Annotated in this window: 50 protein-coding genes, 1 tRNA gene and 1 pseudogene (1 of these 52 running past the window's edge); 21 read left to right on the top strand and 31 right to left on the bottom strand. The window is 67.5% G+C overall.

The window, feature by feature from the left end; translation table 11 throughout:
• From JWN21_RS00915 to JWN21_RS00885, 7 genes are all read right to left on the bottom strand, one after another.
• Window positions 1-60: the 5' end (the start) of a hypothetical protein gene (locus tag JWN21_RS00915; RefSeq protein ID WP_299645513.1), read on the bottom strand. 1,266 nt of this gene lie to the left of the window's left edge; 60 of the gene's 1,326 nt are visible here — the first part of the coding sequence; it begins with the start codon at window positions 58-60; its stop codon lies beyond the left edge, outside the window.
• A 44-nt stretch (window positions 61-104) separates the two neighbouring features.
• Window positions 105-1,121 carry a glycosyltransferase family 2 protein gene (locus tag JWN21_RS00910; protein ID WP_299645512.1) on the bottom strand — a complete coding sequence of 339 codons (1,017 nt, stop codon included), beginning with the start codon at window positions 1,119-1,121 and terminating at the stop codon, window positions 105-107.
• Window positions 1,121-2,263, bottom strand: coding sequence for a capsule biosynthesis protein (locus tag JWN21_RS00905; RefSeq protein WP_299645511.1), 1,143 nt, complete (start codon window positions 2,261-2,263; stop codon window positions 1,121-1,123). The genes JWN21_RS00910 and JWN21_RS00905 overlap by 1 nt, the downstream gene beginning before the upstream one ends.
• Window positions 2,260-4,212, bottom strand: a complete 1,953-nt coding sequence (locus JWN21_RS00900) for an SLBB domain-containing protein (RefSeq protein ID WP_299645509.1) — start codon at window positions 4,210-4,212, stop codon at window positions 2,260-2,262. The genes JWN21_RS00905 and JWN21_RS00900 overlap by 4 nt, the downstream gene beginning before the upstream one ends.
• Window positions 4,213-4,360: 148 nt before the next feature.
• Window positions 4,361-5,455: a 3-dehydroquinate synthase family protein gene (locus tag JWN21_RS00895; protein WP_299645508.1), complete on the bottom strand. Its 1,095-nt coding sequence runs from the start codon at window positions 5,453-5,455 to the stop codon at window positions 4,361-4,363.
• Entirely contained in the window at window positions 5,439-6,128 is a 690-nt protein-coding gene (locus JWN21_RS00890; RefSeq protein WP_299645507.1) for an SDR family NAD(P)-dependent oxidoreductase, read from the bottom strand. The genes JWN21_RS00895 and JWN21_RS00890 overlap by 17 nt, the downstream gene beginning before the upstream one ends.
• A gap of 32 nt (window positions 6,129-6,160) precedes the next feature.
• Window positions 6,161-6,946 carry an aldolase/citrate lyase family protein gene (locus tag JWN21_RS00885; protein ID WP_299645506.1) on the bottom strand — a complete coding sequence of 262 codons (786 nt, stop codon included), beginning with the start codon at window positions 6,944-6,946 and terminating at the stop codon, window positions 6,161-6,163.
• A gap of 200 nt (window positions 6,947-7,146) precedes the next feature.
• On the opposite strand from JWN21_RS00885, the gene JWN21_RS00880 reads away from it, so the two are divergent.
• Together JWN21_RS00880 and JWN21_RS00875 are read left to right on the top strand one after the other, a co-directional pair.
• On the top strand, window positions 7,147-7,791 hold the full coding sequence (locus tag JWN21_RS00880; RefSeq protein WP_299645505.1) for a M23 family metallopeptidase: 645 nt from the start codon (window positions 7,147-7,149) through the stop codon (window positions 7,789-7,791).
• A 203-nt stretch (window positions 7,792-7,994) separates the two neighbouring features.
• A complete protein-coding gene (locus JWN21_RS00875) occupies window positions 7,995-8,843 on the top strand; it encodes a hypothetical protein (protein WP_299645504.1) in 849 nt (282 codons plus the stop codon).
• Between the two features lie 178 nt (window positions 8,844-9,021).
• Here the strand turns inward: JWN21_RS00875 and JWN21_RS00870 are convergent, their stop codons facing one another.
• The 6 genes from JWN21_RS00870 to JWN21_RS00845 are packed head-to-tail and all read right to left on the bottom strand — an operon-like array spanning window position 9,022 to window position 14,675.
• Window positions 9,022-10,032 (bottom strand): glycosyltransferase, encoded by a 1,011-nt coding sequence (locus JWN21_RS00870; RefSeq protein ID WP_299645503.1) that lies wholly within the window; start codon window positions 10,030-10,032, stop codon window positions 9,022-9,024.
• Window positions 10,029-10,835, bottom strand: coding sequence for a hydrolase 1, exosortase A system-associated (locus tag JWN21_RS00865; RefSeq protein ID WP_299645502.1), 807 nt, complete (start codon window positions 10,833-10,835; stop codon window positions 10,029-10,031). Before JWN21_RS00865 ends, JWN21_RS00870 begins: the two co-directional genes overlap by 4 nt.
• The gene (locus JWN21_RS00860; RefSeq protein ID WP_299645501.1) at window positions 10,832-11,506 is read right to left on the bottom strand and encodes a hypothetical protein; all 675 of its coding nucleotides are present in this window, start codon (window positions 11,504-11,506) and stop codon (window positions 10,832-10,834) included. Before JWN21_RS00860 ends, JWN21_RS00865 begins: the two co-directional genes overlap by 4 nt.
• A complete protein-coding gene (locus JWN21_RS00855; RefSeq protein ID WP_299645500.1) occupies window positions 11,499-12,575 on the bottom strand; it encodes a GNAT family N-acetyltransferase in 1,077 nt (358 codons plus the stop codon). Before JWN21_RS00855 ends, JWN21_RS00860 begins: the two co-directional genes overlap by 8 nt.
• A 2-nt stretch (window positions 12,576-12,577) precedes the next feature.
• Window positions 12,578-13,435, bottom strand: coding sequence for a cupin-like domain-containing protein (locus JWN21_RS00850; RefSeq protein WP_299645499.1), 858 nt, complete (start codon window positions 13,433-13,435; stop codon window positions 12,578-12,580).
• Complete coding sequence (locus JWN21_RS00845; protein WP_299645498.1) at window positions 13,428-14,675, bottom strand: GNAT family N-acetyltransferase; 1,248 nt, start codon at window positions 14,673-14,675, stop codon at window positions 13,428-13,430. The genes JWN21_RS00850 and JWN21_RS00845 overlap by 8 nt, the downstream gene beginning before the upstream one ends.
• A 169-nt stretch (window positions 14,676-14,844) precedes the next feature.
• Here JWN21_RS00845 and JWN21_RS00840 point away from each other — a divergent pair, with 169 nt between their 5' ends.
• Window positions 14,845-16,311 (top strand): lipopolysaccharide biosynthesis protein, encoded by a 1,467-nt coding sequence (locus tag JWN21_RS00840; protein WP_299645497.1) that lies wholly within the window; start codon window positions 14,845-14,847, stop codon window positions 16,309-16,311.
• A gap of 8 nt (window positions 16,312-16,319) precedes the next feature.
• Here JWN21_RS00840 and JWN21_RS00835 read toward each other — a convergent pair whose 3' ends face one another.
• Window positions 16,320-17,309, bottom strand: coding sequence for a WalW protein (locus JWN21_RS00835; RefSeq protein ID WP_299645496.1), 990 nt, complete (start codon window positions 17,307-17,309; stop codon window positions 16,320-16,322).
• A gap of 192 nt (window positions 17,310-17,501) precedes the next feature.
• On the opposite strand from JWN21_RS00835, the gene JWN21_RS00830 reads away from it, so the two are divergent.
• Window positions 17,502-19,007 (top strand): acyl-CoA ligase (AMP-forming), exosortase A system-associated, encoded by a 1,506-nt coding sequence (locus JWN21_RS00830; RefSeq protein WP_299645525.1) that lies wholly within the window; start codon window positions 17,502-17,504, stop codon window positions 19,005-19,007.
• Complete coding sequence (locus JWN21_RS00825; protein ID WP_299645495.1) at window positions 19,004-20,221, top strand: pyridoxal-dependent decarboxylase, exosortase A system-associated; 1,218 nt, start codon at window positions 19,004-19,006, stop codon at window positions 20,219-20,221. Before JWN21_RS00830 ends, JWN21_RS00825 begins: the two co-directional genes overlap by 4 nt.
• Window positions 20,222-20,292: 71 nt before the next feature.
• Here JWN21_RS00825 and rutA read toward each other — a convergent pair whose 3' ends face one another.
• From rutA to rutB, 4 genes are read right to left on the bottom strand one after another with little or no spacing between them, the layout of a single operon-like run.
• Window positions 20,293-21,351, bottom strand: a complete 1,059-nt coding sequence (rutA, locus tag JWN21_RS00820) for a pyrimidine utilization protein A (RefSeq protein WP_299645494.1) — start codon at window positions 21,349-21,351, stop codon at window positions 20,293-20,295.
• 3 nt (window positions 21,352-21,354) lie between these two features.
• Window positions 21,355-22,155: a pyrimidine utilization protein D gene (rutD, locus tag JWN21_RS00815; protein WP_299645492.1), complete on the bottom strand. Its 801-nt coding sequence runs from the start codon at window positions 22,153-22,155 to the stop codon at window positions 21,355-21,357.
• A complete protein-coding gene (gene rutC, locus JWN21_RS00810; protein ID WP_299645491.1) occupies window positions 22,148-22,531 on the bottom strand; it encodes a pyrimidine utilization protein C in 384 nt (127 codons plus the stop codon). Before rutC ends, rutD begins: the two co-directional genes overlap by 8 nt.
• Window positions 22,531-23,271, bottom strand: a complete 741-nt coding sequence (gene rutB, locus JWN21_RS00805) for a pyrimidine utilization protein B (protein WP_299645490.1) — start codon at window positions 23,269-23,271, stop codon at window positions 22,531-22,533. Before rutB ends, rutC begins: the two co-directional genes overlap by 1 nt.
• Between rutB and JWN21_RS00800 the strand changes: the two genes are divergently transcribed.
• The 4 genes and pseudogenes from JWN21_RS00800 to JWN21_RS00785 form a co-directional block, all read left to right on the top strand.
• Complete coding sequence (locus JWN21_RS00800) at window positions 23,255-23,764, top strand: hypothetical protein (RefSeq protein ID WP_299645488.1); 510 nt, start codon at window positions 23,255-23,257, stop codon at window positions 23,762-23,764. The two genes, rutB and JWN21_RS00800, sit on opposite strands and share 17 nt — an antisense overlap.
• Entirely contained in the window at window positions 23,743-25,362 is a 1,620-nt protein-coding gene (locus JWN21_RS00795) for an NAD(P)/FAD-dependent oxidoreductase (RefSeq protein WP_299645487.1), read from the top strand. Before JWN21_RS00800 ends, JWN21_RS00795 begins: the two co-directional genes overlap by 22 nt.
• Complete coding sequence (locus JWN21_RS00790; RefSeq protein WP_299645486.1) at window positions 25,347-25,718, top strand: reverse transcriptase-like protein; 372 nt, start codon at window positions 25,347-25,349, stop codon at window positions 25,716-25,718. The genes JWN21_RS00795 and JWN21_RS00790 overlap by 16 nt, the downstream gene beginning before the upstream one ends.
• 52 nt (window positions 25,719-25,770) lie before the next feature.
• Window positions 25,771-25,936, top strand: a pseudogene (locus JWN21_RS00785) (transposase); the annotation flags it as partial.
• A 71-nt stretch (window positions 25,937-26,007) separates the two neighbouring features.
• Here the strand turns inward: JWN21_RS00785 and JWN21_RS00780 are convergent.
• The 7 genes from JWN21_RS00780 to JWN21_RS00750 all read right to left on the bottom strand — a co-directional run bounded on the left by JWN21_RS00780 (window position 26,008) and on the right by JWN21_RS00750 (window position 33,414).
• Window positions 26,008-26,352, bottom strand: a complete 345-nt coding sequence (locus JWN21_RS00780) for a VOC family protein (RefSeq protein WP_299645485.1) — start codon at window positions 26,350-26,352, stop codon at window positions 26,008-26,010.
• Window positions 26,353-26,378: 26 nt separating this feature from the next.
• Window positions 26,379-27,191 (bottom strand): enoyl-CoA hydratase, encoded by an 813-nt coding sequence (locus tag JWN21_RS00775; RefSeq protein WP_299645484.1) that lies wholly within the window; start codon window positions 27,189-27,191, stop codon window positions 26,379-26,381.
• A complete protein-coding gene (locus tag JWN21_RS00770) occupies window positions 27,188-27,949 on the bottom strand; it encodes a VOC family protein (protein WP_299645483.1) in 762 nt (253 codons plus the stop codon). Before JWN21_RS00770 ends, JWN21_RS00775 begins: the two co-directional genes overlap by 4 nt.
• Window positions 27,950-27,964: 15 nt before the next feature.
• Complete coding sequence (locus tag JWN21_RS00765) at window positions 27,965-29,158, bottom strand: acyl-CoA dehydrogenase family protein (protein WP_299645482.1); 1,194 nt, start codon at window positions 29,156-29,158, stop codon at window positions 27,965-27,967.
• Entirely contained in the window at window positions 29,146-30,282 is a 1,137-nt protein-coding gene (locus JWN21_RS00760) for an acyl-CoA dehydrogenase (protein ID WP_299645481.1), read from the bottom strand. The genes JWN21_RS00765 and JWN21_RS00760 overlap by 13 nt, the downstream gene beginning before the upstream one ends.
• A gap of 11 nt (window positions 30,283-30,293) precedes the next feature.
• Entirely contained in the window at window positions 30,294-32,702 is a 2,409-nt protein-coding gene (locus JWN21_RS00755) for a CoA transferase (RefSeq protein ID WP_299645480.1), read from the bottom strand.
• A 109-nt stretch (window positions 32,703-32,811) separates the two neighbouring features.
• The gene (locus JWN21_RS00750; protein WP_299645479.1) at window positions 32,812-33,414 is read right to left on the bottom strand and encodes a TetR/AcrR family transcriptional regulator; all 603 of its coding nucleotides are present in this window, start codon (window positions 33,412-33,414) and stop codon (window positions 32,812-32,814) included.
• 154 nt (window positions 33,415-33,568) lie between these two features.
• Between JWN21_RS00750 and JWN21_RS00745 the strand changes: the two genes are divergently transcribed.
• From JWN21_RS00745 to JWN21_RS00720, 6 genes are all read left to right on the top strand, one after another.
• Window positions 33,569-35,056: an MFS transporter gene (locus tag JWN21_RS00745; protein ID WP_299645478.1), complete on the top strand. Its 1,488-nt coding sequence runs from the start codon at window positions 33,569-33,571 to the stop codon at window positions 35,054-35,056.
• 68 nt (window positions 35,057-35,124) lie between these two features.
• Complete coding sequence (locus JWN21_RS00740; protein WP_299645476.1) at window positions 35,125-36,012, top strand: phytanoyl-CoA dioxygenase family protein; 888 nt, start codon at window positions 35,125-35,127, stop codon at window positions 36,010-36,012.
• Between the two features lie 87 nt (window positions 36,013-36,099).
• On the top strand, window positions 36,100-39,039 hold the full coding sequence (locus JWN21_RS00735) for a TonB-dependent receptor (RefSeq protein ID WP_299645475.1): 2,940 nt from the start codon (window positions 36,100-36,102) through the stop codon (window positions 39,037-39,039).
• A 55-nt stretch (window positions 39,040-39,094) separates the two neighbouring features.
• Window positions 39,095-39,898: an enoyl-CoA hydratase-related protein gene (locus tag JWN21_RS00730; protein WP_299645474.1), complete on the top strand. Its 804-nt coding sequence runs from the start codon at window positions 39,095-39,097 to the stop codon at window positions 39,896-39,898.
• 12 nt (window positions 39,899-39,910) lie between these two features.
• Window positions 39,911-41,530, top strand: a complete 1,620-nt coding sequence (locus JWN21_RS00725; protein ID WP_299645473.1) for an AMP-binding protein — start codon at window positions 39,911-39,913, stop codon at window positions 41,528-41,530.
• Window positions 41,527-44,787, top strand: a complete 3,261-nt coding sequence (locus JWN21_RS00720) for a carboxyl transferase domain-containing protein (protein ID WP_299645472.1) — start codon at window positions 41,527-41,529, stop codon at window positions 44,785-44,787. Before JWN21_RS00725 ends, JWN21_RS00720 begins: the two co-directional genes overlap by 4 nt.
• 798 nt (window positions 44,788-45,585) lie before the next feature.
• Here JWN21_RS00720 and JWN21_RS00715 read toward each other — a convergent pair.
• A tRNA-Arg gene (locus tag JWN21_RS00715) sits at window positions 45,586-45,662 on the bottom strand.
• 121 nt (window positions 45,663-45,783) lie between these two features.
• Here JWN21_RS00715 and JWN21_RS00710 point away from each other — a divergent pair.
• The 5 genes from JWN21_RS00710 to JWN21_RS00690 are packed head-to-tail and all read left to right on the top strand — an operon-like array spanning window position 45,784 to window position 49,652.
• On the top strand, window positions 45,784-46,125 hold the full coding sequence (locus JWN21_RS00710) for a hypothetical protein (RefSeq protein WP_299645471.1): 342 nt from the start codon (window positions 45,784-45,786) through the stop codon (window positions 46,123-46,125).
• Window positions 46,103-46,618, top strand: a complete 516-nt coding sequence (locus JWN21_RS00705) for a hypothetical protein (protein ID WP_299645470.1) — start codon at window positions 46,103-46,105, stop codon at window positions 46,616-46,618. The genes JWN21_RS00710 and JWN21_RS00705 overlap by 23 nt, the downstream gene beginning before the upstream one ends.
• Window positions 46,619-46,627: 9 nt before the next feature.
• Window positions 46,628-47,974 carry an O-antigen polymerase gene (locus JWN21_RS00700; RefSeq protein ID WP_299645469.1) on the top strand — a complete coding sequence of 449 codons (1,347 nt, stop codon included), beginning with the start codon at window positions 46,628-46,630 and terminating at the stop codon, window positions 47,972-47,974.
• A 23-nt stretch (window positions 47,975-47,997) separates the two neighbouring features.
• A complete protein-coding gene (locus JWN21_RS00695) occupies window positions 47,998-49,074 on the top strand; it encodes a glycosyltransferase (RefSeq protein WP_299645468.1) in 1,077 nt (358 codons plus the stop codon).
• Window positions 49,071-49,652, top strand: coding sequence for a putative colanic acid biosynthesis acetyltransferase (locus tag JWN21_RS00690; RefSeq protein ID WP_299645467.1), 582 nt, complete (start codon window positions 49,071-49,073; stop codon window positions 49,650-49,652). The genes JWN21_RS00695 and JWN21_RS00690 overlap by 4 nt, the downstream gene beginning before the upstream one ends.
• On the opposite strand, the gene JWN21_RS00685 is transcribed toward JWN21_RS00690, so the two are convergent.
• From JWN21_RS00685 to JWN21_RS00665, 5 genes are all read right to left on the bottom strand, one after another.
• Window positions 49,609-50,775, bottom strand: a complete 1,167-nt coding sequence (locus JWN21_RS00685) for a hypothetical protein (protein WP_299645466.1) — start codon at window positions 50,773-50,775, stop codon at window positions 49,609-49,611. The genes JWN21_RS00690 and JWN21_RS00685 overlap by 44 nt on opposite strands.
• Entirely contained in the window at window positions 50,772-52,994 is a 2,223-nt protein-coding gene (locus JWN21_RS00680) for a polysaccharide biosynthesis tyrosine autokinase (RefSeq protein ID WP_299645465.1), read from the bottom strand. The genes JWN21_RS00685 and JWN21_RS00680 overlap by 4 nt, the downstream gene beginning before the upstream one ends.
• 8 nt (window positions 52,995-53,002) lie before the next feature.
• Entirely contained in the window at window positions 53,003-53,680 is a 678-nt protein-coding gene (locus tag JWN21_RS00675; RefSeq protein ID WP_299645464.1) for a polysaccharide biosynthesis/export family protein, read from the bottom strand.
• Complete coding sequence (locus JWN21_RS00670) at window positions 53,673-54,821, bottom strand: O-antigen ligase (RefSeq protein WP_299645463.1); 1,149 nt, start codon at window positions 54,819-54,821, stop codon at window positions 53,673-53,675. Before JWN21_RS00670 ends, JWN21_RS00675 begins: the two co-directional genes overlap by 8 nt.
• Before the next feature lie 211 nt (window positions 54,822-55,032).
• Window positions 55,033-55,296: a hypothetical protein gene (locus JWN21_RS00665; protein ID WP_299645462.1), complete on the bottom strand. Its 264-nt coding sequence runs from the start codon at window positions 55,294-55,296 to the stop codon at window positions 55,033-55,035.
• A 238-nt stretch (window positions 55,297-55,534) separates the two neighbouring features.
• Here JWN21_RS00665 and JWN21_RS00660 point away from each other — a divergent pair.
• A partial coding sequence (locus tag JWN21_RS00660; protein ID WP_299645461.1) for a hypothetical protein occupies window positions 55,535-57,671 on the top strand: 2,137 nt, incomplete at its 3' end.

Raw genomic sequence — 57,671 nt, 5'->3', positions numbered from 1 at the left:
GTAGCCATTGCTGTTGTACAGCATGTACACGCGCAACAACCCCAGCAGGACCAGGATCATGCCGACACATTCGAGCAGCTGTAATGCGCGGCGTCTGCGGACCGTCACGGCCATCCGTCGAGATGCCTGCGACTGACCGTCCGTTCGGATGGGCGCGCCCGTTCCGGCGGGAAGTTGACTCGTTCCTCTTCGATGACCAGCGGCACGTTACGCATGCGCTCGGCGAGCAGCCGGACCTGGTCGCCGATGAGTCCCAGGAACAGCATGACGATGGAGAAAAGCGCGAACGCGACCGTCAGCGCAAGTAGCAGCGGTGAGTATCCCATCGTGACGAACCGAACGGCAGTGACGACACCCAGCAATGCCGATCCCAGAATGAAGTATATGGCGATCACCAGCTGGAGGCGCAGCAGCGACTTGGCGGAGCCACCGATGCCCGACAGGGCGAAGTTCAACAACACCCAGAAGGTGTTGCTGCTGCGTCCACCGGCGCGTTCCGGGCGGGCGTAAGGGACGACCACAAGTCGATAGCCGCTCTCGATCACAAGGCCGCGAACGAACGGCTCCGGCTCGTTCCAGGAAGCGAGCATGTTCACCACCTGACGATCGAACAGGCCAAAGCCGGTCGCGCCGGGGATCAGGGGGTAATCGCCGAACTTGTTGAAAAACGCATAGCCGGCGCGCCGTGCCATTCTGAGCGGGAGCGAGGCCCTTTCCGAACGGCGCTGCGCAAGCACGACCTGAGCGCCCGCCCGCCAATGTCGGATCAGATCGCCGATCAAGGCAGGCGTGTCCTGGAAGTCCGCGCACATCGCGATCACCGCCGCCCCCTCAGCCTGAAAGATGGCATGGGTGGGGGATCGCATCTGGCCGAAATTGCGATTGTTGAAGATTGCGCGGACTCGCGCGTCGCGTGCGCAGATTTCGCGCAGCAGCTCGCGCGTGCGATCAGTAGAACGATTGTCGATGAATATTATCTCGTGGCTGGCCGCGTGCAACTCAGCCTCGGCCGTGATCGCTTCGTAGATCGCAACGACATTCGCTTCCTCGTTAAAGCAGGGAACGGCGAAGGAGATCTCGATGTCGCCAACCGCTGCTCCCGAGCGCAGGTCGACTGCCATTAGGCTGACCCCGTCAACTCGGCGGGACGGCTCAGGACCCGATCTCGGAACAGGCCGGTCGCGGGCGCATACCATTCGACGAAGATGACGAACAGGCCGAGCGCAGCGAGGAGCGCCATCGCCCAGGTGTTGTACTGCCGCTCGGGTACGATGTGCGCGGGGTCGATCGTCTGGATGTACGTGGCACTTTCGGTAGCCAGCTCCTCCACCGCGACCTGCTCGGCCGATCGCTGGTACACATCATAGACCGACTGCTGAAAGCGGAGGTTGCGGTACAATTCCAGATAGCGAAGCTGGATTGCGGTGAGTCCGGCAACGTTGGGACCCGCCGGCCCGGTGGCGGGCGCGGCGGTACGCGCCAGTTGCGCGCGCAAGCCACCGATGTCGCTGCGTAGCGCCAGCAATTCGGTGCTCTCCGGGCCGCGGACGCGGCTCTGCGTCTGATACTCGATCTCTTTGGCCTGCAACTGCCCCTGCAGCGAAGCGCGCTGCACGAGCGCATTGCTCAACTGCTGCTCGGGCTCGGCTAGATTGTTCGCTCGCCGGAAGGCGCCCAGTGCAGCCTCAGCCTGCCCAATTCGCCGGTTCGCGTCGGCCAATCGGCGGGACACGACCGCGCGCTTATTGCCCGTAAGTAGTTTGCCGTAATTGGCGAGATGCCGGCCAATCGAGTCCGCATAGACCTCGGTAATGCGGACTGCTTCGGCAGGTTCGTGTAGCTTGGTCTCGATCTCGACGACACCCCCAAGCAGCAGGTGAACATCCAGGTGCCGATCCAGCCAGAGCGTCGCCTTGGCGAAGTCGGGAAAGCGGCGCCCCGGACCGACCAGCTGCAACCGGTTGATCACGTCGTTCTTCACGCTCGTGCTGCGCCCGATGATCATGTAGAGATCGTTGGAGGCCTTGCCGCCCGACAGCAGGCTGCCGATCCCCTGCGCGCTGCCGCCCAGGGCGCTGAGCAATTGGGTCGTGCTCGCCGCGCTGGCGCTCGTGTCCTGTGGCACGATTGCCGCCCGTGCGATGAAGGGGCGGGGGAACAGCATCAACAGCGCGAGCAGCGCGGCAAGCACCAAGTATCCGGCAAGCCGTAGCCAACGGCTTTCACGCAGCACTTCCCAGCCGCGGTGAGCGAGCGCTGTCACTTCGCCACCGCCGCCACCGATGCGCCGGCCAGCGCGGTGCTGGCGATGATGGATGTCAGGTCACGCAGCTTGGCCCAGAACTCGCCGCGATTGGCGTCGATCGGCACGAAGATCAGATCTCCGGGCAGGGCGGGCTGCTTCAGCAGGTCGCCCTTGTAGCCGCCGCCCCGTTGCCCCAGCAGGGTGCCGTCGGCGCGCACCACGAACAGACCCTTCCTGTCGCCGATCTTCTGCACGCCGCCGGCGCGGTTGACGAAGTCGCCGATGCGCTGTCCGGGCCGGTACTGGAACGACGCGGGGCTCGCGACCGAGCCGAACACGCCGACCGAGATGGGCCGCGAGGGCACGAAGAGCTGATCGTTGTTCTCCAGCACCAGGTCGCCGGGCACCGTCGTGGCATTGGGCGCTACGTCCAGCACCAGCCGGCCTTCGGGCCGGCGCTGCTGTAGCTGATTGACCACCGACCGCACTTCCGCAAGCCGCGTCGGTTGGAGCTGTTCGGGCCGGGAGGAGGAACTGGTGAGCGGTTGGGCGGTCAACAGGAAGTCGACGTCGCGCACCGCTCTGTCGTAGCTCAGGCGTTGCTGGGTGCGCAGGCTTTCGCGCGTGAACACGGTGCCGAATGGATAGGCGTCCGGCGTCAGGCCACCCGCCTGCGCCACCACCGTCGCGATCGGGGTGCCGGGAGAGACGTAGTAACGCCCCGGCTTGGCCACCTCGCCGCTGACCGTCACCAGCACCGGCTGCTGGATCAGCGGCCGCGCAATGTCGATGCCCGATAGCACCCGCACCACCTCGCCGCGCCGCGCTGGCCGCGCCCGAACCTGCGCCGGGGTAAGCTGTTGATAGCCGGTGCTGCTGGTGCCGAGCGAGTCGAGCACCAGCAGCCGGCTGTCGTCGGCGACCGTGCTGACGCCGCCGGCGTAGATCAGCACGTCGTTCAGCGTCTCGCTGGCGCGCGCCTCGTATATCGCCTCCTGGTTGACGCTGCCGATCACCGCCACCTGCGCACCGGCCGGGGCGATGAAGATCACGTCGCCGTTCTGCAGCACCACGTCCGCCGACTTGTCACCCTTGAGCAGCAGGTCATACAGATCGAAGTCGGCGATCAGCCGGCTCGCACGCCGGACCTGGATCGAACGGAAACTGCCGCCCGCCGATGGCCCGCCTGCCGCCAGCACGGCGTTGACCAGGGTCGACAGGCCGGAAACGGTGTAGGAACCGGGCTGCGCGGCGAAGCCGGTGACGTAGACGGTGATCCCGCGCAGCTCGGCGATCGAGACTGCGACCCGAAAGGCGCTGTACTGCCGGGCGACCTGGGCGGCGACCTGCGCCTGCACATCGCCATAGCGCACTCCGCCCACGCGCACCGCGCCGACGCGAGGCACGAAGATGCGGCCCTCGGAATCGACGGTGAGCAGCAGGTTGCTCGCCTGCACCGACCCGGTCAGGCCGACGCGCAGCTGGTCGCCGGGATTGATCCGGTAATCCGATGGCACCGCGGTGGTGGCGACCGGCGACACGAAGTCGCGCGCGTCGGGAACGAGCAGGTTGGCGCCAAACCGTCGCAACGGCTTGTCGACGATGCGCGAGACATATTGCTCGAACTCGCTGGGTGGGGTCAGCCGCCGAATGCCGCTGGGCGAGCGGAGACGATCGCGATCGGCGGAGTCCCCCTCCTCCTCCTCGTCCCGCGTCAACCGCGTGTTGCGCGTGCTGGTGCGATCGTCGGTGGACCGCACCTGATCGGCCGATTCGATGACGTCGGGCTCGTATCGCTGCACCGAGGTCGTCGAGACCTGAGCGTCAGCGGCGTCCGTCTGCGGCACATTGCTGGTTCGCGTGCCTGCGCGAACGGTATTGGGCGTGACGATCCTTTGCTCGAGCGGGTCCGAGAACACCTGCGCGTGGGCGGGCGATGACGAGACAACAGCGATCCCCGCGAGCATCAGCGCAACGTGGTGGGGTCGGCGGAGAGGGTGAGCGATCACGGACAGCTACTCGGTAGAGGCAAGGGGGCGGCCACCCGGCCGTCGGCGAAAGGGCGCTGCCCGTCGTTCCTTATCGGCAGTATCCGAACCATGCCAGCCTCGCCCGTCAAACGGCGGCGGGCGCGGTGATGCGGCTGGCGATCAATCCAGCATAGGCATGCTCGATCAGGGCGGCGGACCGCTCGTCGCGGGGCAGGAACTCGCGCTGCACCAGTCCCGCCGCGCTGACCGTGATCACCGCGAACTGATCGCGGCGATGCTTCTTGTCCGAGCCGAACGCGTCCATCAGCTCGGCCATGTCCAGCCGGGCTAGCGCGTCGTCCGTGCCCGGGGCGGCATCTACCAGCGCGGCGATATGGCGGGCGAACGACGCCACATGCGGAGCGCCGGCGTAGCTGCGGCCCATCGATTCGCCGAGCTGCAGGGCCGCCAGCATGCCCAGCCCAACACCGATGCCATGGCTGATCGCAAAGCCGCTCGCCGCCTCGATCGCGTGGCCGAAGGTGTGGCCGAAATTGAGCAGCAGCCGTTCGTTCTGGTCGAACTCGTCGGTCTCGACGAACCACTTTTTCGCGCGCAGCGAGTGGTCGCAGACGGCACCGAAGCCATCAGGGTCGGCAGCGGTGGAGGGTTGAAGCGCCAGGTAGCGGGCGAAGCTGTCCGGCCCCCGGCACAGGCAGATCTTTGCCGCCTCGACCAGCCCCGCCGCGCGTTGTTCGGCGGACAGCGTTTCGGTCAGAACCGGGTCGACCAGCACCGCGGCGGGCGGGTGAAAGGTGCCAACGATGTTCTTGTACTTGCCGACGTTGATCGACGATTTGCCACCGATGCAGCTGTCGGTCATCGACAGCAAGGTCGTGGGCGCATAGGTCCAGTCGATCCCGCGCATGTAGATGGACGCGGCGAACGCCGCGACATCCTGCACCACGCCACCGCCGACCGCGACGAGGTGCGTCGCCCGCGTCGCGCGGCGTTCGCGCAGTGCCACGATCACCTCCGTCATCCGGTCCAGCGACTTGGCATGCTCGTCGGCGTCGATCACCAGCGCGTCCAGGCCAGCGGCGCGGAAGCGATCGGCGAGGAACGCATCGACCATGAACAGGCGTTCGCCCGGTGCCGACATGGCCTCGTCGATCAGCCCCGCGCCGATCCGCACCGGGTAGCTGCCGGTCGAGCTGGTGACGTCAAACGAGGTGCGCATTGCTCATCCCCAGATCGACCGCGATCGACTGACCGTTGATGCTGTGGTTAGCCGACGAACACAGGAAACAGACCAGCTCGGCGACGGTGTCCAGGTCCGGCAGCCGACCCAGCGTGGTCTTGCCTTTGACATCGGCCAGCTGCTCCGGCGACAGGTTCGCGGCGGTCATCGGCGTATCGAGCACGCCGGGCAACACGCCGTTCACCAGATGCCCGCCCGCGCCGAGATCGACCGCAGCCGATCGCACCAGACCACCGATTGCCGCCTTGGTGACGGTGTAGGACAGCTTGTCGCCACGTGCGCGCTCCTGCCAGATCGAACTCACGACCGCGACGCGCGCGCCGGTGGCCGTGAACAGCCCCGCGCCGTGCAGTGCAGCCAGGCCCGAAATCACGGAGAGCACGTTGGCGCGGTACAACTCCAGGTGCCGCTCCACATCGAAGCATTGGATCGAGTCGGCAAGGTTCGCCCCCTGCGCAAAGGCGACACCGTCGAATGGCGCATCGCCGGCCAGCGCGGTCGCCACATCGTCGCGCAGCGGATCATAGCGTCGCCACGCTGACGCATCGCCATCGACCGGCGCATCGCCGCGTCCGACCGCCACCACCGTCCATCCGCGCGCTCGCCCATGCGTCACGACCGTTTGTCCGATCGCGCCGGAAGCCCCAAACACCAGCAATCGATAAGGTGCCGTCACGGGTGCGGTCACCCGACCGGATCGGCTCGCGGCGTGAACTGGGCCGTCCGCCTTTGCATCATCTCGATGCGATCGCGGTCCTCGTCGGCGATGCGCTGATAGTAATCGCGCTTGTTGGTCAGCCACATCAACTCGAACTCAACCGCGTTGGCGATACCGGCGTGAATCGAATCGTGGGTCACGGCCGCTCCGTCGAACAGCACCTTGCGGGTCTCGAACCGATCCAGCCGCACCGCCTGAATTTCGCGCAGTGCTTCGATCGCGTCGGCCGTGACGGAGCCGCCCACGACCAGGTCCAGATCATGTTCGCGACAGGCGTGCGCCACCTCCAGAACGGCGTCGGTGATCGACCGCTCGTTGACCGCCGACCGCGCCATGTCGCGCGACAGGGTGAAGTCGACCCGCCCGAAGACGATGCCGTCGACCCCGCTCTTGGCGAGCGGCAGGATGTCTGGAAGGTTCCGCAGCGTCGTGTCGGTTTCCAGGTTGAACAGGAACTGCGTACGCTGCGGATGCGAGCCGTGCGTCTTGTTCTTCGCGTCGATGAATTTGGACAACGCGTAGCGCGTCTCCACCATCGGGGCGACGATGTAATCGATGCCGTACAGGTGCGAGGCGTGCAGGTCGGAAATGGCTTCACAGCCGCCGATCTTCAGCGCCGTCTTGAGCCCCGCACGCTGTGTCAGTTCCAGCAGGCGCAGATACTCGTCGGGACGTGTGCCCTCGGCCTCGAACTCCGCCTTTATCGCTACGACGCCGTGTTCGTCACGGCCGCGCTTAAGCGCGTCGAGCATCTTTGCTTCGGTAGCGTTCACAACATCCCTATCCGGTGGCGGCTGATTATCGGTCGTTTCGCCCGCCCCTCCGACCGCGTCAACCCTAAACGGCCGCCCCGGACCCTTCCCGATCGGCTGCGGCAGGCAGGTTATGTCGCACGTCCGTCGATTGTCCAACTCCTTCACGAGCCACGGAAAAGAAGGTAGGAGGCTGGCCGATGCGCAAATACTTTTTCGTGCTTCTGTTCGCGATGTCGGTGCCGGCAATCGCCTCGCCCGACGGCGCGGTACAGCCTGGCTCCGCCTTGCCGGCGGGCGACGGCGGCGAGGTGCGCGCCCGACTGCTGGGGTGGCTGGGCAGCGCGCCGACCGGCGCATCGACGCTCGCGACCCCGGTATCGTTCGACCGGCTGGGTTCGCCGTTCGGTCCGCGTGCGGACCCGTTCAGCGGGATGCGGCGCTGGCATCGCGGCGTCGACGTTCCCGGCGTCAGCGGCACGCCCGTCCGTGCATCTGCGGACGGCACCGTGACGCGGGCCCGTCGTGCGGGCAGCTATGGCAATCTGGTCGAGATCGATCACGGTGATGGCGTGACCACGCGCTACGCGCATCTTCGCGAGATCACGGTCGTGTCGGGCACCATGGTGCGCGGCGGCGACGTAGTGGGACTCATGGGCGCGACCGGGCGCGCGACCGGCGCGCACCTTCACTTCGAAGTGCGCGTCGACGGTCACGCGGCCGATCCGGTCGAACGGATGGAAGTGCCTGGGGCAACGATCACACCCGCGAGGTCGATTACGCCCCGCTGGAGCGGATGGACGACAGGGTCGGGCGATCGCCTGCCGACCGCCAGCATTGACTGACGATCAGCCGGCTTGCTTTTTCGGCCAGTCCGGCCATAATGCACGCAAGCGAAGTGCAGGCCTAAGGTCTGCCAGACTGATGGTGGAGAGATCGAACCGGGGTTGTTGCAGCGATGCCACAGTCTCGGCTTTTTTGCGGACCTGCGGGATAGCTTGAAGTCCTGTTCCGTTAAGGCTCGCACCAGTTTCAAAGGGAATGCCGAATGACTAGCAAGTTTATGATCGCCGCTGCGGCGGCCCTGATGACATCGGTGGCTGCGCCCGCGGTGGCGCAGGACATGGTCGACGATCAGCCCTATAACGGCCTCTACGTTGGCGTGTCCGGCGGTTACGACGTGCAGGGCAACGATGTCGGCGCGGCGATCGGCTTCGATCGCAACCTCGACGGCACGTTCACCGACGCGGTGACCACCAGCACCGGGGCCAACGCGTTTTCGACCGGCTTCTGCAACGGTCGCGCGCGCGATGCGACCCTGGCGCCGACCAGCTGCGAGAACGACCGCAATCGTGCCTCCTATTACGGTCGCATCGGTTTCGACCGGCAGATGGGTCCGTTCGTGATCGGCCTGGTCGGTGAGTTCGGCAAGACCGAGATCGTCGATTACACCTCCGCCTTTTCGACCACTCCTGCGAACTATGTCTTCTCGCGCGCCGTCGATTGGGAAGCGTCGGGCGGCATCCGCGCGGGCTTCGCCGCCGATCAAACGCTGTTCTATGGTGTCGCCAAGTTGGGTTACGCGCGCATCGATCACCGTTTCACCAGCACCAACACGTTGAACAGCTTCTCGACCGTCGTGGACGATCGCGATCGCAAGGGCTTCGTCGTCGGCGGTGGCGTCGAGACGCGGATCATGAAGAACATCTCGATCGGCCTCGAGTACAGCTACCACGATTACAAGGACAAGGATTACAAGATCCTCGTCGGCCGTGGCAGCGCGGCAGCGAACAATCCGTTCGTGCTGACGCCGAACACGTCGGGCACGGTGTTGCGTCGCCAGGACGACAATTTCCGCTGGCACAGCCTGCGCGGGGTGCTCGGCTTCCACTTCTGATCAACGGCCGCGTTGTCGCGGCGATTCGAAGAACGATGGGGAGGGTCCGGCGACGGGCTCTCCCTTTTCGTTGCTGAACCGCAGGAGTTGGCCGTCGTACCCGACAGCTGGTGTTCGTCGTTCCGCGCCGGGCTGCTGCCTGCTCGCGACCTACCTCGACCCGCACACCGCCGGGCGTTCAGCCTAGAACAGGCGCCCGTCGAAGTAAGGCGGTAGCTACCCTGGCGGCGCCGAGCGGTTGGCGGAAGATGAGCAGCCGGACCACCGTCCGCCACAGCCCAGTGCGATCACCGCCTTCTTCGATGTGGCGAAGCAGCAGGTCCAGGCCGCGACCACGCATGGCGGGGGCCGAATGCACCAGGCCCCGTGCAACCTTCGAACGCACCGCGTGGCCGATGCCCGGCCGACCGAACGTCGCATCCAATGCGTCCAGCGTCGGCAGGCTCGGCAGGCCACCGGTCGGATCGGGACGACCCGCTACGCGCTCGAGATGTGCGACCCAGGCCAGCGCGGCGCCGATCTTCTGATCGATCTCGTGCTGAGCGCTGACCTGTCCGGGCGATCGCCGGTACAGGAGCAGTCGGTCGGGAAGATTGGCGAGCCGTGTCCGGTCGAGCAGCCGCAGCCACAGGTCGTAGTCCTCGCAATGAACATAGGGCAGCCGGTATCCGCCAGTGGGCAGGATAACATCGCGTCGCATCATCACCGAAGGATGGCAGATCGGGGAGCGGTCCTCGAAGGCGGTCGCGATGCCGTCGTGATCGAGCGGGTGCAGGTCGGTGCATTCGAAGATCGTGCCGTGCTGGTCGAGTTCATGCGTGTTGGTGCCGACGACGCCATGGTCGGGGTTTTCGCTCAGGAACGCGATCTGACGTTCGAAGCGGGTCGGCAGCGAGACGTCGTCAGCGTCCATCCGCGCCACCAGCGGCGCGCGTGCCTCGTCGAGGAGCCGGTTCAGGCTGGCGATGAGCCCCCTGTTCTCCTGGTGGATGACGCGGATGCGGGGGTCGGTCGCCGCGAAGCCGTCCATGATCTCGGCCGACCGGTCGCGCGATCCGTCGTCGACGATCAGGAACTCGAAGTCGGCGAAGGTCTGATCGAGGATACTGCGGATCGCATCGGCAAGATGCACCTCCGCATTGTACACGCTCATGATGACCGACACGCCGGGAAGGACTGGCGGCGTCATGCGCGGTCGCACGCCTCGAGCGCACCGATGCAGAAGTCGGCGAGGCGGCGGGGATCATCGCCGGTGGCGAAGCTGTGCGAACTGCTGTCGACGCTGGTGACCGTTATCGTCGGCTGCGCGCGCGCACGGGCGAACAGCGATCCGCGCCATTCTCCATTGAAGGCGAGCGCCGTCGCATCCCCGGCGGCCAGGATGATCGATACTGGCCGTTGGCCCCCGTCGACTGCCGCAGCGAAGCGCGTCGCAAGGCCAGCGTCCGACCCGGCGGACAGCCGGCATAGGCCTTGGAATGCCTTTCGGTAGTTAATCCGGCCGGTAAGGATGCGGCGCCACCCCGCCACGCTTAGCAGCTGCGCGCGGTAACGGTGCGCGATGGCCGCCGGCGGCGGCGCACCCGCTTCCGCTTCGACGATCCAGGGATTGGCCAGCGCCAGCGCGTCGAACCCGATGGCGCGATGGTGGAGCGCCAGCGCCGTGGCGCCGTCGCACAGGCCGAACCCGATCAGGCGGCGCAGGTCGGGGCGCAGGCGCTTCATCGCCGCGACGGCGGCGGCGATGTCCGGGCCGCTGTCCATGAACCCGGGGTTCGTGCCATCGCTGTCGCCGACGCCGCGTCGGTCGAAACGGAAGACGGGAAAACCGTACGCCGCCACCTCAGCCGCCAGCCGCGCCATGCCGCTGTGGGCGCCGGCCCGCAGTTCCGTCCCCCCGGTCACCATCAGCATGCCGGTGGTGCGATCGCCGTGATCGAAGGTGCCGGCGAGCATGTCGTCGCCGCACGCGAAGGTGGTCAGCGTCCTCATGCCGCAATCCATGCGAGCAGGTCCTCGGCCAATCGCTTTGCGAGCGCGGGATCGTTCGTCGGTTCGGCTCTGCGCCAGATCGGCACACCGTCGCCCTCGAACGCGACCGTGCGCAACAGGCCTGCCACCGGCGCGGGCACCGCCGCGCGGATCGCCTCGATCATGTCGACATGCAGCGAAAACCCGGCGAGCGTCGCCGGCGCGTCCGGCCCGTCCGGCGCTGCCGGCGCGCTGGTCAGCCGTTGCGCGCGTTCCAGCGGGCGCAGCAGCGATGCGCCCGAGGTCTCGGCGAACCGCCACCACGACCTTGCCGTGCAGGCATCGTCGAGCAGCGCGCCGCCCCGCAGCGAAGCTATCGCCAGCGGCGACCCGTCGCGGCTCAGCGCCTTTGCAGCCGCAGCCGCCGCATGCCGCCAGTCGGACCAGCGCACGTTGGCAAGCGGATGCACGCTCTCCCCCGTGCCGGGAAGGTCCGGGATGGCGCTGCCCACGCCGGCGCGCGCCAGGTGCCGCGCCAGGTCGACCGTCATCGCGCGGCACTGATTGGCCTCGTTGAGGAGCGGCGCGAGGATGAGCACGCGCAGGCCCTCGCGCGGGCCACGCAGCATCATCCACTCGTCCCCGATCCCGGCCGAGTACCGAACATAGTCGAACGCCGGCACCTCAGTCATGGCGGCTACGGCGGATCAGCGTGACCGCCGCCGACCGCGCGGCGGCCGCGACCCCCCCCAGGCTACGCTGATTGAACATCGTTATGCGTCGCGTCATGCGGCGCCGGGTCATCCATTCCGCCTTGTAGGGCTCGTCGCCATTGCCATAGTCGATCAGGTCCGGGCGATCCTCCTCCAGGACGTGGCGGAAGGTCGCGTGGCTCAACACCGTGCCCGGTGACGCGGCCTTTTCCGCTTCGACGTAGGCCAGCTTGTGGATCGTCGCGATCCCGCGATCGACCGTCCAGAACTGGCCGGCGACCGGCCGACCGTCGCGATAGGCGAGCGCCAGGCGCAGGCACCCGGCCTCGCCTTCGATCTCGGCGAGCGCGCGGAGGAAGGCGGGCGATCCTTCCTGTGGTTTCCAGCTGGCGGCGTAGACGGCCTCGTAATCGGCCCATGCGGCCGGGTCGAAATGCCGGAAGACTCGCGTTTCCAGCCCGCTGTCCTTGAGCTTGCGGCGTACCGTGTTTCTAAGGCGGGAAGGCCGCGCGCGCCAATACTCATCGAAGCCGATGCCTTTGACATCGGCAACCCAGTTCGCCGTCGCGTCCGCTTCCACGGTCCACCACCCGACGCGCGAAAACGCTTCTCGAACCAGATCGGCCGTCGCCGCCGCGACCGGCTGAAGATCGATGCGATCGAAGTCGCGACGCAGGGCGCCGGCGACTTCGGCCAGGAGCTGCACCTGCCTGGCCCGCGACGTGCCCGGCGAAAAGGCCGGTGAGACGTCCAGGGTGTACCAGCCCGCGAAGGCGCGCGCGCACCGCTTATCACCGCCGGCGAGGAACAATCGCGCGCTGCCGTCCGCCGCGCGCGCGCGCACGCACAATAGCCGGCAGTCAGCGAGAACGTGGGCCGCCGTCAGCCGCAGCCAATCGAGCCGATTATACATCGACGGCTGGCGCTCACGATCCAGCGCACCTGCCGCATCGGCCGCGATCGCGTCGATGCCGTGAAGCAGCGCCGTCTGAATCGCGGGCGCGATATCGGTCGCGGGCAGGGAAATGGCGCGCGGGGAGCTGGCCATGGTCAGGAACGGACGATCGCGCGACGCGCCTTGTCGACCGCGCGGTACGCCAGCGACTTGACGTGGTTCTGCCGGGGGAAGCGCTCAGGTGCCGAGGGGTTGAGGCCTGCGCGCCGCATGATGTTGTTCAGCCCGTGCGCGCTCGCCTCGCGATAACTCCATTCGGAGCGCCAGGTGACGGAGAAGGACACCGACGGCGCAGGCCCGTTGCGCACCCAATGCGGCGCCTTGACGGGGACGTATATCGCCTCTCCCGATCGCAGCGTGTGCGCGCAGCCCTTCGCGCCGAATGTTTCGTCATAGGGCAGGTTGCGATGACCGCCGAGGTGGAAGCGTTCGTGCTCCTCGGGCGCGGCGACCTCCTCGTCGCCGGCTGGAAAGACCGTCATGACCTTTTCGCCACGGAGCTGGAGCAGGATGTTGTGCTCGGGGTCGAAATGGAACGGGGTGGTCGCGTTGGGCGACGAGACGAAGATGAATGCCTCGCGCTTGAGCATCGGCCCGGTGCGCGATGCGACCGCGGGCGCGAGCTCGTCGAGCACCGCGTCGAGCAGCTCGCGATAGGTCGGATCCTGCTCGACGAACTTGAGCACGAGCCAGGAGCCGTTGTGCTCGATCGAGCGGATGGTCTCGACAATCGACAGGCCATTGTCGCGCAGCGCCGCCGGGTCGACGCCGATCGGCAGCGCGGCGAGGTTCTGTTCGACGTCGCACGGGCGCATTCGGCTCGCCAGTTGCGCGAGCGCCTCGAACTCAAACAAGGGGTGCTCCGCCAGGCGATGCGTAAACTTCCCGGCGACTTCCGGGTAGAGTCCGGCGAAGATACGCTGCGCATCGTTGGCGAAATAGCGATCAGGCATCAGCTTCATCCGGTTGCGTCGGGCGGGGACGACGGCGATAGTTTTTAAGCGCATCGGCCGTCCGCTCGGCCGCTCTCGCCACGCGAAAGGCGGCACCGCGTCGCCAGCCCGACAGCGGCACGCTGACCCGCACCACGGATCGGCGCTGTGCCCACAGGCTGTTGATCATCGGGTGTTGCTCGACCGCGCAGCTGTCCACCCAGGCGATGTCCGGCCGGTCCAGCACGGCCAGGTTTTCCAGCTGGAGCAGGACGCCGGGCGAGAATCGAGCCAGATCTTCGTCGAACGCGGTCTTGAAGGAAAATGCCCCCGGCGATGCATACAGGTTCACGAGCATGGCGATCGCGCGCCCGTCCAGGTCGAGCCGGATCATCTCCAGCCGACCGGCCGCGTGCGCACCGGCAAGCGCGTCGCGGAAGAAACGGTCGGTTCCCGGCGTGGCCGCCAAGGCCGAACCCGCGCTGCCCTTCCAGCCCGCATTTTCCAGCCGCAGGAAGTCGTCGCACCACGAGGTGAGGTCATCGCCGGATTGCAGCCGGCGCAGGACTACCGCGCCCTGCTCCGCGAGCCGCGTCTCCAGGCGCTTCAACTCCTTGCGCTTCTTCTTACGCACAGTCGCCTCATAATAGGCGACGGGGGTCAACTCGCTCTGGAGCAGCGCGCGTTCGATACGGTGAACGACGTCGCAAGGGCGGTGCAGCGCGGCGGCGGCGGCGATCAGCGCGCGATGCACCGGCCCCGCCTCGACCAGTCCGTTGATGTGCAGCAGTCCGACGGCCGAGGGCGTCTGGTCGAGGGCGGTGAGGATCGCGGTCCATGCCGCCTGCTCCTGCCCCGCGCGCAGCAGGGGAGTGCCGAGGAAGCTGTGGTGGTGCAGCCAGTTCTGAACATGGCGAAGCGGAAGTCGGCCGTAGCGCGGCAGGATCGCGAACGGGAACAGCCCGATCAGCTCGCCGCCCGGTGCACCCCGCCAGACGCGCAGCATGCGCGCGCCCTCGCCCTGCGGCAGGTTGGCGACGCCGGCCGCCACGAACCAGCGTTCGGCGAAGACATTGGGTTCGCTTGCCGCGCGCGCGAGATCGTCCCACGCCCGGGCGTACCGGGGATCGCCGGCGGACAGCGGCACCACGTCGACGCTGATGGTGTAGTCGGCCGCAGGCGCGCGTTCCCGAAGCCTTGCCGCCGCTGGCGGCAACAACGGTGCTCCCGCCAACCTGTGGGCCATGCCGGTCGGCTGCATGTCGGTCCGTAATCCTTTGATCCTGTGCCCGAAGCACTAGCGAGCGAGCGGTTAAGAAACGCCGAAACCTCCCACGCGATTCACGCTTCGTGCACGGCTGGACGGCTAGGGGTAAGCTTGCGCGGTCCGTCTGCCGCGACCGCGCTATACTGGAAGCTGTTTGACCTCGATGCCCGCCCAAGCTCCCGCCATCACACCTCTGGGCGCGCGCGTCGTCAGCGCGGTGCTGTGGCGTTCGGGAAGCCAGATCGTCGCGCAGATGGTGGTGTGGAGCGCGACCTTTGTTGTGATCCGCCTGCTCAACCCCGCCGATTACGGGCTGTTCGCGATGTCGCAGGTCGTGTTGATCCTGCTCAGCCTGCTGAATGGCAGCGGCTTTTCCGATGCGCTGGTGCGGGCAAAGCATGTCGGCGAGCGCGAGGTCGGGCAGGTGTTCGGGATCCTTTTGCTGCTCAACGGCGGGATCGCGCTCGCCCAGGTGCTGCTCGCGCCGTTCATCGCCGATTATTACGATCAGCCGATCGTCGCGAAGCTGCTGGTCGTGCAGGCGCTGCTGTATCTCGCGAACCCGTTCATCCTGGTCCCCGCCGCACTGCTGGGGCGGGCGATGGACTTCAAGCGCCAGGCGCAGGTCAATCTCCTGTCCGCGCTCGCGGGGGCGCTGGCGTCGGTCGCCTGCGCGGTCGCCGGGTTCGCGGTCTGGACGCTGGTATTCGCGCCGCTGGCCATGGTCTGCACGCGCGCGATCGGGATGACGCTCGCCTCACCGATGCGGCTGCGGCCGATTTTCGATTTCAGCGGAGCGGGGGCGACGCTCCGGTTCGGTGGAGCAATGCTGGTCAGCACCGCCTTATGGCTGGTGCAGACACAGTCGGACGTGATCATCGGCGCCCGAACGCTCGATGTGCATAGCCTTGGCCTGTACACGACGGCGCTGTTCCTCGCGCAGATCGTCTCGTCCAAATTCGTGCCGCCGCTGAACGAGGTGGCGTTCACCGCCTATGCGCGGCTGCAGGGCGATCGGCTGGAAGCGGCGCGCGCGTTCGAGAAGTCGGTGCGGATCGTGATGCTTGCGACCATGCCGCTGTTCCTCGGCCTGGCGATCACCGCGGAGCCGCTGGTCGCGACGATGCTCGGCGCGAAATGGCGCGAGATTCCCGCTATCGTGACGATGCTCGCGCTCGCCATGCCGTTCGTCGTGCTGCAGATCATGTTCACGCCCGCGACCAGCGCGCTCGGCCATCCCAAGATCCAGGTGCTGTCCGCCGCCGCCGGGGCGATCATCATGCCGGTGGCATTCTTCTTCGGGGTGGCCGACGGCGCGCTGGGTCTGGCGAGGGCCTGGCTGATCGGATTTCCCATCCTGACGCTGGTGACCGCATCGCTTGCCATGCCCGTCATCGGCATCCGCGTGGCGACGCTCGCTCGCGCGATCGCACCGGCATTGTTGTGTGCTGCCGGCATGGCGCTGGTCGTGCTGGGGGTGGACCGGTGGCTCGGCGAGATTGCCACGCCGTTGCGCCTGGCCGTGCTGGTTGCGACCGGCGGCTTGGTTTATTCAGGGCTGATCATGGCAGTCGCGCGGCCAACGGTGCTGGAAATCTGGCGGCTGTTCTCCCGGCGGGCAGCTCGCTAGCGACCACCTCAGCGAGCGGCGGCCAGGATGTCGGCGGGAACGCAAGGCAGCACGTTCTCGCGCGCGAACAGGTCGAAGACGCCGTCCCACCATGCCCAGAACTGCCGCAGGTCCGCTTGGTCGCGGACATAGGGTGTATGTCCGATCTCGACCGACGGCGTGTGGAACGACAGGCTGAACAGCCGCACGTCGTTGTCGAGCAGGTGACGCAGCAGCGTTAGCGCCTCGGAGAGCGGCGTGCCTTCGGGCGTCAGCGGCACGCGACCGAGCATCCCGCAGGCCGCCATCGGGCCACGCAGCCGTGGCACCCCGAACAACGCCGGCCACCGTCGCAATGCGCCGATAAACCCGGCGGTGAGCGGGGCTTCCAGCAGCCCGTCCGTCAGCCAGTACGGGGTGATCGGATGCCGGGTGAAATCGGCGCCGCCTTCCGCCGAATAGTCGAACAGGGATCGCACGGACACGTCCATGCGGTAGCCCTGTTCGAGCAGGAGCGCGGCCGTGTTCGCACCGACGCCATAGCGCCCGGCACGATAGACGACCGGGCGGCTGCCCAGCGTTTCGGTGATCTTTTCGGTCAGGGCGCGCAGCTTTGCGCGCTCCAGCTCGATCGGCAGCGATCCGGCGAAGCTGTTAGGACCGGACACGATCTCGTCGAATGGCGGATTGACCCAGGGGTGAAGCTGCGTGCCGAAGGTGCACTCGCCGTCATCGACCATCGCGCGCATCGTCGCGGCGCTGCGTTCCTGATCGACCACGGGGAAGTCGACGAGATAGGCGGGAACCACGCCACGATCGTTCAGCCGTCTCGTCGCCGCGGGCAAGGCCGCTATCGCGGTGGTCGCTGTCGCGTTGCGGCGCAACGGGCGGCTCCAGTCGAATTCCTCTTCCGCATCGGCGAAGATCGTGAAGCGACGTCCGAAATCCGGCGACAGCACGGCCTGCGCGTTCGTTGGCGGCGCGACGTCTATCCGTCGGGTAGAGGCGACGATCGACATGAGCTCTCGCGTTGCTGACGGTTCGACAGGGTGGCCCCAGGCGATCTCGACCGGCCTTGAACCGGCCAACTCGCGATGATTTAGTTCCTGCATGACCGAGTATGTCGCATTTTGCGGTTAACAAAGGACCTTGTTGAGCCAGGCGATCGGACGGTGCGTGAATTGGCAATGTCTGCGCGTTATGGCGCAGGCATGATCGCGCTCGACCCTAGTCCATACCCCCTCGATCACATCCTGCGCGGTGCGGCGGCGGACGCGGCGCTGGTTGATCGCGACGGCACCATGACCTTCGCGCAGGCGGAAGCCGCGATCGGCGCGATGGCTGGCTGGCTGTCGGGGCAGGGGCTCCCGCCGGGCGAACGGGTCGCGACATGGTTACCAAAGACGCGCGTCGCGTGCCTGATGCCGCTGGCGGCCGCGCGCGTGGGGCTGGTGCATGTGCCGATCAACCCGGCGCTCCGCCGCGCGCAGGTCGCGCATATCCTCGCGGACAGCGGCGCACGGCTGTTGGTGACGCAAGAGGCGCGTGCGGCCACGCTCGATCCGGCCGATGTGACCGGCGAATGCACCGTGGTCGACGAGACCAGCGTCCGCGATGCCCAGGCCGGGCACAGAGCGCGGTCACAAGCGGACCCGCACGCTCTCGCCGCCATCCTCTACACCTCCGGTTCGACCGGCCGCCCCAAGGGCGTGATGCTGTCTCACGCCAACCTGTGGCTGGGGGCGGTGTCGGTCGCGCACTATCTCAAGGTGGCGCCGCAGGACCGCGTTCTTGCCGTCCTGCCGCTGTCGTTCGATTACGGACAGAGCCAGTTGCTCTCAACCTGGTATGCCGGTGCCAGCGCGGTGCCGCTCGACTATCTGTCCCCGCGCGACGTGGTGAAGGCGGTCGCGCGGTTCGAGGCGACGTCGCTTGCCGGCGTGCCGCCGCTGTGGGTGCAGCTTCTCGAAGCGGACTGGCCGGCCGAGACCGCCGCGCGGCTGGCGCGGCTCACCAACACCGGCGGTGCGCTGACGCCGCGCCTCGTTCGCGGCCTCCGCGCGCGGTTCGCGCAGGCCGACCTTTACGCCATGTACGGCCTGACCGAGGCGTTCCGCTCCACCTATCTCGATCCGGCGCTGGTCGACGCGAACCCGGATTCGATCGGCAGCGCCATCCCCTTCGCAGAGGTCATGGCCGTGACCGCGAGCGGCGACCGCGCCCAGCCCGGCGAGCCGGGTCAACTCGTCCATGCCGGGCCGCTGGTCGCGCAGGGGTATTGGCGCGACCCGGCGCGTACCGCCGAGCGCTTCCGCCCTGCACCGAGATGGTCGCAATCGGGCGGCACGGCGGCCTGGTCCGGCGACACGGTCACCGTAGGGGCGGACGGTCTGTTCCGTTTCGTGGGTCGCGACGACGAGATGATCAAGTCGGCGGGCAACCGTCTCAGCCCGCTGGAAATCGAGGAAGCGGTGCTCGCCGGGGGCGAGGCACGCGAGGCGGTGGCGGTGGGCGTTCCCGACGAGCGGCTGGGCCAGGCGATCGTGGTGGTGGTGGCGGGCGTGGCCGACCGCGAAGCGGACCTGCGCGCGCGACTGCGGTCCGAGCTGCCGAGCTTCATGCAGCCACAACATTATGTCTGGCACGACGAGCTGCCGCGTAATGCGAACGGCAAGCTGGACCGATCGGCGATTGCGACGCAGGTCCGGGCGGCATGAAGCCGATCGGACCCCTGCCGCCGGAGTTTGCCGACCAGCGCGGTGAACTCCACATCGCCGGGCGATCGGCCACCGACTGGGCCGAGCATGCCGGCACCACGCCCTGCTTCGTCTATGACGCCGCGATCGTCGGCACGCGGGTCGGACGTTTTCGCGCCGCGTTCCCAGGCGTCGACCTGCATTATGCGATGAAGGCGAACCCGTATCCGCCGCTGCTCGCCGCCGTCGCGACGATCGTCGATGGCCTCGATGTCGCCTCCGCGGGCGAGCTGACCCGGGCGCTGGCGGTCAAGCCCGCAGACGCGATCAGCTTCGCGGGACCTGGCAAGCGCGACCCGGAACTTGTCGCCGCAATCGAAGCAGGTGCGACGCTCAATCTGGAGTCAGAGGGCGAGGCGGAGCGGGCGCTAGTTGCCGGTGACCGCCTTGGCATCGCCCCGCGGCTGGCGATCCGCGTCAATCCGGATGTGGAACTGCGCGGGTCGGGGATGCGGATGGGCGGGCGGCCTTCGCCCTTCGGCATCGACGCTGCCCGCGCGGGTGCGCTCGCCCGGCGGGTGATCGCGGCCGGGGCGGACTGGCGCGGATGGCATGTCTATGCCGGCAGTCAGGCGCTCGACGCGCAGGCGATCATCGACACGCACGCCGCGACGCTTGAGCTTACGGATCGCCTGTCGGCGGAAGCGGGCGCGGAGCCGCCGCTGGTCAATCTGGGCGGCGGCTTCGGCGTGCCGTACTTCGCCGGCGACCGGGCGCTGGACATCGAGCTCGTCGGGGCCGCGCTGACCGCGGCGCTGGCGGGGCGGACAACTCGCTACGCAATCGAACTCGGTCGCTGGCTGGTCGCCGAGGCCGGCGTCTACCTGACGCGCGTCGTCGACCGGAAGGAGTCCGGCGGCGAGACCTTCCTCGTCTGCGACGGGGGCATGCACCATCAGCTCGCCGCCACCGGCAATCTGGGCACGGTGGTACGTCGCAACTATCCGGTCGCGCTCGCCCGCTCGACGGGCGATGCTGCGATCGAGGAGGTGTCGGTCGTCGGCCCGCTCTGCACGCCGCTCGACCGGATCGGCGACCATATCGGCGTGCCTCGCGCCGAACCGGGCGACCTGATCGCGGTGTTCATGGCCGGCGCATACGGCGCCACCGCAAGCCCGGCGGCGTTCCTGGGCCACCCTGCGGCGGTGGAGATCCTCGCCGACAGCGTTCCCTAGACGACCCGGCGCGATGTGTTGCCGGGTGAGCTGAGCGTACTTGCCGGACCGGTCCACCCACGGCGCTGGCTCTACGAGCGACTTTTCATCAACGGCTGGATGCGCGTGCCAAACGCCTCGATACCTTCAAGGAAGTCGTCGAACGTCAACAGCACGCCGCCGGTGTTCGGCACGGTCGCCATCTCGTCGAGCATGCGCGCGACGCTGGCATAGCTGCCGACCAGCGTGCCCATGTTGATGTTGACGGCGCCTTCGGGCGCGGCGAGCTGGCGGACGTTGGTGGTCGCATTGACCTTGTCGGCCGCGCCCTGATCCTTGAGCCAGGCGATCGCATCGACATCGACACCGGCGTTATAGTGCTTCCACTTGGCCATCGCCTCGTCGTCGGTTTCGGCGGCGATGATCATCACCAGCACGAACACGGACACGTCGCGCCCGGTCTTCGCGGTCGCGGCGGCGAGCCGTTCGTTGTTGAAGGCGAAGGCGGTCGGCGTGTTGACGCCCTTGCCGAGGCAAAAGGCGTAGTCCGCCCATTTCGCGGAGAAGGCGAGGCCCTCGTCCGACGAGCCCGCACAGATGATCTTCATGTCGCCGGTTGGCTGCGGCCGGACCAGGCAGTCGTCCATCTGGTAATAGTCGCCGCGGAAATCGGACCGGCCGGTCTCCCACAGCTCGCGCAGGATGCGGGCGTATTCGTCGAGCATCTGGTAGCGATTGCGGAAATGCTCCTCGCCCGGCCACAGCCCCATCTGGCTGTATTCCGGCTTCTGCCAGCCGGTGATGAGGTTGAGTCCGAAGCGGCCGTGGCTGATCGAGTCGATCGTGTTGCACATCCGCGCGGCAAAGGCCGGTGGGATCACAAGCGTGGGGCAGGTGGCGTAGATCTTGATCCGTTCCGTGACCGCGGCGAGCCCCGCCATCAGCGTGAAGCTCTCCAGCCCGTACTCCCAGAACTCGGTCTTGCCGCCAAACCCGCGCAGCTTGATCATCGACAGCAGGAAGTCGAGGCCATGCTCCTCCGCCTTGAGCGCGATCGCCTTGTTGAGGTCGAACGAGGGCAGGTACTGCGGCGCGTTCTCGGAGATGAGCCAGCCGTTGTTGTTGATGGGCACGAAGACGCCGACCTGCATGGATTATTCCTCAAGTTCAGTGTGGGTCAGCCAAGCCAGCGCGGACCGGTTGAACGCGTCGGGCCGCGTGACATTGCAAGCGTGCCCCCCTCCGGGAAGGACGCTGAACGTTCCCCGCCCCAACTCGCCGCACAGCAACTCGCCAGCGGACGAAGGGACCAGCATGTCGTCATCAGCCACGATGACGAGGGTCCTGTCGTCCAGCCCCTTGAGCCGACCCGTCGCGTCGAACGCCGCGAGCGCAGCAATCCTTTTCTCCATCGTGGCCACACCTGGAAATGCCGCCACTTGATGCGGCAGCTCTGCATCCAGTTCGGCAGTGTGTGCGCTGATCCATCTGGCGGGGTAGAGGAAAATCGGCTGCGCCCGCAGAAACGCCTCGACGCCACTGTGCCGCAGCAAGTTCAGCCGCGCCTCGAAGCAGCGCAGGAAATGCGGGTCGGCCTTGGCCCAGCCGTTGACGACGACCAGCCGGTCGAGCCGCTCGGGAGCCTTGAGCGCCAGCGCCAATCCCGCAACGCCGCCCGCGGCGTGGCCGACGATGCTTGTCCGCGCCCAGCCTACCGCGTCCATCAACGCCAACATGTCGTCGGCGAAGTGCTCGACCGTCACCACGTCCGGAAGCGCCCGGTCACTGCGGCCGGTGCCGCGATGGTCGTATACCAGCACCCGGAAATGCTCGGCGAAAGCAACGAGGTTCGGCTTCCAGTAATCCGCCGATCCGCCCAGCCCGCTCGACAGGATCAGCGGCGGCGCGTTCTTCGCTCCGTGCAGCTCGTAATAGAGCCCCGCCGCTTCAGCCAATGTGCGCGACCGAGGCGATCTCGACCAGGCAGTCGGGCTTCACCAGCTCGCATTTGATACAATAGCGCGCCGGCTTCGCGCCCGGGAAATACTCGGCATAGACGGCGTTGAACGCGGCGTAGTCGGCCAGATCCTTGAGGAAGATGTGGTTCATCGCCACATCCGCGAGCGTCGCGCCAGCCGCCTCCAGCGTGATCCTGATGACCTCGAGCACATGTCGCGTCTGCGCGGCCGCGTCGCCGACGTGGAGCACCGCGCCGCCCTCGCCCAGCGCCAGCACGCCCGAGACATACACAGTGTTCCCCGCTTTCGCGCCGGCCGAATAGGGGGCGATCGGGGTCGGGAATTGCGGCGGGTTGATCGGCTCGAACGGCATCAGCTTTCCTCTGCAACGGGCCGCTGCCCCACCGCGCCGCAGAAATCGGCGACGGTGGAGACCCAGCCGAAGAACTTCTCGACATTGTACAGCGTGGCGTCGCGGATGAAGTCGGGGCCCAGATGGTGCGTCGCGTCCTCCAGCATCACGCCGAAATATTCGAGGTGGAAGCCGTCGCGCAGCGTCGATTCCACGCAGACGTTGCTGGCGATGCCGACGAAGACGATGGTCCTGATGCCGCGCGCGCGCAGGATGCTGTCGAGCTGTGAGTTGAAGAACGCCGAGTAGCGCGTCTTGTGGATGCGGATGTCGCCCGGCTTGGGCTTCAGCGCGTCGACAAGCTCGTAATCCCACCCGCCGCGCGCGAGCAGTTGCCCCGCCAGGTCGGGCCGCGCGCGCATCGTCTTCAGCGCGTTGGACTTGTGCCAGTTAGGGGAGGCCACCGTACCGGCTTCGACATAGTCGGCGTCCCAGCCGTTCTGGAGGAAGACCACCGGCATCCCCGCGGCGCGAGCGGTATCGAGCACCTGCCCGATCCGGCCGATCACCCCCGCGGAACCGGTGATGTCGAAGCCTGCCAGATCGACGTACCCGCCTTCGCTTGCATAGGCGTTCTGCATGTCGATCACGACGACCGCGGTGTCGGTGGGCGACAGCCGGATGGGTTCCGGGCGCGCGGGGAGCACGGCGGTGTCCGGGGTCCCTGGCGGACGATGATCGACGATGGCTTGCCCTGGCACGATCGCATCGTCGCTTATCTGCCTGGCGCAGGCAAGCAGGCTTGGCGAACGAACCACTGTCGGAGACGACTTCTATACCGGGACCACCGCGTCGGAGACGATCATCGGCAACGGTGGCCGCGACACGCTGACGGGGGCCGGCGGCAACGACACCATCTATGGCGATGCACTGGGCGCCACCGGCAGCGCAAGTCCCGGCGGCGGGCTGACGACGGCGGCCCTGGCCTATTATTCCGGCACCAACAGTCTGCGGACCGGGCTTGGGGCGTCGGTTTCGGCGAAAACTCCTTCTACCGGAACGATGCGGTGGAGGCCGGAGATATTCTTCGGCGCGCGCCGCCTGCCGCCGCCGGTGCGGATCCGCAGGTCGCCCGCCGGCGGCTCCATTTCGCGGGTGGGACTCGTGAATGGGTATGTCACCTGGAGACAAGCCGATGGCGCCGGGCGCGGCTCGCCACTAAGTCCGCCGAAGTGCTCCGCCTCACCAATCTAACCCTGCCGCTCCATCATGCCGAGGAGGCGCTGCCCGCCGCCATTCGCAAGCGGCTGCGCATCGGCGTGCGTGACCTGGTGCGGCACAGCGTCGTGCGACGGGGTCACGACGCGCGCGACAAGGCGAACATCGTCCTCGTCTACACCGTCGATGTGAACGTGCGCGACGAAGCAGCCGTGCTGGCCCGCTTCCGCAAGAACAGCGATATCCAGCGCACCCCGGACACGAGCTATCGCCAGGTCGCGACCGCGCCGGCCGACTGTGCTCGACCGGTCGTGATCGGCGCCGGGCCCTGCGGCCTGTTCGCGGGGCTGATCCTGGCGCAGATGGGTTTCCGGCCCATCATTCTCGATCGCGGCAAGGTCGTGCGCGAGAGAACCAAGGACACGTGGGGCCTGTGGCGCAGGGGCGTGCTCGACCCTGAGTCGAACGTACAGTTCGGGGAGGGCGGGGCCGGCACCTTCTCCGACGGTAAGCTCTACAGCCGCATCAAGGAGCCCCGCCACCTCGACCGAAAGGTGCTCGTCGAGTTCGTGAAGGCCGGCGCGCCCAAGGAGATCCTGACCGAGGCGCATCCGCACATCGGCACCTTCCGGTTGGTGACGATGGTCGAAAGCATGCGCGCGACCATCGAGGCACTGGGCGGCGAGTACCGGTTCGGGCATCGTGTCGATGGGCTGGACGTGCGGGCTGACGGTGGGGGAGTTCGGCGCGTTCGCGGGCTGCACCTTCATACCGGCGCCTATCTGGAAGCGGACCATGTGGTGCTGGCGATCGGGCATAGCGCGCGCGACACCTTCGAGATGCTGCACGAGGCAGGCGTCCACGTCGAGGCAAAGCCCTTCTCGATCGGCGTGCGGATCGAGCATCCGCAGTCCTGGATCGATCGAGCGCGGTTCGGTCACAACGCGGGTCACGATCTGCTGGGCGCGGCGGAGTATCACATCTCACACCACTGCTCGAACGATCGAACGGTCTACAGCTTCTGCATGTGCCCTGGCGGGACCGTGGTCGCCGCAACCTCCGAGGAGGGTCGCGTCGCCACCAACGGCATGAGCCAGTATTCCCGCAACGAGCGCAATGCGAATTCGGGCCTCGTCGTCGCGATCGACCCGGCACGCGACTTCCCTGGCGATCCGCTCGCGGGCCTGGCGTTGCAGCGCTTTTGGGAAGCGAAGGCGTTTGCCGCAGGCGGTAGTGACTACAAGGCGCCGGCGCAGCGCCTTGGCGACTTCGTGGCTGGTCGCGCATCGACGTCGCTCGGCTCGGTAATCCCGTCATATCGCCCCGGCGTGACACCGACCGACCTGGCGCAATGCCTCCCCGACTTCGTCGTCGCGGCGATGCGTGAAGCCTTGCCGATCTTTGGCCGTCAGATCCCCGGCTACGACCATCCGGACGTGGTGATGACGGGCGTGGAGACGCGAACGTCCTCACCGGTTCGCTTTACCCGCGGCGCCGACTTCCAGAGCCTCAATACCAACGGCCTCTTCCCGGCGGGCGAGGGCGCCGGTTATGCCGGCGGCATCCTTTCGGCGGCAGTCGACGGGATCAAGGTGGCAGAGGCAGTGGCGCTGAGCCTGTGCGCACGCGCCTGAAAGTCTATTTCGACGGCGGCTACCGCGGGAACGCCATGGAGACGGCGGTCGTCGCGGCCGGACAGGTGACGATCGCGAGGGGGCTCGGGCCGGGCAGCAGCTCGGATGCCGAGTGGCTCGCGTTGATCCGCGCACTGACCATCGCGCAATCGCTCGGATCGGACTTCGTCCTGCTGGGCGACTCGGCGGACGTGGTCGCCAAAGCCAACGGGCTAATCAGGTGCCGGGGATCATGTGTCGGGCATCTGCGGGAGTTCCGCACGCTCGCCGGCGGCAGGGATGCGCCGCACATACGCTACATCAAACGATCGCAGAACCTGGCGGGGATCGCTCTCGCCCGGCAGCATCCACGCTGATGGAGGCACACAGCGTCTGGTCAGCGACTACCCCAGCGCGGCAGCTCTGCTCAAGCCAGTCAGATACGACAAGCGCGGCTACCGGCGGCGCAGCCGCAATCGAGATCACGTTCGGCAGGCTGAAGGACCGGCGTCGCGTCGCCACTCGCTAGGACCGATGTCCCACCGTCTTCTTCTCCGCCATCGCCCTCGCTGCCACCGTCATCTTCTGGCTATAGCCAATGAGTCCTGACCCTAGGGCGCGCGACTGCACCGAGTCAGTGCATGGTTGCCGTCGCTGTAAAAAGCGTCAGCGCGCTACAAGCTCAATCTCGTGTCCGTCCGGGCTGACCACGAAGGCGGCGCGGATCGAACCATAGTCCGCTGGCTCACGGACATGCGCGGCCCCGGCACTGAGAGCGTGTGCATAGGCGTCGTCAACATCCTCGACATAAAAGCCAATCGGACCGTGAGTGGTGCCGGGGATAAGTGCCCGTCCATCCTTCCAGCCATACAGGACCAGCGATGCACCTCCCGCACCGCGTAGAATCACCTCTTCAACGGCATCAGTGGCAAAGCTGCCAGTACGTTGAAGCCCGAAGGCATCACCGTAGAATCGTTCGGCGCGGGTCAAATCCCCCACGATGATCTTCACAAATGCGAGGTGTGGTCCTGCCACGGTCAGTGCCCCTTGAAGCGTGGAGCACGCTTTTCAATGAAGTGCGCAACCCCTTCGCGGAAATCGTCAGTCTGCAAACTAGCCGCCATCTGGCGGTCGGCCTCGGCCATTGAGCTCCCTAGATCTTCGAACAACGCGTCCCAGAGCTGGCGCTTGATCACGCGTGTGGAACGAGGCGAGACGAGATCCGCGATTTCGCGCGCGTAGGCCATGGTCTCCGCCAACAGCGTATCGGCCGGGAACACCCGATCCACCAGCCCGATGCGATGGGCTTCGGCCGCGTCCACCCGGCGCGAGGAGAGCATCAGGTCAAGCGCGCGGCTGTGCCCCACCAGGCGCGTCAACATCCAGCTGGTGCCGTGCTCCGCGATCAGTCCGCGCCGCGAGAAGGAACTGACATACACCGCGCGATCCGAGGAAAACCGAAGGTCGCAGAACAGCAGCATGGCGAGGCCCAGCCCCGCCGCGGCGCCGTTCACCGCAGCGATGATCGGCTTTGGCACCGACGGCAGGTAGGTCATCGCGTGGTGGAAGTCGGCCCGGGCTGCCGGGTCGAACGGGGTGAACGGCGCGCGCTCGCTCTTGCCTTGTGCGCTGATGTCGGTCAGCGCCGTCATGTCGGCTCCCGCGCAGAAGCCGCGCCCGGCCCCGGTCAGCACGATCGCTCGCACGCCATCGTCTGCCGCTGACCGCTCCAGCGCGTCGCGGATTTCGGCCGCCATGGTCGGTGTCCATGCGTTGAGTCGCTCGGGACGATCGAGGGTGATGGTGGCGACGCCGTTCGCCACGTCGAACATGATGTCGGAATAGCTCATCGGGACACCCTGAAGGTCATGCCGCACAGCGCGAACCGATCCGATCCGGTGTCCTTCCCGCGCGACCGCGCTTCGGCCATGATCGCCTCCGGATCGGCCGCATCCAGGATAATGGTTTCCAGCCGCTCCTTGCCGTCGTCACTGGGGCCGAAGCCGACCGTCGCGCCGTCCACCGCAATGGCGTCGTGGTCCACCGCACGTTCCAGAATGGCGGCCCAGTGCCGGGCGAGGCCGGCCGGGTCAGGGCTGGTCGCTTCGATACCCGTTACGCCCCGCGTGCGGCTCTGGTCCATGTAGCGTTGCCAGCCGTCACCGCCGGCGGGCCAGTACGGGCCGGTCAGCTCCTCGCCCCCTTCGGTCCGGTCAAATTCGAGCATCGTTGCGCGGCAGTCGCGGGGGTGAAGCTGGACACACTGGTAGATGCCGGGGCGGTCGATGGTGAACGCGGTGGAGACGCCGATCGACTCGGCATGTGCCTGACGACGCTTTGGGTCAGGGCAGTCGAACAGCGCGATATAACCGCCACGGCCGCCGCTCCGCTCCAGGAACCGGCCGGCAGCCGTGCCCTCGCGGGTGGGGGCGATGATCTCCAGAAAGGTCGTGCCCGCCGCGAACAGCGCGTTCTCCACCCCGAAGGTCGCGACATTGGGGTCCCGGTGACACACCGGCAGCCCAAGGATGGCGCTCATGTCCTCCACCGCGCGCTCGAGCTCCGGAGCCACGAGGCAAATCTGTCGAAGACGTAGTTGCTCGCTCATGCCGTTCCCCTTGTCTCAGAGGCCGAGAATGGCCTTGCTGACGATGTTCTTCTGCACTTCGGTCGATCCGCCCAGGATGGTGAAGGCGCGGCGGTAAAGATAACCGGCCGTCACCGTTGTTCCGAAGTCCGGCGTTGGAGCGATGTCTCGTGCGACGCTGGCCGCCTGCTCGAAGTCATAGGGCAGCGCGTCATAGGCGAGCGCGTCCATGGTGAATTCGGCCAGGTCCTGGTTCAGCTCGGTGCCGCGAATCTTGACCATCGACACTTCCGGTCCCGGCTTGCCGCCCTCCAGCAGCTCGTCGAGCGACTGCTTGACCCAGCCCTCGAGCGCCCGGAGGCGGACCTTGAGGTCCACCAGCCGGTTGGTGAAGTCCACGTCGTCGATCAGCCTGCTGCCGTCGGCGAGCGGCCGCGTCACCGCCGCCTCCGCCCGGGCCAGCGCGTGCCGGATGCCCGGAAGAGACACGACGCCCAGACGCTCGTTGCTGAGGAGGAATTTGGCGTAGGTCCAGCCCTTGCCCTCCTCGCCGATGCGGTTCGACTGGGGCACACGCACATTGTCGAAGAACACCTCGTTGAAGCCGTGGTGCCCATCCGACGCCACGATCGGGCGTACCGTGATGCCGGGCGTGCGCATGTCGACGAGCAGGAAGGTGATGCCGGACTGGCGCTTGGCCTCCTGGCTGGTGCGAACCAGCATGAACATCCAGTCCGCCCAATGGGCATAGGACGTCCAGATCTTCTGGCCGTTGACGATATAGTCGTTGCCGTCGGCCTCTGCGCGGGTGGCGACGGCGGCAAGGTCGCTGCCGGCGCCGGGCTCGGAGTAGCCCTGGCACCAGTTGACGGTGCCCTGGAGGATGCCCGGCAAATGCTGCGCCTTCTGCTCGGGATTGCCGAATTCGCGAATGACGGGGCCGGCCATCTTGATCGCCAGCCCGTTGTTGCTGGGGGCATGCATTTCCGCAATCGTCTGATCGAACAGGAACTGCTGCAACGGGGTGAGCCCCGGCCCGCCATGCTCGGCTGACCAAGTATAGACCAGCCAGTTGCGCGTCGCGAGCCCATGCTCCCAGGCCTTCAGCTGCGCCTTGGTGGGGTGACCGCCAGCAGCGACGACGGCGCGCAGATCCGGATCCAGGTTTTCGGCGATGAACGCCCGAAGGTCGGCGACGAAAGCCTGGTCGGCTGGGCTCAACTTGGGCATCGTGTATCCTGGGCAACGAGTTGGCGGTCGAGCGCGAAGAAGCGGGCACGGTGATGGGCGGCGTCGCCGAAGAGCACGCCCATGGCGGTTAGCGCGCGAAAATAGTGGCTGATCGCGGCCTCGTCGGTGGTGCCGATCGCGCCGTGCATCTGCACTGCTTCCTGCCCGACCTTGCGCGCGGCGGCGTTGATGTGGAGCTTGGCCGCCGAGACGGCGAGGCCGCGCTCGACCCGATCGCCGTCCATCGCCGCGACCGCCTCGGCGAGCAGGATCTCGGACTCGCGGATCAGGCGGAGCAGGTCGACCAGCCGATGCTGGAGCGCCTGGTTGCGGCCGATCGGCTCGCCGAACTGGACGCGGTTCTTGACATAGTCGAGCGTCATTTCGAACGCCGCGCGCATTGCGCCGACGGCACCGGCGCACACCAGCGTCGCGCCGTGATCGAGCGCGCGCTCAATGGCGGCACGGGCGGTCTCCCCGCGCGCGAGCAGGGCCTCCTGTTGCAGCCGAACGCCCGAGAACCGGATATCGCCCGCGCCAGTCCCGTCGACCAGCGCGAATCCCTGGACCTCCACTCCCGGCGCAGCGGCGGGGACCAGCAGTACGACAAGCTCGCCTGCCTCGTCGCGCGCGACGGTGACGATCAGGTCCGCGTCCGCGACCCCCAGCACCACCTGCTTGCGGCCATCGAGCACCGCCGCGTTTCCCTCGCGCCGTACGTGCGCTGCGGGGTGCTCCCAGGCAAAACGCGCGCCCGGCTCCGCATAGGCGAAGGCAAGCTTCTGGCGTCCCTCCCTCACGGCCTCGGCAACCTGTCCACCGAGTTCCGTATCCGCCGCCTCGACCAAGAGCGACAAGGCGACGTAGTTGGCGAGTAGCGGCTCGGCGAGGAGGCCGCGGCCGGCCTCCTGCGCGATCAGCGCCGCCTCGGCCGCGCCGAACCCGAAACCGCCAAGCTTCTCGTCCAGTCCTGCATGTAGCCACCCGTTCTCGATCATCCGCGCCCACCGCGCAGGGTCGCTGCGGCCGGTGCGCCCGGCCGACGACCAGCGTGCGGGGGCGCAGTCGGCGGCGAGGCGGCGGGCGCTGTCGCGCAGCATCTGGAGTTCGCTGGGTTCGGCCATGATGGTTCCTGTCAGGCGACGGCGAGCGCCGGCGGCGGTGTGGCGGCCTTGACGACGCGCGGTCGGCCGCAATCACCGACAATGCCGCGCGCCTCGAGGTCGGCGATGGCGGCTGCGTCCAGCCCGAGCATGTCTCCGAGCACGCGGGCATTGTGCTCGCCCAGCGTCGGGGCGGGGGACAGCACCGGATACGGGCGGCCCTCTTCCCGAAAGGGTGAGGCGAACAGCGGCTGGGGGCCGCTCCAACGCCGCTCCACCACTTCCCAGTCGCCGCGCGCGACCAGGTGGGGGTCCGTATAGAGGTCGCCGGGCGTGGCGGCGATCCCAGCCGGGACGCCCGCTCCCTGCAACGCCGCCATGGCCTCGACGCCAGAGCGGCTTCGCGTCCAGCGGGACAGGGCGGCCTCGATCCCGTCCTCCTGCTCGCGGCGGCCCTGAAGGGTCGCAAGGTCGGGACGCTGCAAATCGATGATCCCGGCCAGCGCCTGCCAGGTCGGGTCGTCGGGAACCGCGACGACGATCCAGCCGTCGGCGTCGGCGGTCGGGAAGACGTTGTGCGGCACCATCGTCGGGTGCCTGTTGCCCAGTCGTTCGACCTTGCCCGTGAGAGACTGCTCGATCACCCAAGGAGCGGCGAGCGGCAGCATGGCCTGCACCTGGGACAAGACGATCTGCTGGCCCTCGCCGGTCAGCCGCTTGTGGAGCAACGCCGTCAGTAGCGCCGCGCAGCCGCTCAGCCCGCCCATCGGATCGCCATAGGCGAGGTGATTGAGGACGGGCGGGCCGTCGGCGGGCCCGGTTACGCTGGGCAGGCCCGAGCCATGCTCCAGCGTCGAGCCATAGGCGCGCAGATCACTCCAGTCGCCCGCATAGGCGGGCATCGACATCATCACGATCGAGGGATTGCTTACCCTGAGCGCGTCGTAGGTGAGGCCCAGCTTCGGCATCACGTTGGCGGCGAAATTCTCGATCACTGCGTCCACGTCGCCTGCCAGCCGCTTGACCAGCGCCAGTCCCTCGGGCGTGTAGATGTCGATGGCAGCGTCGGTCTTGTTGCGGTTGAGCGCGATGAACCAGGGGCTGTGCTCGAATATCCGTTCCTGCTCGCCCTCCGTCGGACGCCACCAGTCGGGATAGGCGCATGCCTCCACCTTGACGATCTCGGCGCCCAGGTCGGCCAGTTGACGGGTGGCGAGCGGCCCGGCCCACCCCATCGACAGGTCGAGGATACGCATGCCGGCGAGGGGACGGCGGTCAGCGGGCACCAGCGGCAGGGCAGGGGCGGCGCGGGCGGGCGGCGGTGTCCCCTCACCGGGCAAAGGCGCAACGCCATTGCGGGCCGGCGGTGTCGCGCACAGGTGCAGCGGCACGCTCGGGCCCTCGAACCGCGCCTCGCCGACGCTTACCGACTGAAAAGCGCCCCGGGCGCGGTGAACGGGCTGAGCGAGCAGTTCCGCCATGCTCGGCACCACCACCAGCGGCACGCGCCGCGCGAGCGCCAACTGGAACCATTCCTGGGCGGTTCGGCTCTTCAGCCGGTCCCCGATGATGCCATCCAGCTCCGCCATGTGTCGGCTGCGGTCGAAGCGCGTCTGGAAGCGCGGGTCGGCACGGACGTGGTTGAGGTCCAGCATGTCACAGAACGCGGCCCATTGGTCGAGGTGGCCGACCGTGACGCCGAGCCACCCCTCGCGGCAGGGGAAGATGCCGAGCGGGTAGGTGGGGTAGAATTTGTTGGTGCCGAGCCGCCCCTCGTCGGCGGGCGGACCGTAGCGCAGCGCGATCTGGAACTCGGCCAGCACGGTGCACGCCTCCAGCACCGAGACCTCGAAACGACGGCTGCCGCCGGCATGGAGCGCGGCCATGGCGGCGTTGTAGGCGGTCAGCCCGGCATGGATGCTCGCCTGGTGATCGTTGACCATGATCGGCGGGCCCTCCGCCGGACCGACGAGCTTCACCAGCCCGGCCATGGCGCGCACCACGGCGTCGCTGCCGGCGAGGTCGCGATAAGGTCCGCTCTCGCCGAACCAACTGAGCGATACGATGGCGAGCCGCGGGTTGGCGGCGCGCAATCGGGCGTGGCGGGCGGCGGCCGTGGCCGGCTCGCCGGCGTCGAGCAAGACATCGGCATGGGCCGTCAGCGCCTCGACCTGGGCAGCCGCCGCGTCGCTATCGGCAGGGGCGATCAGGCTGCGCTTGTTGGTGTTGAGCCAGGCGCCGAGTGCGCTCTCCACCAACCCTGCGCCTATGTCGACGAGCGGTGGGATCCGCCGCAGCGGGTCGCCCTCGGCAGGTTCAATTCGGACCACATCGGCGCCGAAGTCCGCGAGCATCTTGCCGCAATAGGCGACCGCCTCCAGCGCACCCGTCTCCACGACGCGCAGATGCGCCAGCGGTGCTGTGGGTTGTGCTGCGGCCATCGATCCCTCACCTCGCCGAGCGCCTATTCCTTGCCTCGGTCGATTCTGTGGCCAAGTCTATTTTCTTTGGCGGCGCTGTCAATCCGCCTGTTAACTACCGCGTCGGCGGTCAGGGCTCACGGGCGGGGAACTTGGCGCGCGCGAAATCGACCACCTCCAGGCATGCGCCCTCCAGTTCCTCGATCCGGCCGTCCTTGAAGATGCGATTGCCGACCATGAAGTTGCCCGCGACCAGCATGCCCGCGAGCATCCTGGAATATAGATCCGTGGCGGGGTCGACGCCGGCCTCGCGCGCGAAGGCTTCGGCCAGGATCTGCTCGTAGCGGTGCTCGATCAGCAGCAGCTGCGCGACGATCTTGTCGTTCTGGAGCAGGAACTGGTTAAAACGAAACTGGTCGGGATTCGCGGCGATCGCACGCGCGGACACGGAGACGAAGCTGCGCCAAATTTCGATTACGGGCTTGTTCCGACTCTCGTCCAACAGCCGATCTCGCAACTGTTCGAGCACATGGGTGCGCAACGCCAGTGCGATCTCTTCCTTGGTGTTGAAGTAGCGCAACACGGTCTGCTTGTGGACGTCGGCTACATCGGCAATCTGGTTGAGCGTGGTGGCGGCGAAGCCCTGTTTCTCGAACAGCTCCGTGGCCGCGTCGATGATCGCCTTGCGCGTCCGTATGGCCTTGCGGATCCGGAGAGGTAACTTGGTCGCCATGCCGTTTCCTAGCAGCGATCAGGGCTGCTGCAATACGGCAACGAAAAAGCGCTCAGGCGTGAAAAGATACTAAGAACAAATTGCGCTCCGGCCTGAATCGGATACAACGGGCCACCTGACCCGGGCTAATCCGGGCGGAGAAGATGGAGAGGCCATGTCGGCGACGTCCGGTCCCGCGCCGGCTGCGCAGGCCCTACAGGGGGCGAGCAGCACGGCTTCGCTCGGCCCGCTGCGCGTGCGCGAAAAGCTGTTCTACGGACTGGGTGAGATCGGAGAGGCGGTGAAGACCGCGGCGCTCGAAACCTTTCTCCTGTTCTACTATGTCCAGGTCGTCGGACTGTCCGGGTCGCTGTCGGGACTGGCCCTGCTGGTCGCCCTGCTGTTCGATGCCGTGTCCGACCCTATGATCGGCAGTTGGTCGGATCGACTACGGTCGCGGCTTGGGCGGCGTCACCCCTTTCTTTATGCGGCACCCATCCCGCTGCTGATTGCACTGGTGCTGTTGTTCAGCCCGCCGGATGGGTTGTCACAGATCGCGCTGTTCGCCTGGCTGACGGTGTTCGCGATCATCTCGCGGGTGGCGATGGCGGCGTATTTCGTGCCGCACATGGCGCTTGGAGCCGATCTGTCGGACCGCTTCGAGGAGCGGATCGAGATCGGCGGGTATCGGACCGGCTTTTCCTATTTCGGGCGGCTGGTCGCGCTTGGCGCGGCATTCTCGATCTTTTTCGCTGCTACTGCCGACTATCCGCGCGGGCAGTTGAACCCAGCCGCCTACACGCCCTTCGCGATCTTTTGCGGCGTTACCGTCGCCGTGGCCGTGTTCGTTTCAGCGCTTGGCACGCAGAAGCGGGCCATGAGGCTTCCGCCCGCCCCGGTGCCTCCACACGGGAGCGGCGTGCTCCGAACGGTGGGGCGAGCCATGAAGCTCACCTCGTTCCGGGCGATGTTTCTATCGTTGCTGCTGTTTTACATCTTCAACGGCACCCAGGCCACGTTGGCCCTGCACATGACCACTTTCTACTGGGAGCTTTCACCGACCCAGACGCGCAATGTGCTGTTCGCCACCGTGATCGGCTTCATCGTCGGCGTATTCTTTGTCGGCCCGATCGCCAGGCGCTGGGACAAGAAGCCGGCCTATATCGCCGGTGTCATCGCCAGCTGCACCTGCGTGTCCGCGCCGGTCCTCCTGCGTCTGCTCGGATGGTTTCCGGCCAATGGCGATCCGATGCTCGTGCCGGCGATGATCTTCTTCTTCATCCTCTATGGCATCTGCGGGTCGGTGCCCGTCACCCTTTCATCCGCGATGCTGGCCGATGTCGCGGACGATTACGACCTGCGTCACGGGATGCGTTCGGAGGGGATGTTCTTCGGAGCGATCGCGTTCTCGCGAAAGGCGTCGACGGGTGCCGGGACGGCGCTGGCGGGCGTGCTGCTCGACGTCATCGCCTTTCCCCAGAATGCCGTGGTCGGGCAGGTGCCGGAGGCGACGTTGTACCACCTGGCGCTGCTTTATGGCCCCATGCTGCTGGCGATCCTGTGTTCGGGATGCCTGGTGCTTGCACCCTATGACCTGTCCCGCACCCGGCACGAGGAAATCATCCGCGTGCTGGCAGGACGGAACGCGAAAGGGCTGGACTGAAACCTAGCCGCAAAATATACCGAGTCGCACAACTGCGGTTACATGCAGGCAAGAGAGGGGATGGACGCATGGAGATTGGCAATTGGTCGGCTACGCGCGAGCTCAACGACATCTACCGCGACATTCGCGAGCTTGGCCTGGAGACAAATCTGGCGGAACTCAGCGCCTATGGCTTCACCACGATCGAAGGAGCCCTGTCGCCTGACCTGACCCGGCGGCTGCGCGAACGCATCCTGCAGATCGCGGAGGAGCGGCTGGGCCGTCCGCTCGACATCGATGGCGAGACCGAAACGCAGGAAGTGAATTTCATTCCGTACCTGCTCTATCAGGACCCGATCTTTCAGGAGGCGGTGCTGGAGCGGCGTCAGCTGACGCTGATCAGCTATCTGCTGGGTCAGCATTGCCAACTGTCCAGCCTGTCGTGCCACCTCAAGGGCCCAGGCGGCGCCGGGCTGCTGATCCATAGCGACAATGGCAACGGCGTGCCCGCCCCCTATTCGCCCTACTCGCTAGTCGCCAACTGCAACTACGCGCTGGTCGACTACACGGAGGAGAAGGGCGCGCTGGCCATGGTGCCCGGCAGCCAAAACCTCGCTCGGCAACCTACCGCCGCAGAGCGCGGGCTGGACGGTACCGCGCGCAATCCCGATGCGATCGCGGTCGAGGTTCCTGCGGGAACCGCGATCGTGTGGCACGGCAACACGTGGCACGGCTCGTTCCCGCGCAAGGTTCCCGGGCTTCGCATCAATCTTTCCGCCTATTACTGCCGTCAGTTCATGGTCACGCAGGAGAACTACAAGGATTTCCTGCCCGAGGGGTATCTGGCGAATCATCCCGAAAGCGAGCGGATGGCGACGCTGCTGGGGCAGAACACCGTTCATGGCTGGCGGGAGGAGGGGCCATCCGAGCGCTTCTATGCCAATCGGGGTCAGGCAGGACGGACGTGGCAGGCCTGAGACGCGCGCCCAGCTATTGACAGCAATGCACGAAAAATAGAACAAGTCACAAAAGGTGCCCGGAAGCGGCACTTGGAGGAGGATGGCATGAATAGGTGGTCCATGCTGCGCGCGGCGTTGACGGCGGGCGCATCATCAATGACGTTGATGTTGGCGGGAGCCGCCGCAGCGCAGACGTCCGCCACGCCCAGCCCGGACGCGCCCGCGCCCGCCGAGGCCGGTGCCGTGAAGGCCGACGACACAACGGCCCGCGTGACGCCTACTCAGACCGACACCGGCGCAGCGGCAGGAGCGGCCGGTGACATCGTCGTGACCGGATCGCGCGCCATCACGGATGGCGCAGCGCAGCCGACCCCGGTGACGGTGGTGTCGGCGGGTCAGCTCGCCTCGGCTCAGCCTGGCAACATCGCGGAGGCGCTGACCCAGTTGCCGGTGTTCACCGGCTCCTTCAAGCCATCCTCCGCGGGATCGAACCATTCGGCCACGGGCGGCGGCTCTAGCCTGCTGGCATTGCGCGGACTGAACCCGACCCGCACGCTGGTGCTTCTGGATGGCCGCAGGATCGTCAACACCACCATCAACGGCACCACGGACGTCAGTCTGGTGCCGCAGGGACTCGTCAGCCGGGTCGATATCGTGACCGGCGGCGCATCCGCCGCCTATGGCTCGGACGCCGTCGCGGGCGTCGCCAACTTTGTCCTCGATTCTCGGTACAGCGGCATCAAGGGCTTCATACAAGGCGGACAGTCGTCCCGCTCCGACGCCGGGTCGATGAAGGCCAACCTTACCGTTGGCCAGCGTTTCGCGGACGGTCGGGCGCACCTGGTGGTGTCGGGCGATTACTTCCTGCAGAAGGGGATCGACCAGAATTACGGTGGCCGGGGCTGGGCGGACGCCGGCTGGGCGGTGGTGCCGGAAAGCACGACGTCCTCGCGTGTGGTGGTCATTCCCGACGCCCGCGACGTGTTGGGAAGCTATGGCGGGACCATCACCGCCTGCCAGCCCGCGGGTGCCGCCTGCCCATTGCGGCTGACCCAGTTCAATCCCGACGGCACCTTGCGACCCTTTGCGCAGGGCACCTTCATCAGCGCCACCAACATGAGCGGCGGCGACGGCACACCGCGACGCACGGCCTTGTTGCCGGGCAGCGAGAGCAAGAACATCTTCGGTCGCCTGACCTTCGATGCGAGCAGTGCGCTCAGCGTGTTCGTTGAAGGAAACTACGGCGATTTCCACAGCGACTACCTGGCAGCACTCAACACCAATCAGCTTGGTTCGGCGGCCTTCACCATCTTTGCCGACAACGCGTATCTGTCGCCCGCGATCAGGAGCACGCTCACGTCGAACGGCATCACGTCGTTCACGCTGTTCCGCGTCAACCGCGACTTTCAGCCCGTCCGCTATTACACCGACACCAACACCTATCGGATCGCCGGCGGCATCAGCGGTCGGCTCGGCGAGCAGTGGCGCTACTCCGCTTACGGCCAGTATGGCAAAGCGCGGTCCATCTACCGGATCTCGCCCAACGAGATCATGGACAACGTATACAACGCGGCCGACGCGGTGCGGAACCCAGCTACCGGGCAGATTGTCTGCCGCTCGACGTTGCTGGGAACCGTGGCGGGGCCGGGCTGCGTGCCCATAAACCTGTTTGGTGAAGGCTCGCCGTCGCCTGCCGCGCTGCAATATGTGACCGGCGTCTCGACGGTGCAGGTCGACAGCAGTCAGCTGGTCGGCGCTGCTGACGTGCGCGGCGACCTGTTCTCCTTGTGGTCGCGCCCGGTGTCCATTGCATTTGGCGGCGAATACCGCCGCGAGCGCGGCGAGGTGTCGGAGGATGCCATCACCGCAGGCACGCGCAACGGTACGGGCATCCGCGGTTTCCCGGCGGCGCAGCAAGGGCTTTTCGGCCGTTTTCTCTACTCCATCAACGGGCTACCATTGAAGGGGGAGTTCGACGTCAAGGAGGGCTTCGTGGAGGTCAACGCGCCGATCGTCGCGGATCGCCCGTTTCTCTCCACGCTCGATCTCAACGGCGCCGTGCGCTACGCGGACTATTCCACCGCCGGCGGCCAGACGACATGGAAGCTGGGCGCAATCTACGAACCGGTGCCGGACATCCGATTGCGCGCGACGCGCTCGCGCGATGTCCGCGCGCCTAACATCGCCGAGCTCTTCACCGTCGGCAACCAGATCAACGGTGCCACCGCCTCCGACCCGCAGCGCGGCGGCACGCGAACCATCTTCATCCAGCGCCAGACCGGCAATACCATGCTGCAGGCGGAGCGCGCCGACTCCTACAATCTGGGCGTCGTGCTGAAGCCTCGCTTCCTCCCCGGCCTCACGGCGTCGGTCGACTATTTCAACATCAACATCCGCGACGTCATCTCTCAGCCAACCGTGCAGCAGGTCGTCGACCAGTGCGGCCTGAGCCCATGCGACCGTATCCAGCGCGCGCCCGACGGCACCATCAACGTGGTCACCACGCCCTTCCAGAACCTCGCTCGACTGAAGACGGACGGCGAAGATTACGAGCTCAGCTATCGGACCCGGCTGGGTAACGGAACGCTGAGCCTGCGGGCGCTGGCCACACACACACGCAAGCTGGCGCTGGTGGTCAACGGGGTCGAGGTGGATCGCGTCGGCGACCTCAACGTCATCCAGAACACCAATCCGCCCGCCGCCGTGGAGTGGACGGGAACGGCCAATATCGACTGGCGCAACGACCGGCTCCACGTTTTTGTCCAGGAGCGCTACATTGGGCCCGGACATCTGGACGACACGTTGGTCTATGCGCCCGGCACCGACACTAGCGTGCCCGCGATATTCTACACCGATCTGACGATTGGCTACACGCTACCGACGCGGACAGCCAAGATGGAGATCTACGGAACCATCAACAATCTGCTCGACCAGGATCCGCCGATCACGCCCAACGGCGCCTCCACCACGCCGCGCGCGGCCAATGGCGGGATCTATGATTTTCTCGGGCGCTACTTCACCGTCGGGGTGCGAATGCAGTTCTGACTAGCAGCGCGCGGTCATCCCATTCGCCCTTGGTAGCCCGGAGAGCTTGCCACCAATGACTGACGCCGTTCTCCAATCCCTCGATCGCGGCGTGCTGACGGTCACGCTCAACCGGCCCGAGCGGCGTAATGCCATGAGCCCCGAGCTGTGCGACGCGCTGCCCGGAATACTGGCGCGAGCTGCCGATGACGCCGGAGTCCGCACCGTGTTGCTGACGGGCGCGGCGGGCACCTTTTGTGTTGGGGGGGACGTCGGCGCTATGAACAAGGGAGACGGCACCGCGCCGCCGGAAGCCGAGACGCTGGAGCAGGCGACCGCCCGACTGCGCCGTTGGGTCGAAGCGTCGCGGCTCCTCCACGCCATGCCGAAGCCAACCGTCGCCGCCGTGGAGGGCGCTGCGGCGGGCGCGGGGCTCAGCCTTGCGCTTGCATGCGACTTTCGCGTCGTCGCGCGTGGAGCGAAGCTGACCACCGCCTTCGCGCGGGTTGGCCTGAGCGGCGATTATGGCGGCAGCTGGTTCCTCACTCGCCTGATCGGTCCCGCACGAGCCCGTGACCTCTACCTGCTGCCGCGCGTGCTGACGGGGGAGGATGCCGACCGGCTAGGGCTGGTCTCGCGGCTCGTCGACGATGGAGCGGCCCTGGACGAAGCGCAGGCGCTCGCGCGCCAGCTCGCCGACGGCCCGCCCGAAACGCTCGCGGCGATGAAGGCCAATCTCAACTTGGCCGAGCAGGGATCACTGGCCGACCTGCTCGACGTCGAAAGCGCTCGTCACATGGCGAGCGCGCGCACGGCCGAGCACCGGGAGGCGGTGGCTGCGTTCACGCAGAAGCGCACGCCGAACTTCGGCGCGGCATAGGAGCCACGAACGATGAACCGCTGGCGCGATCCGCGCATGCCCACTCCGGAACAGTGCGTGCTGGGCGACCAGCTCGAATTTCGTGCGCGCCAAACGCCCGACAAGCTGTTCGCGCTGTTCGAGACAGGCGAGCGGTGGACCTATGCCGAGACGCTTGATCTGGTTCGTCGGACGGGGGAGGGGTTGCGACGGCTGGGCGTGAAGCAGGGCGACTATGTCAACGTGTGGCTGCCCGCCGGCCCCGACGCGGTGCGGGTCTGGTTCGCGATCAACTGGATCGGTGCGATCTACGTTCCGATCAACCTCGCCTATCGAGGGCGGCTGCTCGAACACGTGATCGCCAATGCCCGCGCGCGACTGATCCTGGTCGACGCAGAGCTGCTGCCTCGGCTCGCCGAAATCGACCGCGCCGCGTTGAGCGATGCGGTGGTGTTCGGTGACGCAGCCGCAGAGATCCCGGCCCTCGCCCTGCGGGACTCCGCGCTGTTGCTCGCCGACACGGGCGCTCCCAAGGCTGACGTCGAGGTCTGGGACACGCGCATGGTGATCTACACCAGCGGCACCACCGGCCCATCGAAGGGCGTGCTGATTTCCTCGGCGCAGGCCTTTTCCTCGACCGAATATGGCTGGAGCTGGATCGGCGAGGACGACCGCTTTTTGATCGCGTCGCCATTGTTTCACATCTCAGGCGCCGGGATGATCGGCATTGCGCTCTCCGTCGGGGGGTCGTTCGCGCTGGCGTCCCGCTTCAGCCCGTCGACCTTCTGGGACATCGTGCGCGAGACGCAAAGCACGTCCATGGTGCTGATGGGCGTCATGGCCACCTTCCTGATGAAGCAGCCGTCGAGGCCGGAGGATCGGGACCATACGCTGCGGAGCGTCCTACTCTCGCCGCTCGCCGAGGACGGCCAGGCATTTGCAGATCGATTTGGAGTGGACGTCTTTACCGTCTTCAACATGACGGAGATTTCCACGCCGCTGGTCAGCGAACGTAATCCCCAGGTCATCGGCAGCTGCGGGAAGCTCCGACCCGGTGTCGAGGCACGACTTGTCGACGCCAACGACTGCGAGGTGGCGCCGGGCGCGCTCGGCGAGCTGATCCTGCGCACCGACCGGACCTGGGGCATGAACTCCGGCTACCTCAATGACCCGGAAGCGACCGCGCGAGCATGGCGCAATGGCTGGTTCCACACCGGTGACGCCTTTCGGGTCGATGCGGACGGGAACTACTTCTTCGTCGACCGGGTCAAGGACTCGATCCGCCGACGGGGCGAGAACATCTCGTCGTTCGAGGTCGAGGGCGAGGTGTGCGCCCACCCCGCCGTTCGGGAGGCGGCGGCGGTCGCCGTTCCCAGCGAATATGGCGAGGACGAGGTGCTGGTGGCGGTATCGCTCAATTCCGGAATGGCGCTCGACCCGCGCGATCTGGTGCGGTTCTTGGCACGCCGCATGGCTCACTTCATGGTGCCCCGCTACGTGCGGGTGCTGGACGAACTGCCACACACCCCGACGCAAAAGGTGGAAAAGCATGTGCTGCGCGCCGCCGGGACGGCGCCGGGCACGTTCGATCGGGAGCAAGCCGGCATGGCGTTTCGCGGCGGCAACCTGGTCGAAGAAGCATCCCCGGCATGAGCGCCATCTGCCGGCTGCTGATCGCCAACCGTGGCGAAATCGCGATCCGCATCGCCCGCGCGGCAGGTGAGATGGGGGTCGAAACGGTCGCGATCCACTCGGCCGACGACGGCGGATCGCTTCATGTCCGCGCTGCCGATCAGGCGGTAGCGCTGCCAGGCACGGGGCCAGCGGGCTATCTGGACATGGCGGCGGTGATCGCGGCGGCCCGGAACACCGGCTGTGATGCGGTTCACCCCGGCTATGGCTTCCTCAGCGAGAATGCCGATTTCGCCGCCGCGTGCGCGGAGGCCGGCCTGGTGTTCGTCGGCCCCAGCCCGGCGATGCTGGCGCTGCTGGGGGACAAGCTCGCGGCCAAGCGGCAGGCCGAGGCGGCAGGAGTCCCGGTTCTCGCCGGGGTGGAGACCGGCGACCCGCAGGCCGCGGTATTGCTGCTGCAATCCCTGCCGGCAGGTGCGGCCGTCATGGTCAAGGCGCTGGCCGGTGGTGGCGGGAGGGGCATACGGCACGTCTCCGACCCTGCGGCCCTGGTCGACGCGATTGCGGCGTGCGCGAGCGAGGCGCAGTCCGCGTTCGGATCCGGCGAAGTGCTGGTGGAGCGTTATGTCGCCAGCGCTCGGCATATCGAGGTGCAGGTCGTTGCCGATGGGGAGGGCGGCGTGGTCGCGCTGGGGGAGCGTGATTGCACGCTCCAGCGACGCTACCAGAAGCTGGTCGAGTGGGCACCGGCGCCGGCGCTCGACGAAGGGCTGCGCAGGAGGATCATCGAGGCGGCGGAGCGTCTGATCGCGACGGTGCCGTATCGCGGTCTGGCGACGGTCGAGTTTCTGGTCGACCGCGACCGGCGGCCCGACGACGCCCAGGCTTACGCCTTCATCGAGGTCAATCCACGTCTCCAGGTCGAGCATACCGTCACGGAGGCGGTCTATGGCGTCGATCTGGTGAAGACCGCGCTCCGCATCGCCGAGGGCATGACCCTGGCCGAGCTAGGCCTCGCGACCGCACCGCCGCCTCGCGGTGCCGCGGTGCAGCTGCGCATCAATGCCGAGATCGTGGATGCAACAGGCGTCCGCCCAGCGTCGGGCACCATTACCGCCTTCGATCCGCCCGGCGGCCCCGGCGTGCGTGTCGATGCCGCCGCCTTTGTCGGCTTTGCCACCAACCCTCGTTTCGATCCGCTGATCGCGAAACTGATCGTTCATGGTGACGACGTTGCCACGGTCCGCCGTCGCGCCGCCCGCGCGCTGTCCGACCTGAACGTAGCAGGTCTGGAAACCAATGCGGGGCTGCTCGCCGCGGTACTGGCGCGAACCGATTTCACCGACATTGATACGCGGTGGTTCGAGCGTGAGCTGCCGGAACTGCTCGCCGCGCGTCCCGAGCCCCGGCACCGGTCGGTCGAAGCCGAGACCGCCGTGGAGCGCCACCCGCCCGCACCGCCGGGCACGCGGAGCATCGTTGCACCACTCACCGGGGCGGTGGTGTCGATCGATGTCGCGCCCGGCGACATCGTGCGCGCCGGCCAGCAGGTCGCGGTGCTGGAAGCGCTCAAGATGCAGCATCTGGTGGTTGCCGAAGTTGCCGGGTTCGTGCGCGGTCTGGCTGCAATCCCGGGTGCGGTCGTTCACGAGAACAGCCCGTTGCTCTTCATCGAGCCTGCGGAGCTGGGCGAGACCAGCATTGCCGAGGACGCCGCCGTCGACCTGGACGCGCCCCGCATGGATCTCGCCGAGCTGATCGAACGGACCGGGCTGACGCTGGACGAGAACCGGCCCGATGCCGTCGCTCGTCGCCGCCGCACGGGTCAGCGCACCGCGCGCGAGAACCTCGATGACCTGTTCGACGCCGATAGCTTTCTCGAATATGGCCAACTCGCCATCGCGATGGGGCGGCGGGGCACGACAGAAGAGTTGATGCGCGCGACGCCGGGGGACGGGATCGTCACCGGCCTGGGGACCGTGAACGCGGATCAGTTCGGCGAGGATGCCGCGAAGTGCGCGGGCTTGTCCTATGATTTCACCGTGATCGCGGGAACTCAGGGCCGCATCAACCATCTCAAGACCGACCGCCTGATCGAGGTCGTGGATCGCGCCGAGATCCCGCTCGTCTTCTATTGCGAAGGTGGCGGCGGCCGGCCTGGCGACGGAAGCGCCCCGCGGGGGCAGACGGGGTTGTCCGGCGAGAGCTTCGCGCACTTCGCCGCGCTCTCGGGCAAGGCACCGCGCATCGGCATCGCCTCGGGCCGATGCTTTGCCGGTAACGCGGTGTTTCTGGGCTGCTGCGACCTGATCGTCGCCACCGAGAATTCGAACCTGGGGCTGGGCGGCCCGGCGATGATCGAAGGCGGCGGGTTGGGCGTGTTCACCCCCGACGAGATCGGGCCAATCGACGTACAATGGTCGAACGGCGTCGTCGATTTCCGCGCAGCGGACGAGGCCGAGGCCACGGCCGTCACCCGCACGTTGCTGGGCTATTTCCAGGGCCGGCTGGCGGGCGGGGAGTGCGCCGATCAGCGTCTGTTGCGTCATGTGGTGCCGGAAAACCGGCTGCGGGTATTCGACATCCGGCAGGCCATCGAGCTGCTTGCGGATACCGGCAGCTGGACGGAGCTGCGCGGCGGGTTCGCACCAGGCATGATCACGGGCTTCCTGCGCATCGGCGGTCGGCCGATGGGGGTGATCGCGAACGATTGCCGACATCTGAGCGGCGCCATCGACGCGCCCGGTTGCGACAAGGCGGCGCGGCACATGCAGTTGTGCGACAGTTTCGGCATCCCGCTCCTTTCTCTGTGCGACACGCCCGGCTTCATGGTCGGGCCGGAGGCGGAGGCGACGGGAACCGTGCGTCACGGCGGGCGGATGTTCGTGGTCGCGGGTGGACTGACCGTCCCGATCTTCACGGTGGTGGTGCGAAAGGGGTATGGGCTGGGCGCGATGGCGATGGCGGGCGGCTCACTTCACGCCGGCGCGATGACCGTCGCATGGCCGACGGGTGAGTTCGGCGGGATGGGGCTGGAGGGCGCGGTGCGGCTTGGCCACCGTCGCGAGCTCGACGCCATCGCCGACCCGGCGGCACGGGAGGCTCGCTATCAGTCGCTCGTGGCGGAGCTATATGCCAGCGGCAAGGCGGTGGCGGTGGCCCAGTTCATCGACATCGACGCGGTGATCGACCCGGCCGACACGCGCCGCTGGCTGTCCCGCGGGCTGGCGGCCACCCCGCCGACACGGGGCAGCCGTCGATACATCGACTGTTGGTGACAGCGGCGTATAACTGAACGGGCCGGCGCATATCGAGGCGCGACAGGCGCGCCGGACTGCACTCTCGCAAGCCTCGGAGTCGTCGTCGCTGTTCCGACTTGTTACTGAAGGTGATCCGCACTCTGGTGCTGACGTACGATCGCCTCCTTCTGCTCACGACGGCATCTACGTCTACTATGAACCGACACGGTTTCCGTGGAGCACACGAGTATCGCCGCTGCCCCACGACCGGGCGGAACTGCGCCATGTTTGCCCATCGGCCGCCCCATCAGTGAATGCACGCAAAATGCCCATTTACCGAACATCGAACGGCAAGACCTAGGGTGCGGTGGCTCGGCACCGGACCTATCTGGCCGCGTGGTGGTCGACCTGAAGCAGATGAACGCATTGTTGAAGTCGACCAGAATAGCCACATCTACTGTCGAGATGGAAGTCTCGTACTTTGACCTCTTCACGCAAATATGCACGCGTAGGCTTTGCCGAAGAGCCCTTAAGTTAGGGGAGCGCAAGTTCCACAGATGCGATGCCGAGGCACGTTTGACAGGCGCTCGCCGGGAGAGGGGGCAAGCGTCCGAGCAACCGGCTGCACGAGCTAAAAGGGCTCAGGTCGAGAATGATGAGCGAGCAGTGGCTGACGGGGTTGCTCGACAAGATGCGGAGCGCGAAGCTGGAGTTGAGCGCATGGATGCTGAAATAGAACGTCGTTTAGATCGGACGCCGGAGGTCATTCTCGCTACCCATACGCTACCCAGGACCAGGTGTCGGCAGGTGAGATAAGGGCTAAGTCATTGAAAATGGTGGCGCGCCCGGGTGGACTCGAACCACCGACCACGAGCTTAGAAGGCACGTGCTCTATCCAGCTGAGCTACGGGCGCTCGCGAATGTCTCTAGCGACAAACGGCGTGAGGCGGAACCGTCGGATCACGGGCGCGCAAGCTCGCTTGGAAGGCATGCTAAAGTCTGGAATATGAGCGTCTCCGGCCAGGGGGCTTCCCCATGCTGCGAGCAGTGCTGATCGTGTGCCTGTCCCTGTTGACGATCGAGGTGATCGCGCAGGCCAGCCGCGTCACCGACGTTCCCTTGTACCGGGCCGATCGCCGCATCGGGTATATCCCCGTACCGAACCAGGCGGGCGCGTTCGTATGGACGAACGGCTGGGCCTTCAACGATCTCAGCATGGGGACGCCGCGACGCTTCGTCGCCGGCCTGCCCCGACGCGTGCTGCTGATCGGGGACAGCATCGTCCTGGGCGGCAACCCCTATTCGCGCGCCCGACCGGCTGGGACCGCAGCTGGCGGCGGCGAGAGGGTGCCAGGTGTGGCTGATCGGCGCTGGTAGTTGGGCGCTGCAGAACGAGCTGCAATATCTCGACGATCATCCGGCCGTCATCGATGGCGTCGACCGGATCGTGCTGGTCGCCAATTCGGGTGATTTCGCGGGGCCATCGTGCTGGGCCAATGCGAACACCCACCCGGTTCGCCACCTGTCGTCGGCGGCGTGGCAGGCGCTGACCCGCTACCTGCTGCGGCCCACCCCGCCGCCGCCCCCGCCGCAGCTGCGCGTTCCGCGCGTCGATGTGGCGGCGCGGCTGCGCGCGCTCACCGTACGACTGCGCAAGCCGTTGCTGGTGGTGCTGTATCCGAGCCGGGACGAGCTACGCGATGGGTCGCCTTGCGGCTTCGCGGTCCCGCCGGTCTTCAGGATGGAGAAGCTGGCGTTGCTGTGTCTGAAACGGAGCAGGCGCTGGCGAGCCGACCTTTACCGCGATTCGATCCATCCGACGCCCGCTGGCATGAGGGTATTGGCTGGCGATATCGCGGTCGCGCTGTAGGGTCCGGTAATGATCGGCGCCACGCCCTATGAGTTCATGCTGGTGGTCGGCGTGCTGCTGTGGGCAGGTACGGCCCTGTGGTATGTACGTGAGCCGTTCGCGTCGATCTATCACCCGATCACGCACTATCTGGTATTTCACGGCGTGCTGTTCGCGATCCGGCCGGTGCTGGCGCACGTGCTGCGCTACGACGAGCTATACGCCGCGATGAAATTTCAGCCGAGCTGGGCCGACAAGATGACGGTGCTCGCGGCGGCGAACCTCGGCCTGATCGTCTTCGTATCGGTGGCGGCGCGGGTCGGCGGCCTGCCGATGTCGCGTGCGCCGAGCGCGGTTCAGGGCGAACCGCCGCGCTTCGATGCCGGCTTCTGGACGATGATCGTGCTGTGCGTGCCGCCCGCGATCTGGTCACTGTATGCTGGCCTGGCGGGAACGTTGGTCGGTGCCGGGAGCATGATCGTCAACATGGAGACTGGCGCGACCGTCAACACGACGGGCAACGGCTATTATAACGACGTCAATCTGATGCTCGGTCCGATCGCCGTGCTGATCGCCTGGACGGCGCGGTTCCGCTGGTGGTCGCTGCTGCCGTTGCTCGTCTTCATTCTCGCACGCGCAGGCACCGGCGGGCGCTGGCCGTTCGTCATGGCGGTGTTGTCATGTGCATCGTTGTGGGCGTGGGAGCGGCGTTTGCGTTGGCCGGCCGGGCGGCTGATCGTCGCGGCGATCCCGCTGTTCGCGCTGTTCACGGTGATTGGCGAAGATCGCGGGCGGGCGATCCGGTCGTTCTTCGGCGGCGAGCAGGTGGCAAGCGGCGCGAGCAATTACTTCACCATGCGACCGCTGGAGTCGATGGACTTCGGCAACATGGAGTTCTTCGAATACATGGTTCACACCGTGCCGGCGAAGACCGGCACATATGATTATTTCCTGATCAACGCCCAGATCGTAACTGAGCCAATTCCGCGGGTGCTTTGGTCGGGTAAGCCGCAGGGCGCGCCATTCGAGCGGCTGTTCATCTGGCGGTATGGCACGTCGGTGGGCGCGACGATGGCGATTCCGGGAGAGGGCTGGCGAGCGGCGGGATGGATTGGCGTGGTGCTGTGGACCGCATTCTTCGCCTTCGTTTACGGGCGCATCTACAATGCCTACGTCGCGTCGCGTCAGGATTGGGTCCGGACCGCGCTGTTCATGCTGTTCATGCCGGTCGCCCTGCAATGCTTCCGCGACGGGCTGCTGCTCTCCGTCCTCAAGACCTCGTTCTTCGCCGTGGTGCCGGTATTGATCTGGTGGGGCGTGAACAGGCTAGTGTCGGGCAGTCACCCTGCCGGCCCGCCACGCGTTGTTCCCGGATGACGCTGGCGGGGTTGCGCATCGGCTTGCTGACGGCGTCCGCGTCGCGCGCGGGTGGCGGCGTGTTCGAGGCGGTGGTGCGGCAGGCTGACTTGATCCGCGCGGCTGGCGGGGCGCCGTGCGTGTTCGCGCTGACCGACGAGCATGTGCAGGCCGACCGGGCGCGACTCGGCGACACGCCCGTTCGGGATTTCCGGGTGCGCGGGCCGAAGCAGCCGGGCTGGGCGCCGGGGCTGTTGCGTGCGCTGCTCGCCGCGGAACTGGACCTGCTGCATCTGCACGGCATCTGGCTGTACCCCTCGTATGCGGGCGCGCGCTGGGCGCGGGCGACGCGGCGGCCTTACATCGTGTCGCCGCACGGCATGCTCGACCCGTGGATCACCGAGCGCGGACGCGCGAAGAAGGCGCTGGCGCGCTGGGGCTATGAGCGGGCGAGCTGGCGCGAAGCGGCGGCGCTGCATGCGTTGACGCAAGCGGAGGCGGCGGACATCAGCCGCGAGACCGGGCGAGAGGACAGCCTGGTCATCCCCAACGCCGCACCTTCGCTTGCTCCGGCGCGCGCGCGGGCAGGGCAGGGCATCGTTTATCTAGGTCGCATCCACCCGAAGAAGAACCTGGCCGCGTTGATCACCGCATGGCGAGGACTGGCCGCGGGTGAAGCGACATTGACGATCGCCGGCTGGGGGGGGGCGGCCGATGTCGCCGCGCTGGAGCGGGACGTCGCGGCGGCGGGGTCATCGGTGCGGTTCGTGGGTGCGGTTCATGGCGAAGCGAAGGACGCGCTGTTGCGCGATGCGCGGGCGTTGATCCTGCCATCTTTCAGCGAGGGATTGCCGATGGTGATACTGGAAGCATGGGCGGCGGGAACGCCGACCGTGATAACCGCACAATGCAATCTGCCCGATGGCCTCGCCACCGGCGCAGCGCTGGCGTGCGGGCACGATGCGGTTTCCATCGGCACAGCCCTGGCAACGACGCTTCAGATGAAGGACACCGAGTGGCAGCGACGATCAGCGGCGGCGCAGGGGCTGGCGGCGAGTCGGTTTTCGCTTGAGCGCGTGTCGATGCAATGGACCCAAGCTTATCGGCGGCTGGCGGAATGAAGGTGCTCGACGCAGCCATGCACCAACCGAAGGCGGGAGGGGCGAGCTTTTCCGCGGGTAATCGGCTGTTCCGTGTCGGCTGGACGATCGCATGGCTGCTGCTCGCACGCTGGACGCCGCCGCCGCTGCATCGCTGGCGACGATTGGTGCTGCAGTCGTTCGGCGCCCGCGTCGGCGAGAGCGCGCGAGTGCATGCGAGCGTCCGTATCTGGTATCCGCCTAACCTGACTTTGGGCGCGGGCACGCTGATCGGACCGGGGGCGCGGCTGTACAATCAAGGGCTGATCACGATCGGCGCGGGCACAATCGTGTCGCAGCGTGCGCATCTCTGCGCGTCGAGCCACGACATTGCCGACCCGAGTTTCCAGCTTGTCGTACGGCCGATCGTGGTGGGGGAGGGCTGCTGGATCGCGGCGGAGGCATTCGTCGGGCCGGGCGTCAGCGTCGGCGATGGCGCGGTGGTGGCGGCACGCGCGGCCTTGTTCGAGGACGCGCTGCCATGCGGTGTCTATCGTGGCAATCCCGCCGCCTGGATCAAGGAGCGGGTTGTGCGACCGGCGCCACTGTCGGCGAGTTGAGCCACAGGTCCGCATCGCGCGCCGCCTCTTCTCCGGTCACTGCTAGCGTCACCCGCTGCATCGGGCAGCCGGCGGGAACACGCAGCCGCGCGGAGAACCGTCCCGGTGGAGCGGGGTCGGACATGGCGGCAGCGCCGCTTCCCTCTACGCAGTCGAGGGCGACGAGCAGTGGTCGCGGCGTCTTCGCGCCGGCGATTGCGCTTGTGAGTTGCCAATCACCAGCCGGCAGGCGGATGACCTGGCTGGCAATCCCAAGCAGCGCCGGCCCGCTGGCGACGATGCGCAGTCCAGGTCGGCCGTCCCGCGGCTCGAACATAGCCTCCAGGCCCGCCGCTGCCTGCACCTGCCACTCGAACGGGCCTGGCTGAGAGGACACGTCGCTTCGAAAGGGCGTCAGCCACCTGCCCGACGGCCGCTCGACCAACTGCCAGGCGAGGTCACCACGACGGCGCTCGATCAGCCCCCAACCGAGCCGATCGACCACCGCTGCGTCGAGCGTGACGGCGGACGAGCGCGCGCCGGCGATCAGCTTCACCCGGGCGATCGCCGCCGCGTCGTCGAGCTGGTCGACATCCGACAGGTAAGATGTCGCCCAGAGGTTCGGTATGCGCAGTCGACGCAGCAATGCCGCGCGACCGCGTGGGGTCGCTTCGAGGCGCAGCAGCAGGGACTTGGTCTGCCGACGCCGCGCATTGATTCGGGCGACCGCGTCCAGTCGTTCCGCCGCGATGTCGAGCGCGTCCGACGCAAGGGCGGCCTCCGCCCAGTAGAACTGCGTCGGCACGTCACGCCAGCCGGCGGCGCCCGCAAGCCGCATCAGCACGTCGCCTCTACGGGTGTCGCCGACCGCGATCGCCGCGAGTCCGGCGACGCGCAGCACCGGCGCGTCGACTGGCCGGCGTACCAGCGCCGCGCGCGACAGGCGATCGGCGGTGCCGGGATCGCCCCGGCGCAGCGCCTCGGCGGCGCGTGCGGTCAAGGTGTTGCCGCCGGACAGAAAGGGGGTGGGAAGATCAAGCAGCACGCCTTGCCGGGCGAGCCGGTCGGCCGCGCTCCACAGGCAGACACAGGCGAGCGCCGCTAGTGCCGCCAGCCAAGTCGCGACGCGCGTCGCGTCGATCACTGCGCCGCCTTGCCCTCGTGGTAATTATAATAGCTGTAGCCGTAATACTTATCGAGACCGGCCTTCCTCGCTTCGAACTTGGTCAGCAGCACGCCCAGGATCACCGCGTTGTTGACCCGCAGCCGCCGCAAAGCCGTGCGGGTGCGGCCGCGTTGACCCGAGCTGGCCTCGACCACGAACAGCAGCGAGCGGGTGTTCGCCGCCAGCATGGGCGCGTCGGCGAGACCCAGCACGGGCGGACCGTCGATCACCACCAGATCGAAGCTATCCTCCAGGCTCCGGATCAGCTCGGGCAACCGGCCGCTGCTCAACAGGTCGGTCGGGTTGGGCGGCAGCGGCCCGGACGCGATCAGCCAGAAGCCTTGGTCGGCGATCGGCGTGGCGACATCGGCAGGCGTCGCCTGACCGATCAGCAGGTCGGACAGGCCGTGCGCGGGCGCACCCTCCACCATCTTGTGCAGCGACGGTCGGCGCAGATCGGCGTCGACCAGCACGACCCGTTTGCCCAGTTTCGCAAAGCCGGTCGCGATGGCGAGGCTGGTGGTCGACTTGCCTTCGCCCGCCTGCGTGCTGGTGACCAGGATCGATCGTGGCAGGCCATTTGGGGTCGAGTAGAGTAGGGTGCTCCGCAACGCGGCATATGCTTCCGATACGGACGAACTCGGCGCGCGCAGCTGCAACGCCATGTTCACACCAGCAGCGAGCCGCGGGACGACGCCAAGCGACGGCAGTTGCAGCTTGCGCTCCAGCTCCGCGGGGCTGCGCACCGCGTCGTCGATCTGCTCGCGCACCAGCACCAGCAGTCCGGCAGCCGCCGTCCCGAGCAGCAGCGCGACCGCCAGGTTGAACGGCAGGCTGGGCGACGATGGGCCGAGCGGTGCCTCGGCGCGGTCGACCACCGAAATGTTGTTGGAGGCGATCCCTGCCGCCGCGCTGAGTTCCTTGAAGCGCTGCAGCAGCCCGTCGTAGAGTGTGCGGTTGGTGTCGACCTCGCGCGACAGGACGGTGAAGCGGACCGAGCGGTCCTGCTCGCCCAGCGTCGCCTCGCGCAGGTTCGCTACCTCTGCCGCCAGCGCACGCTCCTGCTGTGCCGCAATATTGTAGCGGTTGCGGATCGACCCGCGGACCTGCCCGCCCAATTGGCCGAGCTGGGCGTTGATCTCCCCCAGCTGTGCCGTCTTCTCGGCCAGCAGCGGATATTCGCCGCGGTATCGCTGGCGCGCCTCCCGCAGCTCGGCGGTCAGGGTGGCGCGCTGCTGCAAGAGGGCCTGGACGGCGCCGCTGGCGAGCACTTCGGGCAGGCTCATGACCGGCGTGGCGGCGACCGCGCGCCAGCGCTGCTCCGCCTCGATCCGTGCCGCCTTGGCGGTGTTGAAGCTGTCATTGAACTGTTGCAGGCTTGCCGCCGTCACCGATTGCGGCGTCAGCGATCCGCCATCGCCGCCGGCGGTAGCGGTGCCGAGCGCCGGCCGCGCGGCGATCAGGCCGGCGGCGCGGGCATAGCCGTTGAGCTCGCGCTCGGAGCGTTCCAGGCGCGCCTTTGCTTCGATCAGCTGGCCGGACAGGAAGTCGCGCGCATAGGCGGAGCTGGAGAATTTCCGCTGCAGATTGGCGGTGATGAACACTTCGGCAAAGGCGTTCGCCACCGCCGCCGCGGTTTGCGGGTTGCGTGACTTGAACGACAAGATGGCAATGCGGGAATTGCGCGGCAGGTCGATGCCCAGATTGCTACGCAGCAGGCGCACCACCGTCTCTCGCTCACGCGCGTCGGTCGCCGGCCATTGCGGGGGCGCAACGCCCATCGCTTCGTGAAACGCGGCGTTGCCGAACAGGCGCAGCGACTGCGCCACGCCGATCGCCACCGACCTGCTGCGCAGCACGTCCGTCTGCGTCTGCAAAAACCGCTCGCTGTCCTGGCTGGCGACAGTCTGCACGTCCTCGGTCGCCAGCACGCGGTCGGTCTGCTGCTCGATCTGGATGCGCGACTGCGCGACGAAGGTCGGCGTGGTCAGCAGCGTCGCCAACAGGCCGATCCCCAGCGCGACGGCGATCACGGCCGCGATCCACAGCAGGTTGCGACGGATCAGCGCGGTCAGGACATGCGGGTCAAGCCGATGGCGGACTTCATGATCGGTGGTTTGCGTGGGCGCGAAACCAGGCGACGACGCCGGCTCGTCGGTGCGTTCGGGGATAGCGCCACGGAGAAGGGGAGCGTTCACCACTTGCCTCAGAACGGCCGGAAGATGGCAAGAAGCGGCGCGGCGCTGAGGAAGTCGCGGAACACACCCTTGACCTGGCTGAAGCCGACCACGACCGTATCGCCGCCAAGAATGCGCGGGTCGGCATCCAAGCCGACGCGGATGCGGCGCAGGTCGAACACCGCGCCCATCCGCTGACCGGCAACGGTGCGGAACACGATCACCTCGCTCAGCTTGGCGGTGTCGGTGGGGCTTTGCGCGCGCGCGAGCGCCTCCAGCAACGTCGCGTTGCCACCGATCTCGTACACGCCCGGCGCGCGGACGCTGCCCTCCACGGTAACGCGCTGGCTCTGCGAGGTCAGGATGGCGACCGTCACCTGCGGATTGCGGACGAAGCGCGCGTCGAGGCGCGCGGTGATCTCGGCGGCCAGTTCCTCGGAAGTCTTGCCACCGGCGCGGACGGTGCCGATCAGCGGAAAGAGCAGCGTCCCGGCGGCATCCACGCGCAGCCGCTCGCGCGACAGGTCGGGTTCGCGGAACACGGTGATGGTCAACTCGTCGAGGGCGCCGATGCGATAGTCGGTGGGGGCGGCGGAGGTCGGCGCGGGCACGACGGCGTAGGCGGCGGGGCCGACGGGCAGCGCCGTGCGCGGCGACGCGCACGCTCCCACCGCCAGCAGCATCGCCGCCGCAAACACCTTACGCATGAGACAGACCCCTGAACCCTTGTTCTTGAGCAACGCTGTGCGGGCCACCGGGGGCGAACGCAATCCCTCTCGCCAGTCCCCCCAGAGCAAGCCCGGCCACCGTCAGCAGGGTCAACGTGCGCAGCGGATAATCGACCGTGGAATGCAGCGCGAACACCAGCATTGTCAGCCCGGCGAACCGCGCGAGCAGACGGCGATCGGGGTCGTCATCTCCCCAGCCGCGTCGCGCCCGGATGCCCACGAACGCGAGCAGCACGGCGAGCAGCAGCAGCGCCGGCACCCCGCCCTCGATCGCAAGTTCCAGCCAGTCGTTGTGCGCGCGGTTCGCGATCGTCGGCTGGACGTGATCGAGCCGCTCGGCGGCGGCGTACAGCGGCACGAAGCTGCCCATGCCCGCGCCAAACGGTGCGACCTGCCGCGCCACGAACACGCTGTCGCCCCAGATCTCCGCGCGATTACCGGCGTCGCCGGCGCGCGCGGTAACCCGGTCCAGCGCGGTGCCGCCCAGCAGCAGCACCGCCGCACCTGCGGCCAGCGCGGCAGCGAGTCCGGGCGCGCGGCGGCCGGCAAGGAACAACGCGAGCAGCACGGGGATCACCAGCATCGCCATTCCCATACGCGAGCCGGTCGCAACGCCTCCGGCCAGTAGCAGCAGCAGGCCGATGCCGGTCGCCGCCCCCGCGGCAGGACTGGTCAGTCGCTCGCGATAGCGGTCCACCAGCAGCACGCCGGCGATCAGCGCGACCGCGATCAGATCGGCCTGCGCATTGCGATTGGCGAAAAAGCCGATGCCCCAGCCGCGATGAATGTCGGCATAAAGGCTGAGCGGGTGATCGGCGCCGCGGATGAACTGAACGATCCCCGTCAGCGCGGCGATACCGCCAAGCGCGGTCATCCCCACCATTAGGCGGACGCGGTCAGGGATCGCTAGCCGGCTTACGAACAGCGCGCAGACGGCAGCGGGGATCAGCGCCAATACAGCGGCGATCCCGCCATCGGGCAGGAGCGACCATGGGTGCCAGCTGTCGCCCGCGCCGACTGCCGCAAGCGCCGCCGCTGCCTCACGGCGCGGCAGGGCGGACCACAAGGCGGGCGGCAGCGGAACGAGCTGCAACAGCGGAAACGCAACGATCGCCGCCATCAACGCCGCCCAGTGCCGATCTTGGCGCCAGAGCGCGAGGGGTCGGACCCCCGCTGATATTCCCACGGTCAGCAACAGGAGCGTGACAAGCTGAAGCAAAAGCTCGGTCGACGGGGTAGGCGACCCGCCACCGCCGAGGACGACCGCTACGGCAAGCAGAACGGCCGGCAGCGCATTCTGCAGCGCCAGCCAGCCGGACCCGAGCGCCCGCTCAGCCCGGCGAGCGACCGCCGCCACCGACGAATGCGGCGATGACGACCACGATCGAGAACAACCCCAGTACGGCAAAGATCGGCACGCCGGTGAGTGAGGACTCGTCCTGCAACGGAGTTGCTGCGCGCTTCGCGGCTGCCGTATCGACCGGCCCGGAGGCGGGCAGCGATGATCCGGCCCGTAGCGGGGCAGCGGCCGAAAAAGCCGGTACTACCGCCAGTGCGGCAGCTGCGGCGAGTTGAACAACAGTCGAACGGCGCATGCTGGACCCCTTGGCTCAACTGGCGGGTACTGCACGCATTTAAATCAGGCAAGCCGCCAGACGAGGCCTGCGCGATTAAGTTGCTGCAATGCAGCGCAGGGTCCGGCCTCCTGTGACGGCCGTTCATCCCTTGCGGGCCTCTCCTTGCCGCGCGAGCGCTTGCGGGGGCGGCGCCGCTCGGGGCAGGGTTCTGACGCCCGGCGGTGCGATCGGTCGGCAGGCGACTATATGGATGCCCATGAACATTGCGTCGACCCGAACCCTCGTGCTGCTGCTGGCGCTGCTGCCCGTCGCCGCACCCGTCACTGCCCAGGGCATCTATCAGCCCGTCGGCGTGTCGGACGCCGATGCGCTGGCGCAGGCGGTGCGTCGGGTCGGAGCAAATCCATTCGATCTTGACGCGCTGCTGACGGCGGGCGAGCTGTCGGTTCGGGTGGAGGATCTGAGCGCGGCGGCCTCGTTCTTCGCGCGTGCCGAGAAGATCGACCCGCGCTCCGGCCGGGCGATGGCGGGCGAGGGTGCGATCCTGGTGCGCTCGCAGCGCCCGGCGGAGAGCTTGCGCTATTTCGCGCGTGCCGAACAGTTCGGCTGGGCCCCGGGCCGGTTCGCTAGCGATCGGGGCATGGCCTATGACCTGCTCGGCGACCCCGGTCGGGCGCAACGCGAGTACCGGCTAGCGTTGGCCCAGCGGCCCGACGCGGAGACGCGCCGGCGCTACGCGCTATCGCTCGGCATCGTCGGTCGCCAGGCGCAGGCGGTGGAGCAGCTCGCGCCACTGCTGCGCGATCAGGACCGCGCGGCGTGGCGGACACAGGCGTTCGTGCTGGCGATGGGCGGCGACGCGGCGGAAGCGTCGCGGATCGCGCAGACGATGATGCCGCCGGGCGCGGCGGCTGGACTGCGGACGTTCTTCGCGGAACTGCCGCGACTATCGCCGATCGACCGTGCGTTCGCGGTGCATTTCGGCGAGGTGCGGCCGTCGGCGGTCCGGCTGGCGGACGCGCGCATGGCGCCGCGCGACGCGCCGCTGCCGCTGGAGCCGCTGCCGGTGCGCGTCGCTGCCGCGCCGCCGCCATCAGACAAGCAACGCAAGCGCGACCGCAGAAGGCGGGGCGAGGTGCAGATGGCAGCAGTGGGACGCCTGCCGCTGCCTCAGGCCCAGCCGCTGCCCCAACCGCCCGCCTACCAGCCGCACGCCTACCAGCCGCCTCCCTATCAGGCGCCGGTATGGCAACCGCCGATGATCGCATCGACGCCGCTGCGCGATCGCCCGCTGTCATCGGGGGAGCAGGCGAGTCTGGCACGGGCCGGATTGCGCGACGCGTCGCGCCGGTCACGATCCGCCCCGATTGTGCGGCGCGACGAATCCGCTGCGGTGGCCCGCGCGCTTACCCCTGCCGAGCAGGCCAGTCTCGCCGCCGCGACGCTGCGGCCCGCCGTTCCCCGTTCCACCCGGCTCAGTCGCGAGGCGCCGGTTGCGCTCGCGACCGTCGTGCCGACGCGGGTGGCGCGCGAACCGGTCGCGCCGGCGTTGCCGCCGCTGCGCCGCGAGGTGCCGATCGCGCTGGCGTCGGGCTTGCCGGTGTCGCCCGGCCGGGAGCCGATCGGGCTCGGCGCAGTACCCACGCGCCCAGAGCCGCTCCTCCTTGCGGTCGCGCCGAGCGCCAGCCCGTTACCCGCGACGTCGGAACCGCTGCAAGCGGCGGTCCCCAGCGCGGCGATTCTCGCCGGCCTCAACACGCCAACAACGTCCCCCACTACCGGCCCCGTGTCATCTTCGGCCAGCACCGGCGGCCCCGGGGTCGAGGTGCCCTCGCGGATAACCCTGGCGACCGTCCCTGGGCCGACGCCAGGCTTCTCCAGCGCGCCAACGATGCCGAGCACCACCCTGGTCACGCCGGAAATCGCGGTCGCGACGCTGCTGGTTCCGCCGCGCCCGTCGCCGGTTGCGGCTTCGCCATCCGTCACTTCATTGGTCGCGTCCGAGAAATCCTCGACCGTGCGGTCGCCTCCGGCAACCCAGCCACCCGCTCCGTCGCTGGCCGAGGCCGTCGCCTCGGTGCAGCCACCGACGTCTGGCGTCGAGCCGCTGCCTTCGGCCCCGCCGGCCGCGACGCCGCTGCCCGCCTCAACGCCGGTCATTGTCTCGACGCCCTTGGCACCGCTGGTGACGCCACCGAGCGCGGCAGCCGTTGCCTCCGTGGCAACGATCCCGGCACCTTCCCGAAGCCGGCCCGTACGCGGCGACGGTGACGCGATCCTGGCGAAGATCGTTGCCGATCTGACGATCCCTGCGTCCGAACTGGACGTGGCGGGTCCGATACTGCCGTCCGGCGTGTCGACTCCCCGGCGTGCGACCGTCCCGGCGGTCGTTG

The sequence above is a fragment of the Sphingomonas bacterium genome, from assembly GCF_028292945.1.
Taxonomy (GTDB): Bacteria; Pseudomonadota; Alphaproteobacteria; order Sphingomonadales; family Sphingomonadaceae; genus Sphingomonas.
This window is presented reverse-complemented; position numbering and strand designations above follow the sequence as displayed.

Coding starts and splice junctions, on each gene's coding strand:
- JWN21_RS00745 (WP_299645478.1), top strand. CDS start 33,569: ATGTCGGCGACGTCCGGTCCCGCGCCGGCTGCGCAGGCCCTACAGGGG.
- rutA (WP_299645494.1), bottom strand. CDS start 21,351: ATGCAGGTCGGCGTCTTCGTGCCCATCAACAACAACGGCTGGCTCATC.
- JWN21_RS00875 (WP_299645504.1), top strand. CDS start 7,995: ATGACTAGCAAGTTTATGATCGCCGCTGCGGCGGCCCTGATGACATCG.
- JWN21_RS00895 (WP_299645508.1), bottom strand. CDS start 5,455: ATGCGCACCTCGTTTGACGTCACCAGCTCGACCGGCAGCTACCCGGTG.
- JWN21_RS00840 (WP_299645497.1), top strand. CDS start 14,845: ATGCCCGCCCAAGCTCCCGCCATCACACCTCTGGGCGCGCGCGTCGTC.
- JWN21_RS00725 (WP_299645473.1), top strand. CDS start 39,911: ATGAACCGCTGGCGCGATCCGCGCATGCCCACTCCGGAACAGTGCGTG.
- JWN21_RS00740 (WP_299645476.1), top strand. CDS start 35,125: ATGGAGATTGGCAATTGGTCGGCTACGCGCGAGCTCAACGACATCTAC.
- JWN21_RS00770 (WP_299645483.1), bottom strand. CDS start 27,949: ATGAGCGAGCAACTACGTCTTCGACAGATTTGCCTCGTGGCTCCGGAG.
- JWN21_RS00865 (WP_299645502.1), bottom strand. CDS start 10,835: ATGAGGACGCTGACCACCTTCGCGTGCGGCGACGACATGCTCGCCGGC.
- JWN21_RS00760 (WP_299645481.1), bottom strand. CDS start 30,282: ATGGCCGAACCCAGCGAACTCCAGATGCTGCGCGACAGCGCCCGCCGC.
- JWN21_RS00850 (WP_299645499.1), bottom strand. CDS start 13,435: ATGCCTGATCGCTATTTCGCCAACGATGCGCAGCGTATCTTCGCCGGA.
- JWN21_RS00675 (WP_299645464.1), bottom strand. CDS start 53,680: ATGCGTAAGGTGTTTGCGGCGGCGATGCTGCTGGCGGTGGGAGCGTGC.
- rutC (WP_299645491.1), bottom strand. CDS start 22,531: ATGCCGTTCGAGCCGATCAACCCGCCGCAATTCCCGACCCCGATCGCC.
- JWN21_RS00885 (WP_299645506.1), bottom strand. CDS start 6,946: ATGCTCGACGCGCTTAAGCGCGGCCGTGACGAACACGGCGTCGTAGCG.
- JWN21_RS00670 (WP_299645463.1), bottom strand. CDS start 54,821: ATGGCGGCGATCGTTGCGTTTCCGCTGTTGCAGCTCGTTCCGCTGCCG.
- JWN21_RS00775 (WP_299645484.1), bottom strand. CDS start 27,191: ATGAGCTATTCCGACATCATGTTCGACGTGGCGAACGGCGTCGCCACC.
- JWN21_RS00880 (WP_299645505.1), top strand. CDS start 7,147: ATGCGCAAATACTTTTTCGTGCTTCTGTTCGCGATGTCGGTGCCGGCA.
- JWN21_RS00665 (WP_299645462.1), bottom strand. CDS start 55,296: ATGCGCCGTTCGACTGTTGTTCAACTCGCCGCAGCTGCCGCACTGGCG.
- JWN21_RS00690 (WP_299645467.1), top strand. CDS start 49,071: ATGAAGGTGCTCGACGCAGCCATGCACCAACCGAAGGCGGGAGGGGCG.
- JWN21_RS00720 (WP_299645472.1), top strand. CDS start 41,527: ATGAGCGCCATCTGCCGGCTGCTGATCGCCAACCGTGGCGAAATCGCG.
- JWN21_RS00735 (WP_299645475.1), top strand. CDS start 36,100: ATGAATAGGTGGTCCATGCTGCGCGCGGCGTTGACGGCGGGCGCATCA.
- JWN21_RS00755 (WP_299645480.1), bottom strand. CDS start 32,702: ATGGCCGCAGCACAACCCACAGCACCGCTGGCGCATCTGCGCGTCGTG.
- JWN21_RS00800 (WP_299645488.1), top strand. CDS start 23,255: ATGGCTTGCCCTGGCACGATCGCATCGTCGCTTATCTGCCTGGCGCAG.
- JWN21_RS00910 (WP_299645512.1), bottom strand. CDS start 1,121: ATGGCAGTCGACCTGCGCTCGGGAGCAGCGGTTGGCGACATCGAGATC.
- JWN21_RS00835 (WP_299645496.1), bottom strand. CDS start 17,309: ATGTCGATCGTCGCCTCTACCCGACGGATAGACGTCGCGCCGCCAACG.
- JWN21_RS00870 (WP_299645503.1), bottom strand. CDS start 10,032: ATGACGCCGCCAGTCCTTCCCGGCGTGTCGGTCATCATGAGCGTGTAC.
- JWN21_RS00845 (WP_299645498.1), bottom strand. CDS start 14,675: ATGCAGCCGACCGGCATGGCCCACAGGTTGGCGGGAGCACCGTTGTTG.
- JWN21_RS00900 (WP_299645509.1), bottom strand. CDS start 4,212: ATGCTCGCGGGGATCGCTGTTGTCTCGTCATCGCCCGCCCACGCGCAG.
- JWN21_RS00860 (WP_299645501.1), bottom strand. CDS start 11,506: ATGACTGAGGTGCCGGCGTTCGACTATGTTCGGTACTCGGCCGGGATC.
- JWN21_RS00825 (WP_299645495.1), top strand. CDS start 19,004: ATGAAGCCGATCGGACCCCTGCCGCCGGAGTTTGCCGACCAGCGCGGT.
- JWN21_RS00830 (WP_299645525.1), top strand. CDS start 17,502: ATGATCGCGCTCGACCCTAGTCCATACCCCCTCGATCACATCCTGCGC.
- JWN21_RS00730 (WP_299645474.1), top strand. CDS start 39,095: ATGACTGACGCCGTTCTCCAATCCCTCGATCGCGGCGTGCTGACGGTC.
- JWN21_RS00765 (WP_299645482.1), bottom strand. CDS start 29,158: ATGCCCAAGTTGAGCCCAGCCGACCAGGCTTTCGTCGCCGACCTTCGG.
- JWN21_RS00700 (WP_299645469.1), top strand. CDS start 46,628: ATGATCGGCGCCACGCCCTATGAGTTCATGCTGGTGGTCGGCGTGCTG.
- JWN21_RS00855 (WP_299645500.1), bottom strand. CDS start 12,575: ATGGCCAGCTCCCCGCGCGCCATTTCCCTGCCCGCGACCGATATCGCG.
- JWN21_RS00710 (WP_299645471.1), top strand. CDS start 45,784: ATGCTGCGAGCAGTGCTGATCGTGTGCCTGTCCCTGTTGACGATCGAG.
- JWN21_RS00750 (WP_299645479.1), bottom strand. CDS start 33,414: ATGGCGACCAAGTTACCTCTCCGGATCCGCAAGGCCATACGGACGCGC.